General features: G+C 53.7%; 38 protein-coding genes and 1 pseudogene (1 of these 39 cut by a window edge). 19 read left to right on the top strand and 20 right to left on the bottom strand.

What is annotated here, in order from left to right:
- Positions 1-71: 71 nt before the first annotated feature.
- Both J8X26_RS04425 and J8X26_RS04420 read left to right on the top strand, forming a co-directional pair.
- Positions 72-2,270: pseudogene (locus J8X26_RS04425) on the top strand (autotransporter outer membrane beta-barrel domain-containing protein); the annotation flags it as partial.
- 186 nt (positions 2,271-2,456) lie between these two features.
- On the top strand, positions 2,457-2,693 hold the full coding sequence (locus J8X26_RS04420) for a YobH family protein (protein WP_152325640.1): 237 nt from the start codon (positions 2,457-2,459) through the stop codon (positions 2,691-2,693).
- Positions 2,694-2,745: 52 nt separating this feature from the next.
- On the opposite strand, the gene J8X26_RS04415 is transcribed toward J8X26_RS04420, so the two are convergent.
- Entirely contained in the window at positions 2,746-2,991 is a 246-nt protein-coding gene (locus J8X26_RS04415; RefSeq protein WP_104922661.1) for a DUF2766 family protein, read from the bottom strand.
- A gap of 201 nt (positions 2,992-3,192) precedes the next feature.
- On the opposite strand from J8X26_RS04415, the gene J8X26_RS04410 reads away from it, so the two are divergent.
- From J8X26_RS04410 to J8X26_RS04400, 3 genes are all read left to right on the top strand, one after another.
- On the top strand, positions 3,193-3,384 hold the full coding sequence (locus J8X26_RS04410; protein WP_152325639.1) for a YebW family protein: 192 nt from the start codon (positions 3,193-3,195) through the stop codon (positions 3,382-3,384).
- A gap of 127 nt (positions 3,385-3,511) precedes the next feature.
- Positions 3,512-5,152 carry an ABC transporter substrate-binding protein gene (locus J8X26_RS04405; RefSeq protein WP_208950250.1) on the top strand — a complete coding sequence of 547 codons (1,641 nt, stop codon included), beginning with the start codon at positions 3,512-3,514 and terminating at the stop codon, positions 5,150-5,152.
- Positions 5,153-5,289: 137 nt separating this feature from the next.
- Entirely contained in the window at positions 5,290-5,505 is a 216-nt protein-coding gene (locus J8X26_RS04400; protein ID WP_152325637.1) for a hypothetical protein, read from the top strand.
- Between the two features lie 67 nt (positions 5,506-5,572).
- Here J8X26_RS04400 and J8X26_RS04395 read toward each other — a convergent pair whose 3' ends face one another.
- Positions 5,573-5,860, bottom strand: coding sequence for a hypothetical protein (locus J8X26_RS04395; RefSeq protein WP_208950249.1), 288 nt, complete (start codon positions 5,858-5,860; stop codon positions 5,573-5,575).
- A 322-nt stretch (positions 5,861-6,182) separates the two neighbouring features.
- Here J8X26_RS04395 and J8X26_RS04390 point away from each other — a divergent pair, with 322 nt between their 5' ends.
- Entirely contained in the window at positions 6,183-6,395 is a 213-nt protein-coding gene (locus J8X26_RS04390) for a hypothetical protein (protein ID WP_371819734.1), read from the top strand.
- 44 nt (positions 6,396-6,439) lie between these two features.
- On the opposite strand, the gene J8X26_RS04385 is transcribed toward J8X26_RS04390, so the two are convergent.
- Entirely contained in the window at positions 6,440-8,020 is a 1,581-nt protein-coding gene (locus J8X26_RS04385) for a sensor domain-containing diguanylate cyclase (RefSeq protein WP_244370333.1), read from the bottom strand.
- A 300-nt stretch (positions 8,021-8,320) separates the two neighbouring features.
- On the opposite strand from J8X26_RS04385, the gene J8X26_RS04380 reads away from it, so the two are divergent.
- Positions 8,321-8,647 carry a DUF2623 family protein gene (locus tag J8X26_RS04380; protein WP_152325635.1) on the top strand — a complete coding sequence of 109 codons (327 nt, stop codon included), beginning with the start codon at positions 8,321-8,323 and terminating at the stop codon, positions 8,645-8,647.
- 74 nt (positions 8,648-8,721) lie between these two features.
- Here the strand turns inward: J8X26_RS04380 and icd are convergent, their stop codons facing one another.
- Positions 8,722-9,975 (bottom strand): NADP-dependent isocitrate dehydrogenase, encoded by a 1,254-nt coding sequence (icd, locus tag J8X26_RS04375; protein WP_095921371.1) that lies wholly within the window; start codon positions 9,973-9,975, stop codon positions 8,722-8,724.
- A gap of 132 nt (positions 9,976-10,107) precedes the next feature.
- Between icd and rluE the strand changes: the two genes are divergently transcribed.
- From rluE to J8X26_RS04345, 6 genes are all read left to right on the top strand, one after another.
- Positions 10,108-10,734: a 23S rRNA pseudouridine(2457) synthase RluE gene (gene rluE / locus J8X26_RS04370; protein ID WP_152325634.1), complete on the top strand. Its 627-nt coding sequence runs from the start codon at positions 10,108-10,110 to the stop codon at positions 10,732-10,734.
- Complete coding sequence (locus tag J8X26_RS04365) at positions 10,727-11,173, top strand: NUDIX hydrolase (RefSeq protein ID WP_101077163.1); 447 nt, start codon at positions 10,727-10,729, stop codon at positions 11,171-11,173. The genes rluE and J8X26_RS04365 overlap by 8 nt, the downstream gene beginning before the upstream one ends.
- Positions 11,174-11,394: 221 nt before the next feature.
- Positions 11,395-12,504: a tRNA 2-thiouridine(34) synthase MnmA gene (gene mnmA / locus J8X26_RS04360; RefSeq protein ID WP_208950248.1), complete on the top strand. Its 1,110-nt coding sequence runs from the start codon at positions 11,395-11,397 to the stop codon at positions 12,502-12,504.
- A gap of 191 nt (positions 12,505-12,695) precedes the next feature.
- Positions 12,696-13,322 (top strand): high frequency lysogenization protein HflD, encoded by a 627-nt coding sequence (hflD, locus tag J8X26_RS04355; protein WP_165059645.1) that lies wholly within the window; start codon positions 12,696-12,698, stop codon positions 13,320-13,322.
- A 23-nt stretch (positions 13,323-13,345) separates the two neighbouring features.
- On the top strand, positions 13,346-14,716 hold the full coding sequence (gene purB / locus J8X26_RS04350) for an adenylosuccinate lyase (protein WP_208950247.1): 1,371 nt from the start codon (positions 13,346-13,348) through the stop codon (positions 14,714-14,716).
- A gap of 148 nt (positions 14,717-14,864) precedes the next feature.
- Entirely contained in the window at positions 14,865-15,626 is a 762-nt protein-coding gene (locus J8X26_RS04345; RefSeq protein WP_208950246.1) for a GntR family transcriptional regulator, read from the top strand.
- A gap of 7 nt (positions 15,627-15,633) precedes the next feature.
- On the opposite strand, the gene J8X26_RS04340 is transcribed toward J8X26_RS04345, so the two are convergent.
- The 3 genes from J8X26_RS04340 to J8X26_RS04330 all read right to left on the bottom strand — a co-directional run bounded on the left by J8X26_RS04340 (position 15,634) and on the right by J8X26_RS04330 (position 18,940).
- Positions 15,634-16,605, bottom strand: coding sequence for a PfkB family carbohydrate kinase (locus tag J8X26_RS04340; protein WP_152325629.1), 972 nt, complete (start codon positions 16,603-16,605; stop codon positions 15,634-15,636).
- Complete coding sequence (locus J8X26_RS04335) at positions 16,602-17,621, bottom strand: ADP-ribosylglycohydrolase family protein (protein ID WP_152325628.1); 1,020 nt, start codon at positions 17,619-17,621, stop codon at positions 16,602-16,604. Before J8X26_RS04335 ends, J8X26_RS04340 begins: the two co-directional genes overlap by 4 nt.
- A 65-nt stretch (positions 17,622-17,686) precedes the next feature.
- On the bottom strand, positions 17,687-18,940 hold the full coding sequence (locus J8X26_RS04330) for a nucleoside permease (protein ID WP_208950245.1): 1,254 nt from the start codon (positions 18,938-18,940) through the stop codon (positions 17,687-17,689).
- Between the two features lie 296 nt (positions 18,941-19,236).
- Between J8X26_RS04330 and phoP the strand changes: the two genes are divergently transcribed.
- The 3 genes from phoP to J8X26_RS04315 all read left to right on the top strand — a co-directional run bounded on the left by phoP (position 19,237) and on the right by J8X26_RS04315 (position 22,677).
- Complete coding sequence (phoP, locus tag J8X26_RS04325) at positions 19,237-19,911, top strand: two-component system response regulator PhoP (protein WP_095921366.1); 675 nt, start codon at positions 19,237-19,239, stop codon at positions 19,909-19,911.
- Positions 19,912-19,941: 30 nt separating this feature from the next.
- On the top strand, positions 19,942-21,396 hold the full coding sequence (gene phoQ, locus J8X26_RS04320) for a two-component system sensor histidine kinase PhoQ (RefSeq protein ID WP_152325626.1): 1,455 nt from the start codon (positions 19,942-19,944) through the stop codon (positions 21,394-21,396).
- A gap of 159 nt (positions 21,397-21,555) precedes the next feature.
- Positions 21,556-22,677 carry a cupin domain-containing protein gene (locus tag J8X26_RS04315; RefSeq protein ID WP_208950244.1) on the top strand — a complete coding sequence of 374 codons (1,122 nt, stop codon included), beginning with the start codon at positions 21,556-21,558 and terminating at the stop codon, positions 22,675-22,677.
- Positions 22,678-22,771: 94 nt separating this feature from the next.
- Here the strand turns inward: J8X26_RS04315 and pepT are convergent, their stop codons facing one another.
- The 5 genes from pepT to lolC form a co-directional block, all read right to left on the bottom strand.
- A complete protein-coding gene (pepT, locus tag J8X26_RS04310; RefSeq protein ID WP_152325624.1) occupies positions 22,772-24,007 on the bottom strand; it encodes a peptidase T in 1,236 nt (411 codons plus the stop codon).
- Positions 24,008-24,236: 229 nt separating this feature from the next.
- On the bottom strand, positions 24,237-25,067 hold the full coding sequence (cobB, locus tag J8X26_RS04305; protein WP_195814008.1) for a Sir2 family NAD+-dependent deacetylase: 831 nt from the start codon (positions 25,065-25,067) through the stop codon (positions 24,237-24,239).
- Between the two features lie 51 nt (positions 25,068-25,118).
- Positions 25,119-26,369 carry a lipoprotein-releasing ABC transporter permease subunit LolE gene (gene lolE / locus J8X26_RS04300; RefSeq protein ID WP_152325622.1) on the bottom strand — a complete coding sequence of 417 codons (1,251 nt, stop codon included), beginning with the start codon at positions 26,367-26,369 and terminating at the stop codon, positions 25,119-25,121.
- Complete coding sequence (lolD, locus tag J8X26_RS04295) at positions 26,369-27,073, bottom strand: lipoprotein-releasing ABC transporter ATP-binding protein LolD (protein WP_152325621.1); 705 nt, start codon at positions 27,071-27,073, stop codon at positions 26,369-26,371. Before lolD ends, lolE begins: the two co-directional genes overlap by 1 nt.
- Positions 27,066-28,268, bottom strand: coding sequence for a lipoprotein-releasing ABC transporter permease subunit LolC (lolC, locus tag J8X26_RS04290; protein WP_165059640.1), 1,203 nt, complete (start codon positions 28,266-28,268; stop codon positions 27,066-27,068). The genes lolD and lolC overlap by 8 nt, the downstream gene beginning before the upstream one ends.
- A gap of 239 nt (positions 28,269-28,507) precedes the next feature.
- On the opposite strand from lolC, the gene mfd reads away from it, so the two are divergent.
- Positions 28,508-31,948, top strand: a complete 3,441-nt coding sequence (gene mfd / locus J8X26_RS04285; protein ID WP_208950243.1) for a transcription-repair coupling factor — start codon at positions 28,508-28,510, stop codon at positions 31,946-31,948.
- A 72-nt stretch (positions 31,949-32,020) separates the two neighbouring features.
- On the opposite strand, the gene J8X26_RS04280 is transcribed toward mfd, so the two are convergent.
- The 3 genes from J8X26_RS04280 to J8X26_RS04270 are packed head-to-tail and all read right to left on the bottom strand — an operon-like array spanning position 32,021 to position 36,596.
- On the bottom strand, positions 32,021-33,262 hold the full coding sequence (locus J8X26_RS04280; RefSeq protein ID WP_208950242.1) for a cytochrome c: 1,242 nt from the start codon (positions 33,260-33,262) through the stop codon (positions 32,021-32,023).
- Complete coding sequence (locus J8X26_RS04275; RefSeq protein ID WP_208950241.1) at positions 33,262-33,810, bottom strand: (2Fe-2S)-binding protein; 549 nt, start codon at positions 33,808-33,810, stop codon at positions 33,262-33,264. The genes J8X26_RS04280 and J8X26_RS04275 overlap by 1 nt, the downstream gene beginning before the upstream one ends.
- Positions 33,807-36,596, bottom strand: coding sequence for a xanthine dehydrogenase family protein molybdopterin-binding subunit (locus J8X26_RS04270; RefSeq protein WP_208950240.1), 2,790 nt, complete (start codon positions 36,594-36,596; stop codon positions 33,807-33,809). The genes J8X26_RS04275 and J8X26_RS04270 overlap by 4 nt, the downstream gene beginning before the upstream one ends.
- Before the next feature lie 218 nt (positions 36,597-36,814).
- Here J8X26_RS04270 and J8X26_RS04265 point away from each other — a divergent pair, with 218 nt between their 5' ends.
- Positions 36,815-37,423: an NTP transferase domain-containing protein gene (locus J8X26_RS04265; RefSeq protein ID WP_208950239.1), complete on the top strand. Its 609-nt coding sequence runs from the start codon at positions 36,815-36,817 to the stop codon at positions 37,421-37,423.
- A complete protein-coding gene (locus J8X26_RS04260; RefSeq protein ID WP_208950238.1) occupies positions 37,410-38,393 on the top strand; it encodes an XdhC family protein in 984 nt (327 codons plus the stop codon). The genes J8X26_RS04265 and J8X26_RS04260 overlap by 14 nt, the downstream gene beginning before the upstream one ends.
- Before the next feature lie 73 nt (positions 38,394-38,466).
- On the opposite strand, the gene J8X26_RS04255 is transcribed toward J8X26_RS04260, so the two are convergent.
- From J8X26_RS04255 to J8X26_RS04235, 5 genes are all read right to left on the bottom strand, one after another.
- Positions 38,467-39,003: a glycine zipper 2TM domain-containing protein gene (locus tag J8X26_RS04255; protein ID WP_152325613.1), complete on the bottom strand. Its 537-nt coding sequence runs from the start codon at positions 39,001-39,003 to the stop codon at positions 38,467-38,469.
- Between the two features lie 340 nt (positions 39,004-39,343).
- Positions 39,344-40,648, bottom strand: a complete 1,305-nt coding sequence (locus J8X26_RS04250; protein ID WP_152325612.1) for an NAD(P)/FAD-dependent oxidoreductase — start codon at positions 40,646-40,648, stop codon at positions 39,344-39,346.
- 310 nt (positions 40,649-40,958) lie between these two features.
- The gene (ycfP, locus tag J8X26_RS04245; protein WP_152325611.1) at positions 40,959-41,501 is read right to left on the bottom strand and encodes an alpha/beta hydrolase YcfP; all 543 of its coding nucleotides are present in this window, start codon (positions 41,499-41,501) and stop codon (positions 40,959-40,961) included.
- A 51-nt stretch (positions 41,502-41,552) separates the two neighbouring features.
- Positions 41,553-42,581: a beta-N-acetylhexosaminidase gene (nagZ, locus tag J8X26_RS04240; RefSeq protein WP_208950253.1), complete on the bottom strand. Its 1,029-nt coding sequence runs from the start codon at positions 42,579-42,581 to the stop codon at positions 41,553-41,555.
- A 44-nt stretch (positions 42,582-42,625) separates the two neighbouring features.
- On the bottom strand, positions 42,626-43,028 hold the 3' portion of the coding sequence (locus J8X26_RS04235; RefSeq protein ID WP_208950237.1) for a phosphotransferase. The gene runs 431 nt beyond the window's last position; 403 of the gene's 834 nt are visible here — the last part of the coding sequence; its start codon lies beyond the right edge, outside the window; it ends in the stop codon at positions 42,626-42,628.

Here is a 43,028-nt window from a genome sequence, read left to right as displayed (position 1 = left end):
GCTACAGGATCGGGAATGTGGTGATCTGATCCTGATTACGGCCAAAAGTTCGATTTATTCAACAAAGCCCTTTGGGTGTTGCCGTAACACTTGAGCAAGAAAGCAACATCGTTATCCAGAACAATTCCCATGTTGCTGGCATTGCGCTGACGCAAGGTTATGGTTGGGCTGATACCACTGTTAATAATGGTAATACCTACGATACGAATATCACCGTTAATGATTCTGTTCTGACTTCAGGTTCATACAGTGAACTGAATAGTAATAGTTTTTATGGTCAGTCAGATAAACCTAGCGATTACGGTTCAAGAACCGACGGCGCAACAAATCCTGGCGATGATGTTGCGCTATCTGTAGCAGCAACTGCGCAAGATAACTCAATGAAGACTAACGCCGTCTTTAATAATTCCACGATTAAAGGCGATGTGACTTTCACAAGCACATTTGACAATAATTATTATAAGGGTGGCCACGACAGCAATGGCGACGGCAATCTTGATACTAATGGTTGGGATGACACCGACGAACTGAATTTGACCCTGGATAATGGCAGTAAATGGGTTGGTGCAGCGACTTCAAACGTCGACAAAGATTATACTTTGTATGACCGCGCGGCTAACAGCATCTGGCCGGATTCACTTTACAGCAACACAACCAACCTTTTAATCGGCGACAGCGTCTATCAGAGCGGTCTGTTCAATGTTGCTCTGAACAATGGTTCTGAGTGGGATACCACAAAGGTATCCAACATTGACAATCTGACCCTGAATAACCAGTCACAGCTGAATGTTGTTGATTCGACTCTGCTTGCAGACAACATCTCTCTGACAAATCAGTCAAGCCTGAAAATTGCAGCACACGGCGGCGTTGCAACTGACGCACTGATCCTGAACTCAGGCAGTAAAGCCACTCTGGCTGAAGAAACCGCTTCTTTGTACGCGAACACCATTGCCGTAGGTAATGGTTCTCAGCTGAACTTAGGCGCTGGTGAAGTTGATACTCACAATATGGTGCTGACTGATGACGGTACCTTCAACGTTGGCAGCCGTGAATATGTTCTGAACTCCGACATGAACAACGCCCGCGACAAAACTGCTGCGGATTACGTTTACGATCGCGGTACTATCGGTATGAATTCCGATGGCCACCTGGCGGTTAACGGCGTGACTAACGGTAACTATCAGGTTCGTATTGATAACGCAACCGGCGCAGGCCGCGTTGCAGATTATCAAAACAAAGAACTGATCCGAACTTACGGTGGCAACGCATCCTTCACTCACGCAAATACCGCTGATCTGGGTGCTTATAAGTATCAGGCAGAACAAGTTGGCGATACCGTTGTTCTGGCTAAACAAGGCATCACTTCTACCGCTAACGCGGCGCTGAGCCTGCCTTCTTCTAACGCTGCAACCTGGCATATGGAACAGGATACTCTGAGCAACCGTATGGATAGCTCGCGTCACCCCCAGGGTGATGACAAAGGCGGCGTATGGGTTAACTACTTTGGCGGTCAACAAAACGGCGACAATGGCGTTGTTGATTACGATCAGGACGTTAACGGCATCATGGTTGGTTTGGATAAAGTTACTGAAGGGGGTGGCGATCGTCAATTGCTGGTCGGTATGGCGGCGAGCTTCGCGAAATCCAGTCTGTCTATGGATAACGCAGATGTGGATACTGACAGCCAGTCAGCACGCGTTTACTCCAGCCTGGACTTCAAAAACGGCGTATTCTTTGATACCTCTCTGAGCTACAGCCACTTTAGCAACTCCACTGACAGCACCATGAGCGATGGTCAGCAGGTGTCGGGTGATAACTCAACAGATGCATGGGGCTTCGGTCTGAAAGCCGGTTATGACTGGAAATTCGCACCACAAGCTTACCTGACGCCGTATGCAAGCATCACCGGCGTCTTCATTGGCGATGATGACTACAGCATGAGCAACAACATGCGCGTCAGCGATCAGGCTTATGACAGCATGCGTTACGAGCTGGGTACCAACATCGGTTACACCTTCGACCTGGGTGCCGATCAGGCCATCAGCCCTTACGCAACACTGGCATACGTTTATGAAGATGCCAACAATGATGCAGATATCAACGGCGACCGTATCGATAACGGCATCGATGGTTCAGCAGTTCGCGTTGGTTTAGGCGGTCAGTTCGATATGAGCAAAAACTTCACCGTTTACGCGGGTGCTAACTACCTGGGCGGCAGCGATGTTGACCAGCCGTGGGCAGCAAACGTGGGTATGAAATACCGCTGGTAATTTCTGCCTGATCTCTGTCTGACGCAGAGTTAAGTAATCAAATGGCCCCTTTTCAGGGGCCATTTTTTTTGCTTTCAGCCCGAAAGCCGCGATTCAGAATTGGCTGGAATGACATTTACCCGGAAATAACTTCTACTAGACTTATCAATATCCTGAAGCGTCAGGATGAACATGGGGAGTTGTGGGATGAGTGTGATTAAAACGATTATTGTTTTGGCCGTTATTTACGCCGTTTTTCTTTTTTCCGGCTATGGTGTGACCGTCGGCAGCAGTGAAAATGCAGCGGGTCTTGGACTGAAATGCCAGTATCTCACCGCGCGCGGCATTGTCAGCTCGCAGTATATCCATTCCGACAGCGGCGTAATTGGCGTGGCTAACTGCCCGATTTTCAAGCAGGTCGGCGAAGTGGTTGATAATAAGTAGAGAAAAAATGTGGGTTGTTATGCCCGTCCCGGCGGCGGGCATAACAAAAGTATCAACTGTCGTGTCGGGTGAATTTCAGCTCAATGAGTGAAATAGCCTTTTCGATAGCGCGCTTAGTGACCGGATCCGCTCCGGCAGGATGTTTACTGAAATCAATGCTCTTCAGTTGGTGAGACATTTTCTCGCGAACTTCCGCTGGCGCAATAATTTCGATCACATCCAGAATTTGTTTGATAACCAGCTGGCACGCCACCAAATCAGATTCAATTTCCTGTTCTCTGTTTAAAGAATCGGACATCAGATACTCCTCCCACAAAAGCCATTCGTAAAAATTATGGTCGCGAGAATATCACGCACATGGATGAAATTCTCTATCCTCTCCTTTCTTGTATTTCGCCTCGCTATAACTGGACAAAGAATCAGCAAACGAATCCCGTTTTGTGTCGCTACCCGGACATTCCTTCTATGCTTAATCAGGTGACAACAAAGGAGGAGCACGATGTTCGCACTTGTTTTGACCATCTGTTATCTCGGCGGTGGATGCGAAGATTTGGTCGTGGATGCCTTTAATACGAAGGCGCAATGCACTGTCGCCATGCACCAGCAAGGTTTACGCCAGGCCGGCTGTTACCCTATTGAAGATTTTATTGATGGTTACTGGATCCCGGCACATGAGAATGCCGGATATTAGCCCTTGTGCCCGCTTTCACAACGTGGCAATAAAATATTTCATAAAGATTGCTAAAGTGTCAGAAGAACGGTATCAATACCCTGTTACTCATTGATATTTAACCATATTGACAGGGCAGGAAATGGCAATGACGATACGTAAAACTTATGGCTGCTTTCAGAAACTTCCCCTCGCAGTCCTTCTTTCCAGTGCCTTTCTGGCACCGTTTACCAGCTACGCTGCGACCGTTCCCGCAGGAGTTGAGCTGGCAGCAAAACAAGAAATCGTGCGCAATAACGGAAGTGAACCCGCCTCTCTCGATCCGCATAAAGTGGAAAGCGATGTTGAATTCAATATTCTGAGTGATCTGTTTGCGGGCCTGATTACCATTGATAACAAGGGCGATCCACAACCCTCGCTGGCCGCAAGCTGGGAAACGAAAGATCAGAAAACCTGGGTATTCCATTTACGCCCCGGCATTGTCTGGTCTGACGGTTCTCCGATTACCGCACAAGATGTTGTTTTCAGCTGGCGTCGTTTGATCGACACTAAAACCGCTTCACCTTACGAAAGTTATCTGGGCAGCATGCACGTCCTCAATGCCAGTGAAATCATCGCGGGCAAAAAAGCGGCTGACCAGTTAGGGATCAAAGCGCTGGATAAAAATACGCTGGAAGTCACCCTCGACCAGCCGCTTTCTTACTTCCTCGGCATGCTGGCGCACCCTTCACTTTCGCCAATCAGTCAGGAAGATGTCGAAAAATTCGGCGATAAATGGACTCAGCCCGGCAACCTCACCAGCAGCGGTCCTTTTAAACTGGATACCTGGACGGTTAACGAACGTATAACAGCAGTCCGTAATGCAACCTACTGGGATAACGCGCATACCGTCATCAATAAAGTGACCTATCTGCCAATTGCTTCCGGCACGGCGGATGTTAACCGTTACAAAGCCGGTGAAATAGACATTACCAATACCATTCCGGCACCCTTGTTTGCCTCGCTGAAAAAAGAGCTGGGTTCTCAGGTTCATGTCAGCCCGTATCTCGCGGTTTATTACTACGCGATGAACACACAGAAACCGCCATTTAACGATGTCCGCGTGCGTAAGGCGCTGAATCTGGCAATTGATAAATCGATTATTGCCGACAAAGTGCTGGGTCAGGGACAGACGCCAGCCTGGCATCTGACGCCGGATAACACCGGTGGATTTACATTTGCCAAACCGAAAGATGCCAGCCTGACGCAGGACCAGCGTAACGAAGAAGCGAAGAAATTGCTGAAAGAAGCCGGTTTTGGTCCGGATCATCCGCTGAAATTCAATCTTCTGTACAACACGTCAGAAGCCCATCAGCGTATTGCCATCGCGGCGGCGTCTATGTGGAAAAAAAATCTCGGCGTGGATGCCGTTTTGCAGAATCAGGAATGGAAAACCATGCTGGATACCATGCATCAGGGGACCTACGAAGTGGTTCGTTACGCCTGGATTGCGGACTACAACGAGCCGTCCACGTTCCTGAATACGCTGCGTACCGGCAACAGCGAAAATACACCTAAATTCAGCAATGCCACTTACGATCAGGCGCTGAACGATGCATTAAAAGCGACGGATAAAGCGGATGTTGGCAAAGCGTATCAGCAGGCAGAGCAGGTTCTGACGGACCAATCTCCGGTCATCCCGCTGTACCATTATGTAAGCACCCGTCTGGTGAAACCTTACGTCGGCGGCTTCAACGACAGCCTGCTCAATTACGTCTACACCAAAGATTTGTATGTGATTAAGCACTAACGCATTGCGCTCCCCCCCTTCCGGCCCACGTGCCGGAAGGAACTCATTTTCGCCCTGCTACCCGATCTCAGCCCGCGCACTTGCCACACGCCACTCAGATGGTAGATTGTACGTAAATCACACAAACGGGAGCTGTCATGAAATTCTCGCAAAGTGAGATCCAACCGCTTTGGGATGAAGTGGCGCGTATTATCGGTGATGGCGTGATTCAGATGCGTCACAGAGGGGAGCCTCTGAGTGCCGATGCGCTGATTGGTTATCTCGACGAGCAACTGGCCTGCGCCACCGGCGTTCAGCGTCGTATTTTACTTGGCGCGGCCATCAATATGTTAAAAGCCGACCGCCGTTCCTGAACAGGGGATAAACAAAATCCTCGTCGCCTTTTAGGAAACGAGTCACGAATAAATCCTGCAATTGCGTTCACTTAGGCTGCGATGCACGCCCCTGCGCGAATAAGAAAATGCGCTGAGTGATGTCATCCGTGCCGAGAATATTCCCTTTCTGCTCCAGATTTGCTTTGGTATAAGCCACATCGTGAGCCTGGTCTACCATGCTGATCACCCGATCGCGCGTAGGTTTATCCAGAATGCCCAGTAACGTGGTCAAAATTGCCTGATAAGCATTTGAAGCATAAGTCAGTTGTCTTTCACGTTGTTCCAGCGCGTCAATGCGAACCATCAGGGCCTGCAATTGTTCTTGATGCGTCATAGCGGCATCCTTCTTCACGGGTGGAAAATAACCGGATACAGCGAAGAAAGGGATCTTCGCCGGTTACTGATATTAAGTTTAGCAGACTTAAAAAAAGTGAAGACCCCGACCAGCGGGATGCAAAGTAAACCGATGTTCAATGAGCCGTTAACCGCTTCAGCAGTTGTAACCCGTCCTTATCCCAAACTCCCTCACGCCAGCAGGATTTTGCAGCACAAGGCGTAACATCAGCAGCACCTGCTTACAGATAGAAAAATGACAAACCAGCACCTGTTATGACATTTTCTGCCACAGCACTAATTGTTCATTCAGGGGAAATCAGGTGAAAAAAACAATCTTCGGCGCGGTCATGTGCAGCATATTACTGATGAGCTCATTTGCCCATGCAGCAGGTTGCCTTAAGGGCGCAGTCGTGGGAGGCGTTGCAGGGCATTTGAAACACCACGCGGTCATCGGCGCGGTGGCAGGTTGCGCTATCGGGCACCATCTTGCCGCGCAGGAAAAGAAACAGCAGGCCGCCGCTGCTGCGAAATAACCGGTAAAAATCAGGGCAGTTAATGCCCTGATATCACGTAAAAATTACGGCTCAGAGACCACCACGCGGTTACGGCCATCCTGTTTCGCTTTATACAGCGCTTCGTCGGCTCTTTTCAGCGACGTATCAGGATCGCCCTGCAAATAGTGCCAGTGCGCCACGCCCAGCGAAATCGTGATTGGCCGGATACCCGGCAGTTCCAGACTTTCAACATTTTCGCGAAGACGTTCAGCAATCATTTCCGCTTCAGCCAGCGCCGTGCGCGGCAATAGGACAAGAAACTCCTCTCCGCCAACCCTGCATAGAATGTCTGTTTCGCGCGCGTTATGGCGGATCTGCTCCGCCATTGATTTAATCACTTCATCGCCAACATCGTGGCCATAAGAATCGTTGATAGATTTGAAGTGATCGATATCCAGCGCAATGACTGAAAACTGCTGGCGCAGCTGCGCCACGGATTCCAGCGTCATGGCCAGCCCGCGCCGGTTAAACAGGCCGGTCATCGGGTCGGTTTGCGCTTCAAATTTCAGCTTACCGATTTTTTTCTGCAACAGACTGATACCAATCAGCAGCGCACGTTTCAGCTGGTTGGATTCAAAGTACCACGACGGAATTTCGCGGATATTAACCGAAACATCCGGGTTATCCATTTCGTTCGCATTGCGCGCCAGCAGCCACAGCGGACGGGCGATCAGCCGCGAGAACAACCAGACGGCAAGCAGTGTCAGGACGGCCAGCGGTGTCAGATGTTTAAGCACTTTAACCATCAGCCCTTCCAGCGGTTTCAGCGTGGCGTCGGTCGGACGAAGCGTCACAATCTCCCAGCCGGAAGAAGGCACAACCGCGTAACCGGCCAGCATCTGATCCCCGCCGACGCCTTCCACCATCAGGCTGCCGTTGGTCGCCGTTCGGACAATTTCTGTCATCGGATGTGGCTTCATCACCTCGCCGATACGGCTGGCGTCACGGTGATAAAGGATGCGCCGGTCTTCGTCGAGCACCGTGATGTAGGAACCGTCACGATAGAAATGCTCGCCCAGCAGTTCATTCAAAATGCTTTTTTGCTTCAGGTAAATGGTGCCGCCGATATACCCAAGGTACTTTCCGTCGGCGGTAAAAACCGGCGTCGAGATAATGATGACCAGGTTCTGCGCCGCAGAAATATAAGGTTTGCTGATCAGCGGGCGCCGTTCTTTCAGGGCTTCCACCGCGCCTGGCGTCGTCAGCACATGTCCGACAAGCTGTAAGCTGTCCGGCGATGTCGCCAGCACTTTTCCACGGGCATTGGTGATCACCACTGAATTGAAGCTGTCCGTCTGGTATTTGAGGCGAGCGGTTTCGGACTGAAGAATGGCAGGATCGTCAAAGTGGCCTGCCGCAATCACTGCGCTGTAGGCCAGTTGCTTTTGCATGCTTTTGATAAACTGTTCGGTACTGGACGCAAGCTTCGTCGCATAAACGCGATTTTCTTCAAGCGTATTGTCGATCAGCAACTGGCGCTGTACGCGATAGCTGGCATAAAAGCTGTTTGCAAGCGTCACGAAGGCGCTCATTACGGCTAAGATCAGAATCAGACGTCGCAGATCGATGCGGAACAGTGAGCTGGAGAGGAGTGAACGTAACAAAAGGTCCGTCCTGTGGCAAAAAGTCGCTCATATTTAACACCGCTGCCTGCGATGCACAATAAGACCGGTGAAATAAACCCTTACCCTGCTGAATCTCCGGTGAAAAAATTCAAAGCGCCGACAAAACTTAACGCAAATTAATTCTCTCTTTCTCTTCTAACTGAAATTCTTTTTTCTTAAACATGCCCGCTTTGCCCGGGAGCGACCTTTTCACAAACCTCAATTCTCTTGCTGTAAGTCATTGCCTGAATAATCGCTATATGATTTATTATACAGCGCTTGTTCGACGAGGATTTTGAAATGCAAAACCATTTTGGGAAAGGGCTAAAAGCGGGCCTGACCGCCGAAAGCGCGTGGCCTGCTGCGCAAGTATCAGGCTATTGCAAAGAGTATTTACGGGGCTTTGTGCTGGGATTTGCACACACCCGGGCGCAGATCACTGGTGATGATAACAATGCCGCATTCGAGGCGGGCGTTTTGTCGCGTAAATACAGTCTGGATAAAGATCTGGTGGCCGAGTTCTTTTCCGCCAGTGCGAAACATCCGTCCAGGGCATTTTTTCTGGTGGGCTACGAAGGCAAGCTGCAGGACAAGGACGATAATCAGCCGCAAAACCCGCTCAGCTAAACTGCCCCTCATACCCGTCAGCCATAAAAAACGGGAGCACCAGGCTCCCGTTATTCTGTTTCAGCGAACTGAAATTACATATTTGCGATCATGTCGTCGGCAAACTCGCTACATTTGCGCAGCTTAGCGCCTTCCATCAGACGTTCAAAATCGTAAGTCACAGTTTTGTTGGCGATAGCGCCTTCCATGCCTTTGACGATCAGGTCTGCGGCTTCGAACCATTCCATATGACGCAGCATCATTTCTGCGGACAGAATGATTGAGCCCGGGTTCACTTTGTCCTGACCGGCATATTTCGGTGCAGTACCGTGAGTGGCTTCGAACAGTGCGCAATCAGAACCGATGTTTGCGCCCGGTGCGATACCGATGCCGCCAACCTGCGCCGCCAGGGCGTCAGAGATGTAGTCACCGTTAAGGTTCATACACGCGATAACATCGTATTCAGCCGGACGCAGCAGGATTTGTTGCAGGAATGCGTCAGCAATAACGTCTTTAATGATGATGTCTTTGCCGTTGTTCGGGTTCTTAATTTTCACCCAAGGCCCGCCGTCGATCAGCTCACCGCCGAACTCTTCACGCGCCAGCTGGTAGCCCCAATCCTTGAAGGCACCTTCGGTGAACTTCATGATGTTGCCTTTATGAACCAGCGTCAGGGAGTCACGATCATTGGTAATGGTGTATTCAATCGCCGCACGAACCAGACGTTTGGTGCCTTCTTCGGAGCAAGGTTTGATACCGATACCACATTCCTGTGGGAAACGGATTTTCTTCACGCCCATTTCGTCTTGCAGGAATTTGATGACTTTGTCCGCTTCAGCAGAACCGGCTTTCCACTCGATACCTGCGTAGATATCTTCGGAGTTCTCACGGAAGATCACCATGTCGGTATCTTCAGGACGTTTTACCGGGCTTGGTGTGCCGGTGTAATAACGAACCGGACGCAGACAGATGTACAGGTCGAGTTGCTGGCGAAGTGCCACGTTCAGGGAGCGAATGCCGCCGCCAACCGGAGTGGTCAGCGGGCCTTTGATGGCAACACGGTAATCACGGATCAGGTCGAGAGTTTCTTCTGGCAGCCATACGTCCTTGCCGTACAGTTCTACGGATTTCTCGCCGGTGTAGATTTCCATCCAGGAGATTTTACGCTCGCCTTTGTAGGCTTTCTGAACAGCCGCATCAACGACTTTGATCATGGCAGGCGTCACGTCAACACCGATACCATCACCTTCAATGAATGGGATAACAGGATTATTAGGAATGACCAGTTTACCCTGAGCGTCTACTGTAATCTTTTTACCTTCAGCCGGAACAACTACTTTGCTTTCCATTAACCTCTCCTTCGAGCGCATTTTTGTTAAAAATTTGTAAGATGCCGGTCGATATTACTCGAATATTTCTCGCTAGCCAATCCGAAACATTTTTCAAGTATAATGCGCTAATTCTCTCTAACTTCAATGCCTATGAACCCGCTATCTTTTAAAAATCACAACGTTAAACGTTTCAGCAAAAGGCCAGCCAAAGAACAATCTGCCCCAAAAGGGCCGGTAAAGGTGATTCTTTTCAATAAACCGTTTGATGTACTGCCACAATTCACTGATGAGGCGGGTCGGGCCACACTTAAAGATTACATTTCATTAACAGATGTTTATGCCGCCGGGCGCCTCGACCGGGACAGCGAAGGTTTACTGGTGCTGACCAACGATGGCAAACTGCAGGCAGCACTGACACAGCCAGGTAAACGCACCGGCAAGATTTACTACGTGCAGGTCGAGGGAGTGCCGGATACCGCCGCCGTCGAAGCATTGCGCCACGGTATCACGCTGAAAGATGGCCCCACCCTGCCCGCCGGTGCTGAAATTGTCGGTGAGCCGGAATGGCTCTGGCCGCGCAATCCGCCAATTCGCGAACGTAAAGCGATCCCGACGACCTGGCTGAAAATCACTTTGTACGAGGGAAGGAACCGTCAGGTTCGTCGCATGACGGCACATGTCGGGTTCCCGACGTTACGCCTGATCCGCTACAGCATGGGCGAATTTTCCCTCGGCGACTTACAACCCGGTCAATGGAAGGAGATCCCGCATGTTTAAACCGCACGTCACCGTCGCCTGCGTCGTTCAGGCGCAGGGAAAGTTTCTGGTCGTTGAAGAAACCATTCACGGGAAAGTGACCTGGAATCAACCGGCTGGCCATCTCGAAGCTGACGAAACGCTGGTCAGCGCAGCAAAACGCGAGCTGTACGAAGAAACGGGTATTCACGCCGAACCGCAGTCTTTTCTCGGATTGCATCAGTGGCAGGCGCCGGACGGCACGCCGTTTCTGCGCTTCGCGTTTGTGATTGATTTACCGGAAATTCTGGACACCGCGCCACAGGATGACGATATCGATCAGTGCCGCTGGGTCAGTGCCGAAGACATTATCGGGTCGTCTCAGTTACGCTCACCGCTGGTGGCGGAAAGCATCCGCTGTTATCAGAAATCCCCGCGTTACCCTCTGGAAATTCTGCACAATTTTAATCTGCCGGAGTAAGCGCGCAGAAAAAGTCTTTCGCACCGGTTGTTGCCTCCTGTGAATCAGCAATGCAGCAACCGGCCTGACGTGATAAAATTTCGCGCTTCAGTATTTACGTAGTACCTCTCTGTTCGGGTTTCTGTGGTGTTTTTGTTGCGCGCGGCCTTCATCCTCGTGGGACAAGCATCAGAAAAACACCGTCAGTACCGGACAATTAATTCATGTGTTTCGGGACAATTATGTCTGACAACAGCCAGAAAAAAGTGATCGTCGGGATGTCCGGCGGTGTCGATTCCTCAGTCTCTGCGTACCTTCTGCAACAGCAGGGTTACCAGGTTGAGGGCCTCTTCATGAAAAATTGGGAAGAGGATGACGACGAAGAATATTGCACAGCAGCCACCGATCTTGCCGATGCGCAGGCCGTGTGCGACAAGCTGGGTATCGAACTGCACACCGTCAATTTCGCGGCGGAATATTGGGACAACGTGTTCGAATTATTCCTCGAGGAATATAAAGCCGGACGCACGCCAAACCCGGATATCCTGTGCAATAAAGAGATCAAATTCAAAGCCTTCCTGGAATTTGCCGCAGAAGATCTGGGCGCGGATTGCATCGCGACCGGTCACTACGTGCGCCGCCAGGATATCGACGGCATCAGCCACCTGCTGCGCGGCGTCGATGGCAATAAAGATCAAAGCTATTTCCTCTACACGCTGGGTCATGAGCAGGTTGCACAGAGCCTGTTCCCGGTCGGTGAGCTGGAAAAACCGGAAGTGCGCCGCATTGCCGAAGAGCTCGATCTCATCACCGCGAAGAAAAAAGACTCCACCGGCATTTGTTTTATCGGTGAGCGTAAATTCCGCGATTTCCTTGGCCGCTATCTGCCGGCGCAGCCTGGCGTGATTAAAAGCGTTGATGGTCAGGTGATGGGGCAACATCAGGGGCTGATGTACCACACGCTCGGCCAGCGCAAAGGTCTGGGCATCGGCGGCCAGAAAGAAGGTAGCGAAGAGCCGTGGTACACCGTTGAAAAGGATGTGGAAAACAACATTCTGTACGTTGCTCAGGGCCATGAACATCCGCGTCTGATGTCCGTCGGGCTGATTGCGCAACAGCTTCACTGGGTTGATCGCAAACCGCTGACCGCGCCGCTGACGTGCACCGTCAAAACCCGTTACCGTCAGGAAGACATTCCGTGCGTCGTCACGCCGCTGGGCGAAGACCGCATTGAAGTGCGCTTTGACGCGCCGGTTGCTGCCGTCACACCGGGCCAGTCTGCCGTGTTTTACCTTGGCGAAATCTGCCTCGGCGGCGGCGTCATTGAACAGCGCCTGCCGCTTCAGGCCTGATACAGCGCCAACAGGTGTATGAAATCGGGACGCTTTCGGGCGTCCCGCTTTTTTTCTGCCCGCCTGTGACGATCTGCACTGATTCCGAACTGTGTTTAGGGTCAGTTTTATGGCATGATCTGTCGCCATTAGTTTGGGCTATCTTCTTTGTCACTGCGTCTCATCGTTTCAAAACGCTTACAGGAGTAAACGTGGCTAAAAATTATTATGACATTACGCTGGCGTTGGCGGGGATCTGTCAGGCAGCGCGCCTGGTCCAGCAACTTGCCCATGAAGGCAATTGCGCTCAGGAAGAAATGTCAGTGTCACTGCGCAGCCTGCTGGAGATGAATCCGGCATCCACGCTGGCGGTATACGGTAATAATGAAGCTAACTTGAAGATGGGGCTGGAAACGCTGCTGGGCGTGCTGAACGCCAACCGTCAGGGGCCGGGCGCTGAGTTAACGCGTTACGCATTAAGCCTGATGGTGCTTGAGCGTAAGCTCTACGCCAATAAAGCCGCCATGAATCAGCTCGGTGAACGTATCGATCAGCTCGACCGCCAGCTGGCGCATTTCGAGCTCGAATCCGACACGATGATTAGCTCGCTGGCCTCAATTTATGTCGACGTCGTCAGCCCGGCAGGCCCGCGCATTCAGGTCACCGGTTCACCGGCAATTTTGCAAAATCCGCAGGTTCAGGCGAAGGTCCGCGCCATTTTACTGGCTGGCATCCGTTCCGCCGTGCTGTGGCACCAGGTGGGCGGTGGACGCCTGCAACTGATGTTTTCCCGTAATCGCTTGTTTGAACAGGCGAAAAGTATTCTCGCTCATTGTTAATAAGACCCCAGGAGTTGCTACCGATGGAATTATCCTCACTGACCGCCGTTTCCCCCGTTGATGGACGCTACGGTGATAAAGTCAGCGCGCTGCGTACTATTTTCAGCGAATTTGGCCTGCTGAAATTCCGTGTGCAGGTTGAAGTACGTTGGCTGCAAAAACTGGCAGCCTGTGCAGAAATCAAGGAAGTTCCTGCTTTTGATGCCGACGCAAACGCTTTCCTCGACCAGTTAGTGGCCAATTTTGATGTGAATGACGCTCAGCGCATTAAAGACATCGAAAAAACCACCAACCATGACGTCAAAGCGGTCGAGTATTTCCTGAAAGAAAAAGTGGCCGGTATCCCTGCCCTGCACGCGGTGTCCGAGTTCATTCACTTTGCCTGTACGTCTGAAGACATCAACAACCTTTCCCACGCGCTGATGCTGCAAACCGCGCGTCAGGACGTGGTGCTGCCGTACTGGAAACAGATCATTGATGGGATTAAAGATCTGGCGCACAAACACCGTGACATTCCGCTGCTGTCGCGCACCCACGGTCAGCCTGCTACGCCATCTACTATCGGTAAAGAGCTGGCTAACGTCGCCTACCGTATGGATCGCCAGTTCAGACAACTGCAAAACGTCGAAATCCTCGGCAAAATCAACGGTGCCGTTGGCAACTACAATGCCCACATCGTGGCGTACCCGGAAGTGGACTGGCATAAATTCAGCGAAGAGTTCGTGACTTCTCTGGGCATTAACTGGAATCCGTACACCACACAGATCGAGCCGCACGACTACATCGCTGAGCTGTTTGACTGCGTGGCGCGTTTCAACACCATCCTGATCGACTTCGACCGCGACATCTGGGGTTACATCGCCCTGAACCACTTCAAACAGCGCACTATTGCTGGCGAAATCGGTTCTTCTACCATGCCGCACAAAGTGAATCCGATTGACTTCGAAAACTCCGAAGGCAACCTTGGCTTGTCCAACGCGGTGTTGCAGCACCTGGCCAGCAAACTGCCGGTTTCCCGCTGGCAGCGTGACCTGACCGACTCCACCGTGCTGCGTAACCTCGGCGTGGGTCTGGGTTATGCGTTGATTGCGTATCAGGCCACCCTGAAAGGCGTCAGCAAGCTGGAAGTGAACGAAGCAAATCTGGCGAACGAACTGGATCACAACTGGGAAGTGCTGGCGGAACCAATCCAGACCGTGATGCGTCGTTATGGCATCGAAAAGCCATACGAGAAGCTGAAAGAGCTGACCCGTGGTAAACGTGTTGATGCAACAGGTATGCAGGCCTTTATTGATTCTCTGGAATTACCGGAAGAAGAGAAAGTCCGTCTGAAAGCCATGACGCCGGGCAATTACATTGGGCGCGCCACCACCATGGTTGATGAGCTGAAGTAAGTCTTTGCTCAGGCATTACATGTGGCCAATCTCAGGCGACCTCCGGGTCGCCTTTTTTTATGTGACCGCGGCGCGCAAAATGTCACTGCAAAAAATCTCTGTCCTTCTAAAATAGAGCCCATTCCCTACGCATTGGAAGACCGACTTCATGAGCATGGACACCAACCAGCAGGTGCTGGAAAAACTGAAAACCGATCTGGCTCAGGCGGGCACAATGCCCCTGTATTTGTGCTTTAACGAATCGGTGCGTCATGCACTGGAAACCGGAATTTTACAGGACGGCGACTTTCTGCCGAGCGAACGCCAGTTCACTGAAATTCTGGGCATTTCGCGTATCACCGTGCGAAAGGCGCTCGCCAGGCTGGAAGAAGACGGCCATATCGGGCGCTCGCGGGGTTACGGCACCTTTATCAAAAAAGCGACCGATGCCCGTCTGGCTTATTCGCTGGCCGGTGTGAAAGGGTTTTCCCGCGAAGTCATGCTTCAGGGGCGCAAGCCGGATACGCTGTGGATCAGCCGCGATCAGGTGCCCGCTTCGGCGCTGATTGCCAGCAAACTGGCGATCACCGAAAACACGCCGGTCTACATGCTCAAACGCATTCACTACATTGATACGCGCCCGATGTCGGTAGCAGTTTCCTACGTCATCATGGACGCCATCCGCGACGTCGGGGAAATCGACGTTTCGCTCTATGACTATTTCGGTCGCAATAATATTGAGCTCGGCGCGCTGCAAAGCCGCGTCAGTGCGGCGATGAGCGACGCGGAAACCTTGCAGGCATTGCAGCTGAAAGAGGCGATGCCACTGCTTATCATCAAACAAACGCTGTTCGACGGGCAAAACCGCCCGATTGAGTACAGCGAAAGTTTTTGCCGCAGTGACATGTACGAATTCGTCAGCGAAGACTGACTGTTTTCTAACTGACGCTGTCGAGTGAAGAAATCAGCTGCGACAGCGTTGGCGCGCAATCTCCGCCTGGTTTTGAAACCACGTAAGCCGCCACGCAGTTCGCCAGCATCATGCTTTGCCAGTGCGTCAGCCCCAGCGAAAGCCCGGCCAGTAAACCGGCGCAGTGGCTGTCGCCCGCCCCGATGCTGTCGGCCACGGTAATTTTCCGCGCCGCAATCCACCCGCAATCATCCGCTGAACCATAATAATAACTGCCTTGCTCGCCGCAGCGTAAAACCACCAGTTCACGGGTTTTCTCGTGCAACTGACGGCAGAAACTTTCTGCGTCACCAGCAAAACCGAGCATGGCCGCTTCGCGCTGATTCAGCGTCAGGATCACACCGGGGCGGATCAGACGTTCGACGCGCTCTTTGGGCATAACATCCAGACGCGGGCCAAAATCCACCAGCACGCGCACGGCGTCCGGTAAAGTATCGAGCCAGTCCGTCAGCACCGTGCCCTGCTTTGCGCCCAGCTGATAACCGGAAACATACACCAGCCCGTTTTGCGGTGTTGCCTGCGCCAGCCATCCAGGCTGCCACTGATTTTCGATACCGTCGACGGAGATAAACGTGCGCTCGCCGTCGGGTTCCACCAGCGCCAGACACCAGCCGTTGTCCGCCCCTTTCACCTGCAAATCAGACACAATTTCGCGTGCAGCCATCTCCTTCCGCAGACGGTCGCTCCACATCCCTTCGCCGACGGGCAAAAGATTCTGGCTGTGAATCCCCAGCTGTTTCAGCCCCAGCGCGATATTCAGTGCGCAGCCGCCGAGATGAAACCCGGTCACATCGGCGGCAATGTCACCGCCGCGCTCCGGCAACGTATCGGCGCGCGCAACCATATCCATCACGGCCGCACCGATGACGAGAACCGGCGATTGCTGGTGCCAGTCGCCCTGCGTCAGGGTCAGCAAAAGTTCACGGTGCGTCTGGCTCATCCAGCCTCCTGTGCATTGCGGCGAAAACGCTGAAATGCGTCGCTGTAGCGGGTCATGTCCTGCGGATTCACCCGTTTCAGTTCATCCAGCCACTCTTTTTTGAATGCTTCAATGCCGTTTAACGCGCCGCAAATGGCCGTCGCCATCGCACCGATGGTATCGGTGTCGCCGCCAAGATTGGCGCATAAAATAGCGCATTGATTCGGGCAGGTTCCCGCCAGTTCCACCATCGCCAGCGCCGCAGGTACAGACTCAATGGTGCTGACGCCCGCCCCAACCCGCTGATACACCGCTTCCGATGCCTGTTCCGTGCCTTCGGCTTTCGCCACCGTATCAAACGCCAGTTCGATACGCGCCGCCAGCGACGCGCTGAACGTGGTGGATTCCCGTGTCTGTGCGTATTTAGCGATGTCCGGCAGCGCCAGACGGATTTCCGCCCAGCTCGCCCCTTCAATGGCGCGTGACACCGCCCAGGCAATCACCACCGCACCGGCAACGGCAATATCCGATTTGTGCGTCGGGCTGGAGGCCAGCCAGACCTGCTCACAGAAATGTTTTAGCGGAGCCGAAGGCAGCACGCAGCCCAGCGGAGAAATGCGCATCGCCGCGCCATTGGTCACGCCGTTGTTTTCCAGTGCGCCGATCGCCACGCCTTTCTTCTGCTCCGCCAGCGCCAGTCTGGAACTCGGGCCAAGGATGTTTTTATTGAACGCATCGAAACTGTCGACCCAGCGGATAACGTTGCGGGCAATCAGTTCCGGCACCACTTTACCGTCGGCTTCCAGCAAGGCGTCGGCCAGCGCCAGCGCCATCGAGGTGTCGTCGGTAAACTGCGCGGCTTTGAAATAACAGGCCGCATTGTTTTCCGCCGGGCCATCCAGAAAACGGTCGATCCAGCCGAAATGCTTTTTGACGCGCTCACGCGGCCACAGTTCCGACGGCATGCCCAGCGCATCGCCCAGCATTTGTCCGTACAACGCCCCGAGCATGCGGCTCTCAAGTCCTGGTTGTGTCATCGTTAAATCTCCCGATATAAAAATTGCGGCGGGCTGCCTGCCCGCCAGAAATGAAAATGTGTCGTTTAAGAAGAGGCACTCAGGCTGACCGGCGTAATCGTTTTACTGTGTTCACGGAAGAACAGCAGGAACAGCAGCATCACGCCCGCCACCATAATCGCGCCGACACCCCAGACAGCAAACCAGTCGAAGGTCATGCCATTTTTTGGCGCGCTCAGCGCAAAGGTGGTCATCGCCCGGCCACCAAGCCAGTTACCGATAAAGCTGCCCAGTCCCTGACAAATCAGCGTGATCAGCCCCTGTGCAGCGGTTCGCATATGTGCTGGCGCTTTTTTATCCACGTAGATGTAGCCGGTAACGAAATAGAAATCGTAGCTGACGCCATGCAGCAGAATGCCGAGGAATAGCATGCTGTAGGCCCAGACGTCAGCCGTGCCGCCGTAGATGAAGAAGACGTAACGGATGGCGGCGGTGATGAAGCCCAGCATCAGCACTTTTTTGATGCCAAAGCGTTTAAGCAGGAACGGCAGCGCCAGCATTGCAAAGATTTCCGACACCTGCCCGAGCGTCATCCAGCCGGTGGCGTTTGGCAAGCCAACCTGCGTCAGATAGCCGTTGGCAAACTGGTAATAGAACGCCAGCGGCATGCAAAACAGAAATGAACATAAGGCGAAAATGGCGAACGACCGGTCTTTCAGCAAACCCAGCGCATTCAGGCCAAACAGGGCTTTGATGTCCACCGGCCCTTTGCCTTTTGCCGGTGTATCCGGCAGCCAGAAGCTGTAAATCCCCAGTGCAAATGATGCAATCGCCGTGATCCACAGCGGCTGGCTGGTATCAGAAATATTGCCCATGCCAAGCATCGGCGGCAGTACAAAACCAATCACCAGACCGGATGCAATCCACCCCAGCGTGCCGAGCACACGAATACGCGGGAAATCCTTTTCGGTGTCATTTATGTTGGCGAACGCAATGCTGTTGGTCAGTGCGACCGTCGGCATATAAGTAATCGCGTACACCACCAGCAGCGGGAAGAACGTCGAAAATTCGGTTTGCAGCGCGATGAATCCCATCAGCACGCCACCGGCCAGCAACAGCCAGCCGAGCACTTTCTGAGCGGCAAAATAGCGGTCTGCGATCACGCCCACCAGAACCGGAGAAAGGATCGCCGCAATCGCCGTGCTGCTGTAAGACCAGGCAATTTCCGACGGACTAAAACCTAATTTATTGAGGTATTGCCAGAGGGGCACAAACCAGGCGCCCCAGATAAACCACTCAATAAACATCATAACGGACAGCTTCAGATGGGTACGTTTCATTATTATATCCTTGCTGAGTAAGGGATCCGCGCGGTGCCCTGGCACCGGAAGCAACGGATGAAATCAGGCATTCAAGATACCTTTACAATACCTTGATGATACCTTTGATATTAATCAGCGATCTGCCTCACAATTTATGTTTCTCCCGGCTCAGGGCGTTTATAATTCGTTTATGTTTTGTTGAGGTTTCTCTACCCGGCGTTGAGCTAGGGTTGATTAAAATATTTCAGGATCATTTAGACTTAAGCGCATCAAATTAGTCATCATTTTCCGCGTACTGAGAACAAGGAATCACCATGCGAATTTTAGTCATTGAAGATAACGCACTGCTACGCCACCACCTCTCGGTACAACTGCGGGAAATGGGTCATCAGGTTGATGCAGCGGAAGACGCCAAAGAGGCGGATTACTTCCTCCACGAACATGCGCCTGATATCGCGATTGTCGATCTCGGTCTGCCGGGCGAAGACGGCCTGAGCCTGATCCGCCGCTGGCGTAGTCATCAGACCAATCTGCCGATTCTGGTGCTGACCGCCCGTGAAAGCTGGCAGGACAAAGTCGCGGTGCTGGAAGCCGGTGCCGACGATTACGTCACCAAACCTTTCCACCTCGAAGAAGTGCTGGCCCGCATGCAGGCGCTGATGCGCCGTAACAGCGGTCTGGCCTCGCAGGTCATCACTCTTCAGCCGTTCCAGATTGACCTGTCGCGCCGCGAGCTGACCGTCAACGAGCAGCCGATCAAACTGACCGCTTTCGAATACACCATTATTGAAACCCTGATCCGCAACGCCGGTAAAGTCGTCAGCAAAGATTCCCTGATGCTTCAGCTTTACCCGGACGCCGAGCTGCGCGAAAGCCACACCGTCGACGTGCTGATGGGACGCCTGCGTAAAAAGCTGCAAGCCGAACATCCGGTTGATGTTATTACCACCGTGCGCGGCCAGGGTTATCGTTTCGATATCCGCCCATAATTGTCTGTTTTCGCTTCAAAAGGACGCGCCATGAAAGGACGTACCAAGAACCCTTTTTCTCTTCGCGTCCGCTTTATGATGGCGACCGCTGCGGTCGTGCTCGCACTGTCACTGGCTTACGGGCTGGTGGCGGTGGTGGGTTATATGGTGAGTTTCGACAAAACGGCTTACCGCCTCCTGCGCGGTGAAAGTAACTTATTCTTCAGTCTGGCGCAGTGGCGTGACAACAAACTGAGCATTAACGTGCCGCCCGATCTGGATCTTAATTCCCCAACGTTGGTGTTTATTTACGACGGCGAAGGCAATCTGCTGTGGGCAGAACGCCGGATCCCCGAACTCGAAGCGCATATCGATAAAGCCTGGATGAATAAACCGGGCTTTTATGAACTGGATACCGATACGCAAATCAGCAGCGAAGTGCTGGGCAATAACCCGAAAGCGCAGGACAAGCTGAAAAGTTACGACGACACAGACGCCAACGCGATGACCCACTCCATTGCAGTCAACACCTACAACGCCACGTCGCGTTTACCGGCACTCAATATCGTGGTGGTCGATACGATCCCGCAGGAATTACAGCGTTCAGATCTGGTCTGGGAATGGTTCAGCTATGTGCTGCTGGCGAACCTTTTGCTGGTGGTTCCGCTGCTGTGGCTGGCAGCGTACTGGAGCCTGCGGCCAATCAAACAGCTGATTCATCAGGTCGCCGAGCTGGAGACTCATGAGCGTGAATCACTCGATGAAAATCCTCCGCGGGAATTGCGCGGGCTGGTGCGAAACCTCAATATTTTGCTGCACGGCGAGCGCGGACGATATGACCGTTACCGCACCACGCTGGCCGATCTGACACACAGTCTGAAAACGCCGCTGGCGGTGTTGCAGTCCACGCTGCGCGCGCTGCGAAATGGCAAACAGATGACCATCGAAGAAGCCGAGCCGGTCATGCTGGAACAAATCAGCCGCATTTCTCAGCAGATTGGCTATTACCTGCACCGCGCCACGCTGCGTTCGGAACAGAATTTACTGATCCGCGAAGTGCATTCCGTACCCGCAATTCTTGACGGATTATGTTCTGCTCTCAACAAAGTGTATCAGCGCAAAGGCGTGGTGATTACGGTCGATATCTCGCCGGAAATTACCTTTGTCGGCGAGAAAAATGACTTCATGGAAGTCATGGGCAACGTCATCGATAACGCCTGTAAATACTGCCTTGAGTTCGTGGAAATCAGCGCCGTTCATACCGAAAATGAACTGGTGATATTGATTGAAGACGACGGCCCCGGCATTCCGGAAAGCAAGCGTGAAGTCATCTTCCAGCGCGGCCAGCGTGCTGATACCTTACGTCCGGGACAAGGTCTGGGGCTTTCACTGGCCAACGACATTATCGAGCAATACGACGGTAAAATTGTCATCGGCGACAGTCCGCTTGGCGGCGCCAGTATGCGTGTCTGCTTCGGCCTGCAACAAGGCATCGAACTCGAGTAACCTTTACCCGACCATTTTGCCAGCACATTTCGACGCAATCTTAACCATAGTGCGAAATTTGCTGGCAATTGCCCAACTCAGCCGCAACACCTTCCGTTATAATCATTTACAGACCGTCCTCTTCTTTATCCACCCTCCATTTAATGCAAGGGAAATACTATGGATTACCAACTCGACCTCGACTGGAACGATTTCCTTCAGCGTTACTGGCAAAAACGTCCTGTCGTGTTAAAACGCGGCTTTAAAAATTTCGTCGATCCTATCTCGCCTGACGAACTGGCAGGACTGGCGATGGAAAATGAGGTGGACAGCCGTCTGGTGAGTAATCACGACGGTAAATGGAACGTCAGCCACGGGCCATTTGAAAGCTACGATCATCTGGGAGAAAACGGCTGGTCAGTGCTGGTTCAGGCGGTTGATCACTGGCACGAGCCATCTTCCCACCTGATGACACCCTTCCGCCATATTCCTGACTGGCGGATGGATGATCTGATGATTTCCTTCTCTGTTCCCGGCGGCGGCGTTGGCCCGCATCTGGATCAGTACGACGTCTTTATCATTCAGGGTACGGGCCGTCGCCGCTGGCGCGTGGGCGAGAAAGTCGCCATGAAACAGCATTGCCCGCATCCTGATCTTCTTCAGGTTGAGCCGTTTGAAGCTATTATCGATGAAGAACTGGAACCGGGCGATATCGTATATATTCCGCCGGGTTTCCCGCACGACGGCTATTCACTGGAAAATTCCCTCAACTATTCTGTCGGATTCCGCGCGCCAAATGCGCGTGAAATGGTCAGCGGTTTCGCCGACTTCGTGCTTTCCCGTGAACTGGGCAGTCACCGTTACAGCGATCCGGAACTGACTGAACGTGAACATCCGGCGGAAATTCAGCCTGCCGAACTGGATAAACTGCGCGGCATGATGCTGGATCTGATTGGCAACCCGACGCACTTCAACAGCTGGTTTGGTGAGTTTATTTCCCAGTCGCGCCACGAGCTGGATCTGGCCCCGCCGGAACCGCCATATCAGGCCGGTGAAATTTACGAACTGCTCGACTCCGGCGAAACGCTGGAACGTCTGGGCGGGCTGCGCGTATTGCGCGTCGGCGATGTTTGTTATGTCAACGGTGAAGCGATGACTACCGAACATATCGGTGCGGTGGACGCGATTGCCCGTCACAAAACCGTGACCAAAGAAATGCTCGGTGATGCGCTTGAAGATCCTTCATTCCTCGCGCTGCTGTCTGCGCTGGTGAACAGCGGCTACTGGTACTTTAACGACTAACCGTCGCGGCTGATTCAAATACAAAAGGGGCAATGTCATCAGACATCGCCCCTTTTTTGCCGCCAGTTTTACCCGATTTTTGTTTGCGGGATTTTTAGTGTTTCAGCGCTTCTTTCGCCGTTAACTCGGCGATACGCATGATCACGGATACCGCTTTTTCCATGCCTTCCAGCGTCACAAACTCATGTTTACCGTGGAAGTTATAGCCGCCGGTAAAAATGTTCGGGCACGGTAAGCCGCGGAAAGATAACTGCGCGCCGTCGGTTCCGCCGCGGATCGGCTTCATGATCGGTTCAATATCGCAGTCTTTCATCGCCTGCTGCGCCAGCGCAATAATGTGCGGATGCTGGGCCACTTTCTCGCGCATGTTGTAGTAGTGATCATCGAGCGTCACTTCGATATAGCAATCACGATGCAACCCTTTGCCGACCACATGGGCGATATCAATAATTTTTTGCTTACGGGCTTCGAACTGCGTTTTATCGAAATCACGGATGATGTAGTGCATTTCCGCGCGTTCAACGTTGCCCTTGATGGTGGTCAGGTGATAGAAACCTTCGTAACCATCAGTATGTTCAGGTGTTTCTTCCACCGGCAGTTCATTGTGGAAACGCGTCGCCAGTGACAAGGCATTCACCATCACGCCTTTCGCGCTGCCAGGGTGAACGTTGTTGCCGACAATCTTAATGGTCGCCGAGGCGGCATTAAAGTTTTCAAACTCCAGCTCACCCACGCCACCGCCGTCCACGGTATACGCCCATTCCGCGCCAAAGGCCGGAATATCAAAACTCTGCGCGCCCTTGCCGATTTCTTCATCCGGCGTAAAGGCAATACGCACCGGACCGTGCGCGATATTGCTGTTTTTCAGCCGCACCATCGCGGTAATAATTTCGGCAATGCCAGACTTATCGTCAGACCCCAGCAGCGTTTTGCCATCGGTGGTAATGATCGTATGGCCAAGCAACTGGTGCAGAACCGGGAACATCACCGGAGATAAAATTTCATCGCCATTTCCCAGTGCAATATCGCCACCACGGTAATTTTCCACAATCTGCGGATTAACGTGTTTCGCGGTGAAATCGGGGGCGGTATCCAGATGAGAGATGAAGCCAATGACCGGCACTTTCCAGGCCACATTGCCCGGTAACGTCGCCATCACACAGCCTTTATCGCTGAGCGTAACTTGTGAAAATCCCAGTTCAGTCAGTTCATTACGCAGGGCCTGCGCCAGCTTCAGCTGACCGTCGGTGCTCGGCGTATGTTTAACATTGGGCTTAGATTGGGTATCGAAAGAAACATAATTCAGAAAACGATCAAGCAACTTATCCATATAGGTATCCTCTGGCGGCTGGGTTTTATTATGCGCAGCATGAAAACCGTGAATATTGCGTCAGGTCATTTTTCACCAAGTTTAACGGGATAACTCTTCGGGGCGGGCGCAATTTTAGCGATAAAGATGAATAACGCTTAAGTTACCGGCGTTGCAACTGGCGATGAACTCCCGATGATTACGGGAAACAGGCATCGCCAGTCCGGCTGCAACGTCAGGTCTGGCGGGTTTATTGCCAGGCTTCATCTTTTTTGGTCAGGAATTTATGCACAAATTCGGGCACCACTTCACTTGCCAGCCCGTAATGCTTCATGTCGAATTCACTTTCAACCTGGCTCGGTTCCAGATTCAGCTCAACGGCACAGGCACCGCCAATCCGTGCTTCATGTACAAATCCGGCAGCCGGATAAACATGCCCGGACGTACCGATAGCCACAAAGAAATCAGCTTTCGCCAGCGCGTCATAAATCTCGTCCATGCCCAGCGGCATTTCGCCAAACCAGACAATGTGCGGACGCAGCGGCGCAGGAAACTGGCAGCAATGGCACCGGTCATCGACGGTTAAATCGCCCGGCCAGTCCAGAATCTGCCCTGACTGCGTACAGCGCACTTTCAGCAATTCGCCGTGCATGTGGATCACGCGGGAGCTGCCTGCGCGTTCATGCAGGTTGTCGATATTCTGTGTCACCAGCAGGAAGTTATCGCCGAGCGCTTCTTCCAGCGTCGCCAGCGCATAGTGCGCGGCGTTCGGTTTGAGATCTTCCGACTGCAACTGGCGGCGGCGTTCATTATAAAAACGCTGCACCAGTTCCGGATCACGGCGATACCCTTCCGGCGTAGCCACATCTTCCACGCGGTGTTCTTCCCACAAACCATCGGCGGCGCGGAAAGTGCGGATCCCCGATTCAGCGGAAATCCCGGCACCGGTCAGCACCACCACAAACGGCTTTTTCAGTGAAGCTGCCGCCATTGAATCACGGTGGAAAATATTCGACCGGAAACGCTGATGCCGGATACGTTTGTTTTTGCGAAACCGACACAGACGATGACGTGTGCGCATAAAGTGCTCCTTACTCTCTGTGTCTGAAAGATTGTGTTGCGTAAACCATGGTTACTGGCCGCCGCTGAGTACGCGGGCGGGATCAATACGGCTGGCGCGGCGTGCCGGATACCAGCTCGCCAGCAAACTCAGCACCAGCGCGGTTAACAGTACGCCGCCGACGTCCAGCCAGTGAACTTCAGAAGGCAGGAAGTCGATGAAATAAATGTCCCCGGACAGGAATTGATGGCCGGTAAGTTTCTGCAAACCGTTGACGATATTGGTGAGCTGGAACGACGCAATCACACCAATTACCACGCCCGCGACGCTGCCGACCAGTCCCGCCAGTAAACCGTACCAGATGAAGACAGCGCGGATAAGCCCATCTTTCGCGCCCAGTGTGCGCAAAATCGCAATATCGCTGCTTTTATCTTTTACCGCCATCACCAGCGTCGACACGATGTTGAAGCAGGCCACGCCGATCACCAGTACCATCGCCATGTACATAATGGCGCGGACCATCTGGATATCGCGGTACATGTAGCCGTAAGTACCAATCCAGCTACTAATGTAGACGTAAGCGTGGGTGACTTCACCGGCGTCGTGCACCAGTTTTTGTGCGGCAAAGACATCATTCACTTTGATATCAATGCCCGTTACGCTGGTTCCCATATCCTGATATTGCTGCGCATCGGCCAGCGGCACCATGCCGAGACTGTGATCAAGCTGTCCGCTGAGTTGTAAAATCCCGGCGACCTGTAAACGGATGCGTTTTGGCTGCAGCAGTTTCATTTCAGGGTCACTGTTAGGGATCATCACGGTCACCCAGTCACCCTGTTTTACCCCTACCGCATCCGCCACGCCCTTGCCGAGGATCAGCTGTTGCTGCCCGGCTTTAAAGTTTTGCCAGGCGTTATTCTGCACAAATTTCGGCGCGGCGCTGACACGCGGTTCGCTCTGCGGATCCACGCCTTTCAGCTGGATTGCACGCAGTTTGGCACCGTGTTCAATCAGTCCGTTGAACTGAATGTACGGCGCAGCGGCCACAATTCCCGGCACTTTTTCAACACGGTCGAGCACGCCCTGCCAGTCGTTAAACGGCTGATTCACCGGACGGATTTCACCGTGCGGTACGACGGCCAGCACACGCTCTTTCAGCTCGCGCTCAAAGCCGTTCATCGCACTCAGCCCGACGATCAGCACGGCCACGCCCAGCGCGATACCCAACGTTGAAATCACTGAAATCAGTGAAACCATGCCGCTGCGACGACGGCCACGGCTGAACCGCAGGCCAATCAGTAAAGAAAATGGAATGCCTGACATTACTTCGCTCCCAGCAACATCGAATCCTGCTGCAGCTTGCCGTCACGCATTTCCAGCTGACGTGTCAGACGGTTCGCCAGATGCAAATCATGCGTCACTACCAGAAATGCCGTGCCCTGACGCACATTCAGCTCACCCAGCAGTTCAAAAATACTGTCGGCGTTGCGCTGATCCAGGTTACCGGTCGGTTCATCCGCCAGCACCAGAGAAGGATTATTGACCAATGCGCGAGCAATCGCCACACGCTGACGTTCGCCGCCGGAAAGCTCAGAAGGACGGTGATTGCTGCGATGTTGTAAACCCACCGCTTCCAGCATCGCCATCGCGCGTTCCTGCACTTCAGCAGATTTCTTTTTGCCGATCAGCAGCGGCATCGCCACGTTTTCCAGCGCAGTGAAATCCGGCAGCAAATGGTGAAACTGATAAATGAAGCCCAGTTCGCGGTTGCGCAGTTCTGATTTCGCCGAAGAGGACATCGCGTTCAGCGACTTGCCTTTAAAAATTACTTCGCCAGACGTCGGGGAATCCAGGCCACCCAGCAAATGCAGCAACGTACTTTTGCCGGAACCGGACGTCCCGACAATCGCCATCATCTCACCCGGTTGCATCGCGAAACTCACGTCACGCAATACATCGGTGTGCATTTTGCCTTCCTGATAAGTCTTACAGAGGTTGTCACACTGCAATAATAAAGAATTACTCATAACGTAAAGCCTCTGCGGGGTGGGTGGCAGCAGCGCGCCAGGAAGGGTAAAGCGTTGACAATAAAGCGATAGCCATCGCAACAATCGCGATGACCACCACCTGAACCGGTTCAATATCGACCGGCAGCGAACCGCCATCCAGCATCAGACCGAGGGCTGGCATAATCGAGTTGAGCTGCGTGGCGAGCAGCACGCCGAGCAAGGCACCGAGCAGTGCGCCAATCACACCGGCACTCGCGCCCTGCACCATAAACAGCGCCATAATCTGGCGGCGGCTCAGGCCCTGCGTTTGTAAAATCGCCACTTCGGCCTGTTTCTCCATCACCAGCAAACCCAGCGACGTAATAATGTTAAACGCAGCAACGGCAACAATCAGGCTGAGCAGCAGGCCCATCATATTTTTTTCCATGCGCACGGCCTGGAACAGCTCGCCGCGGCGCTCGCGCCAGTCTTTCCAGCTGGCACCGTCCGGCAGTTTTTGCTGGCTCAGGGTATCGACGTCCAGCGGTTTATCGAGGAATAAACGCCAGCCTGTGACGTTACCTTTCGGGTACAACATCAGGCGCGATGCGTCCTGAATATTGACCAGCATCTGGTAACCATCGACTTCGCTGTTGGCGGAAAAAGTTCCGATCACAGTAAACAGACGCTGGCTTGGCACACGCCCGACCGGTGTGAACTGGCTGACGCTGGTCACCATCAGACGCAGCTGATCGCCGCGACGGACTTTAAGCTGTTGTGCCAGCTGGTCACCGAGGATGATGTTGTATTTGCCCGGTTGCAGTTCCTGCTGGGCGACGCCAATCAGGTATTTCGCCAGCGGATCTTTCTGGTCAGGATCGACGCCGAGCATGACGCCCACTGCCACGCTGCCGGGGCTTTGCAGCACCACATCACCGGTGGTCAGCGGCACGGCGCGGTTCACGCTTTTCAGCGCGGAAACCTGATCGTGGGTGATTTTCTGCGGGTCGACTGAACCGTTCGGTGCCGTGATCAGCGCCTGAGGCATCAGACCCAGAATGTTACCTTCCAGATCCTTCTCAAAACCGTTCATCACTGACAAGACGGTTACCAGCGCCATCACCCCGAGAGTGATGCCAATGGTGGATAACCAGGAGACAAACCGCCCAAAGCGGTCCGAAGCACGCCCGCGCATGTAGCGCAGGCCTATAAATAACGCGACAGGTTGATACATGACTTCCGTTTTAAGTGCTTGGCCGCAAATAAGTGCATGGCGCAGACTAAAGTGATCAAGGATAATAAAGGCTAGCACCGCTTTATGGAACCACTAACCCAAAGTAATCGGTTTAAGTTTGTGACGCCGTTGACCATTTTATACAGACAACGGGTTGACCCCGGTTACCCCTGCAAAGCAAGATACGGTCTGCTAATTGGCCTCCGACAGCCGCCAAAAACGAGAACGCAAAACAGCCTATGTCTCAAGATTATCGTTATTCGCTGCCTGAACGCCCGGGCGATACCCGCCAGTTAGGGCAGCTTACCGGCTCCGCCTGCGCGCTTGAATGCGCCCAAATCAGTGAACGCCACACGGGCCCGATCCTGCTGATTGCGCCGGATATGCAAAATGCCCTGCGCCTGCGCGATGAAATTCAACAATTTACCGATCATAAAGTCCTGAGTATTTCGGACTGGGAAACGCTGCCTTACGACAGTTTTTCACCGCATCAGGAAATCATTTCGTCGCGTCTTTCCAGTTTGTATCAGCTTCCAACGATGGAACGCGGCATTATCATTCTGCCGGTGAATACGCTGATGCAGCGCGTCTGCCCGCATGAGTTCCTGCACGGCCATGCGCTGGTGATGAAAAAAGGCCAGCAGCTTTCGCGCGACAAACTGCGCTCACAGCTGGAACAGGCGGGTTACCGCAGCGTCGATCAGGTGATGGAACACGGTGAGTTTGCCACCCGTGGCGCCCTGCTCGACTTATACCCGATGGGCAGCGAAGAGCCGTACCGCATCGATTTCTTCGACGATGAAATCGACAGCCTGCGTATTTTTGACGTGGATACCCAGCGTACGCTGACCGAAGTGGACCACATCAATCTGCTGCCTGCGCACGAATTTCCGACCGATAAAAACGCCATCGAACTGTTCCGCAGCCAGTGGCGCGAGAAATTCGAAGTGCGCCGCGATGCCGAGCACGTTTACCAGCAGGTCAGCAAAGGCACCTTCCCCGCCGGTATCGAATACTGGCAGCCACTGTTTTTCAGCCAGCCGCTGACCACGCTGTTCAGCTATTTGCCGGAAAACACGCTGGTGCTCAATACCGGCGATCTGGAAGCCGCAGCCGAGCGTTTCTGGCAGGATGCCTGTCAGCGTTATGAAAGCCGCCGCGTGGATCCGATGCGTCCGCTGCTCGAACCGGAAAATCTCTGGTTGCGCGTCGACTCGCTGCACGCCGAACTGAAAGCCTGGCCTCGCGTTCAGCTGCGTACAGATTCACTTCCCAAGAAAGCCGCCAACACCAACCTGAGCTACGAAAAACTGCCGGATTTATCCGTTCAGCCGCAAAATAAAGCGCCGATGGATAACCTGCGCCGGTTCAATGAATCTTTCGCGGGCAGCCTGGTGTTCTCGGTGGAAAGTGAAGGCCGCCGCGAAACGCTGCAAGATTTGCTGGCGCGCATTAAACTGATGCCCGCTTTGATTACCCGTATTGAAGAAGCCGAAACGGCCGGTCGCTACATCATGATCGGTGCGTGTGAACGTGGTTTTCTTGATGCGGATAAACAGCTGGCGCTGATTTGTGAAAGTGATTTGCTCGGTGAGCGTGTGGCGCGTCGTCGTCAGGACACCCGCCGCTCGATTAACACCGATACGCTGATCCGCAATCTTGCAGAGCTGCGCCCCGGTCAGCCGGTGGTCCACGTTGAGCACGGCGTAGGCCGTTATCTTGGCCTGACCACGCTGGAAACAGGCGGGATTACCGCTGAATACCTGATACTGACCTACGCCGGTGAAGACAAACTTTACGTGCCGGTGTCATCCCTGCATCTGATCAGCCGTTATGCCGGAGGCGCGGATGAAAGTGCGCCGCTGCATAAACTGGGCGGTGAAGCCTGGTCGAAAGCCCGTCAGAAAGCCGCTGAGAAAGTGCGCGACGTGGCCGCCGAACTGCTGGATATCTACGCCCAGCGCGAAGCGAAAGCCGGTTTTGCCTTTAAGCATGATAAAGAGCAGTACCAGTTGTTCTGCCAGGCATTCCCGTTTGAAACCACGCCGGATCAGGCGCAGGCCATCAACGCCGTTCTTACCGACATGACGCAGCCGCTGGCGATGGATCGTCTGGTGTGCGGCGACGTCGGCTTTGGCAAAACCGAAGTGGCGATGCGCGCGGCGTTTCTCGCAGTCTCCAACAATAAACAGGTCGCGGTTCTTGTACCCACCACGCTGCTGGCGCAACAGCATTTCGATAACTTCCGCGACCGTTTCGCCAGCTGGCCGGTGCGCATTGAAATGATGTCCCGTTTCCGCAGCGCCAAAGAGCAAAACGCGGTGCTGGAAGATGCGGTCGAAGGCAAGGTCGATATCATTATCGGAACGCATAAATTGCTGCAAAGTGATTTGCGCTGGAAAGACCTCGGCCTGCTGATTGTCGATGAAGAACACCGCTTCGGCGTGCGTCATAAAGAACGCATCAAAGCGATGCGTGCGGACGTCGATATTCTCACCCTCACCGCCACGCCAATTCCGCGCACGCTGAATATGGCGATGAGCGGGATGCGCGATTTGTCGATTATTGCCACGCCACCGGCGCGACGTATGGCCGTCAAAACGTTCGTGCGTGAGTACGACAGCCTGGTGGTTCGCGAGGCCATTCTGCGTGAAATCCTGCGCGGCGGGCAGGTTTACTACTTATTCAACGATGTCGAAAATATCGAGAAAGCCACGCAGCGTCTGGCGGAGCTGGTGCCGGAAGCGCGTATTGCCATCGGCCACGGCCAGATGCGCGAACGCGACCTCGAACGCGTGATGAATGATTTCCACCATCAGCGTTTCAACGTGCTGGTGTGTACCACCATCATTGAAACCGGTATCGATATTCCGACGGCGAACACCATTATTATTGAACGCGCGGATCACTTCGGGCTGGCGCAGTTGCATCAGCTGCGTGGCCGCGTCGGGCGTTCGCATCATCAGGCGTATGCTTATCTGCTGACGCCGCCGAAAGCGATGTCAACGGATGCGCACAAACGTCTGGAAGCCATCGCGTCGCTCGAAGACCTGGGTGCCGGTTTTGCGCTGGCAACACACGACCTTGAAATCCGCGGGGCCGGTGAACTGCTCGGCGAAGGCCAGAGCGGCCAGATGACCAGCATCGGTTTCTCGCTGTATATGGAACTTCTGGAAAACGCCGTCGAAGCGCTGAAAGAAGGCCGCGAGCCGTCGCTGGAAGATCTGACCACCAGCCAGACCGAAGTTGAAATGCGCATGCCTGCGCTGTTGCCGGAGGACTTCATTCCTGACGTCAATACGCGTCTGTCACTCTACAAGCGTATCGCCAGTGCTAAAACTGAAGGCGAGCTGGATGAACTGCGCGTCGAGCTGATTGACCGGTTCGGCACGCTGCCGGACGGTGCGCGTAATTTGTTGCAGATTGCCGTGCTGCGCCTGAACGCGAAAACGCTGGGCATCAAGCGTATTGAAGGCAATGAACGTGGCGGATTCATTGAATTTGGCGATAAAAACCGCGTGGATCCGGGCTTCCTGATTGGGCTGCTGCAAAAACAGCCGCAGGTTTACCGCCTTGATGGCCCGACCAAACTGAAGTTTACGCTCGATCTCACCGACCGGCCAAAACGCCTGAAGTTTGTCGGCGACATGCTCGGGGAGTTTGCAGAACATCTTATCTGACGGCTATCGTCATAAAATAAAAAGCCCGGTGAATATCTCATTCACCGGGCTTTTTTATGCTTTATCAGCACGCTACGGTTTACGCAGCGCCTTCACCTGCTCGGGCGTGATATCGCCCGGCAAACCGCCGAATGTCACACGCAGGTAATTCACCATTTCGGCAATCTGCGCGTCGTTCAGGCGCTCCGCAAAGCCCGGCATCGGCTGCATGCTTTCTCCGGCCGGAAAGCCCTGCGCCGGTAAACCATCCAGCACTGAGACAATCAGATTACGGCCATCCGGCTGGCGCAGGGTGGCGTTGTTCTGCATCGCCACCGCAACGTGCGGTTTGCCGGACCCGTCCGCCATATGACATCCGGAACACTGATCCAGATAAGTGATGCGACCGGCATCATTACCGCCCTGCCCGATGCTCACCGGCACGGCCGCAGGCGGTTTGTCGCCCAGCAAATACGTGACGATCGCACGGTGGTCGGCTTCGGTCAGATGACGGGTACTGAGATCAATAACTTTGTGCATTTCATCAAACGCCGATCCCTGCGGTGCAATGCCGGTCGCGAGGAAACGGCTGAGATCTGCCGGGTTCCAGCCGCGCTGCGCCAGCGCCTGCGGCGAAATGTCCGGCGCAGTGATCCGCCCCAGCGTTCCGCCTTTCAGGTTGTTATCGGTATGCATCTGTCCCAGCACGCCGCGTGGTGTATGGCATTCGCCGCAGTGGCCGAGCACATCCGTCAGATATTGCCCGCGCTGCCAGTCAGCAGAATCGCCCTGCGAACTGGCGGGGATCGGATCGGCGGTGCGGAACAACAGGTTCCAGCCAATCATCGCCATACGCTGGTTGAACGGGAACGGCATTTCGTTTTCCGGCACCGGCTGATTCACCGCCGGACGCGTCATCAGAAACGCATACATATCGTTAGAATCTTTGCGGGTCACGCCTTTGTATGACGTGTAAGGCATCGCCGGATACAGATGACGTCCGCCCGGCGCAACGCCCTGGGTCAGCGCCAGATAGAAATCCTCCGACGTCCAGCGGCCAATACCGTCGTCAGCAGACGGCGTCAGATTGCTGCCAAAGATTTTGCCGAACGGCGTTTCCAGCGGATAACCGCCCGCCAGCGGTGCGCCGCCGGATGCGGTATGGCATGCGGCGCAGTCGGAGGCCTGAACCAGATAACGGCCACGTTCGATCTGTGTGGTATCCGCCGTGACCTTTTGCACCGGCGCGTCCGGCGTGCGGTTTTCTCGCCACCAGAGCACCGCCACGACGATGATAATTACCGCCAGCAGCAGGAGAAAAAGACGTTTCTTCATCACGCGTGCTCCCGGATCAGGCCTGGGGTTTTCATCACAACATCACGCACCGCTTCGTAATACCGCACGTACCCGGTACAGCGGCAGATGTGATTTTCCAGCGCCGCTTCAATCGCGCCTTCCAGTTCATTCAGCGCAATTGGATTTTTTTCCAGACGCTCAAGCAGCAGCGTTGCCGCATTCACAAAACCCGGCGTGCAGTAACCGCACTGGAAGCTGTAATGTTCCAGAAACGCCTGCTGAACCGAAGACAGCTGGACTTCGCCTTTGTCATCGGTTTTGGCGTGGCCTTCGACGGTTCGCACTTTTTTGCCGTTAAAGAAATGTGCGCCGGTAATACAGGTGCGCACTTCTTCGCTGGTGCCGCTTTCATGATCGACAATCGCCACACAGGCGTGACAAATCCCCTGCCCGCAGCCAAGGCGGGAACCGGTCAGCGCCACATATTCGTGAAGAAAGTCGATCATCATCAGACCTTCGGGAACGTCCAGCGGGCCGTAATGTTGATTGTTGATGGTCAGCTCTAAAGGCTGCGTTTTGATGCTCATTGTAAAACCTCACGAATATTTTCAGCACGGACGGGCAAATCACGGAAACGGTGGCCGGTGGCATCGGCGATGGCGTTTACCAGCGCGGCGACGACCGGGATCATCACGACTTCGGCCATGCCTTTCGGCGGATCGGTTTCCGACAGCGCAGGCAGAATGTCGCTGGTCTGTTTCCAGACCGCCACATCACTGGCGCGCGGCAAATGGTAGCGGTTGAAATTCCAGGTTCCGTTGCCCGGCCCGTCTTCATACAGTGGCAAATACTCGTGCAATGCGTGGCCGATGCCCATCGCCAGCCCGCCCTGCAACTGGCCGGAAACCAGCTCAGGGACGATAAGATTGCCGCACTCCATAATCGAATGGTGCGTCAGCAACTCAACTTTACCGGTCGCGATTTCCACCGAGATTTCGGCCAGCGTGCCGACTGCGCTGTAATAGGTCACCGACGCGTTATTGCGCTGTGTTGGCGGGTAATACACCGCGTCACGCGCCAGAGTCTGGAATGGATCCGCACCCTGGCGCACAGACATGCCATCCACCGGAATGCGCTGACGCACGTTGTTCAGCGTGAAATCAGCTTCTGCCCACTGCCAGCGGTTGAAGACGTGAACCGCTGCGCCGGTCATGCCTTTCATTTCGTAGACTTTTTTTGCCAGAATTTCGAGGCTGAGAATCTGCATGCCGTTGGCGGTCAGACCGCCTTCCACCCAGCGGGCATCTTCTTTGCGCACAACATAAGGGGCAGCCTGTCCGCCACCGATGCCGGTTTGCCAGATAGCCATCGCCGCCGGCCAGATTCCGTTGTCGAAGATCAGGCGCGCCGCTTCGCGGGTGCTGTGAGAGAAGTAATAAGCCGAGTTACTGGCGCTCGATGGCGAGCAGTAAGAAGGCGACCAGCGCGGATTGGTTTGCAGTTGGTCCTGCTCTTCCTGCGACATAATGTACGGGTCGCCGCTGGTTTCCACCGGCAGCACTGACCAGTCTGTCACTGAGAAATGCGCCTGTTCAGCCGGTTTTCCCAGCCACTCGGCGCACAAAACGGACTGGGACGTGGACATTCCCGTACCCATTTCTGCGCCGCTGTGCCACAGGCTGATTTCGCCTTTTTCACTGAGCTCCACGCGGGCGAAAGAGGTTTCCGCACCGGTGCCGAAGTCTTTCTGCACACACCCAAAACCGACGCCATAGCGTTTGCCCGGATTCTGGCTTTCATATTCAGCTTTGCGCTTCTTACGCTCTGTCCATAACGGGTGAACGGCGGCTTTTTCCAGCACTTCATCCGCACGGATTGCGCCGGCAGGAATGGCACCTTGTGTGTTTTTCATGCCCGATTTCAGGACGTTGCGCATGCGAAACGCAATCGGATCCAGCTTCAGTTCAGCGGCCAGCTCATCCATCATCATTTCGGTAGCAGCCATACTTTGCAGCGTGCCGTAACCGCGTGCGGATCCGGCGTCGAGCGCGCGCGAGGCCAGCCCGACCGCGGATAGATCACTTTTCGGGAAATAGTAAATCGACTGCGCAGCGGTTGCGCCCACCATCACCACCGACGGCGTAAAGTTGCTGCGCCCGCCGCCGTCTGCGGTCATTGCTGCATGGAAAGACTGCAACATCCCGGTTTCGCGGTTCACGGCGATGTCGTAATTCATATCAAACGCATGGCGTTTCAGCGCGGACTGGAACTGTTCGAAGCGGTCATTCGCCAGACGCACCGGCAAACCGTCGCCGTACATCGCCGCGACTGCGCCGTAATACGGGAAGTTGTAGTGATCTTTCGAGCCGTAACCGACGGTATAACACGGATGCAGGATCAGCGTTTTCACCGTGCGGTGACCTTTTGCCATCATGCGCGGCATTTCGTCCGCCACTTCCTGCGGCGACTGCGTTGGCACCACCATATGCAACGTTTGCGTCGCGGCGTCGTACCAGCCGTTGGCGTTATCCGGCTCAAGCGCGGAAGTATCCACGGATTGCGTGGTGAAACGGCGTGACATCACCAGCCAGTCCTGCGGTGGCGATTTCATTTCATCCGCCATTTCGCCCGCATAGAACATGCCCTGCTGATCGAGCTTCCCGCCTTCACGCCCTTCCGGCCAGACTGGCAGGTGTTTGCGCATCCCGACGGGGAAGACTGGCATATCTTTCAGGCTGGAGAACTTATCGTCTTCATAGGCGGTTTCGCCGCCGACGCGAACGAAGCGGAACGTTCCCCACGGATCGCGTTCCAGCGGCCCGGTGGTTTCACCGTAACGCAACACACCGTCTTTAAATTTCAGTGCATTTTTAGCAAAACGGAATTTGGCAAAATCCTGATAGACCAGGATGGCGACCGCTTGTCCAAGATAGGCTGGCGTTTTGCCTGCCGGCAGCAACATGTCTTCGCCATAGAATGCCGGGAAAGCCAGACCGTCGCGCGCCAGCACGTCGGCAGTGACCAGCTGATCCGGCTGTAAATCGTCGCCGAGCAGCGATAAATCCAGCCCGGAATAAACACGGTCAGCCTGCGTTACGCGCAGGATAAAAGCATGGGCCTGTTTTTGCGGCCAGTGCGGCATGTCTTTGGCGCGGATATCGCGGGCAAAGACTTTCTGTCCCATAACCTTCGCTTTGCCATCGATACGGAAACGGACGCGTTTGTTTTGCGCATCCCATTGTGGTGACTGGAGAATTTTCTCTTCAAACAGCGCGGCGTAGGCCTTGCTGTGTAACGGGGCGAGATAAACAGAGACGCCAGCGATCACAGCGCCTTTGACAAAGCGCCGCCTGGACGGGTTGAAATTGCTCATAAATTTCCTTGCTTCTTATTGTCTTTCTTATTTTTCGGCACATTTACAGCTTGCAGTAAATGCTGTAAATACCGCTTATCGCGGGCGATTATAGGTTTTCAGTTTGAATTAAGTAATGATCGAATACACATTTTTAATATTTCGTTCACAAACTTGCGCAAAAAGATGGGATAATTATTTATGTTGCGCAAACAATGTACAAAAGGGATAGACGTAAAATGGCAGGCATTCTTCTTCTCGCAGCGGGTTCTGGAAACCGGTTTATCGCAGCGGGCGGCACGGGCAATAAACTCAATGCGGTAATGGCTAAAACAGCAGAAAACTCTGTCACGGTTTTCGACGCTACGCTGGCGCAGACCATAGCCAGCGGACTGCGGGTTCACGTCGTTACCCGTCCGGATAATGTGCCGGTTCAGGACAGTTGCGCACGCGCCAAGGTGCCGGTGACGCTGGCCGAAACGGGCGGAACCGGTGAATCCATTGCCGCTGGCGTGCGGGATACGCCGGACTGGGACGGATGGTTAATTCATCTTGCGGACATGCCTTTTGTGACACCGGATATTTTTATCGCCGTGGCTGATACCTTGCGCAGCGCTTCGGTTGTTCGCCCTTACTGGCAAAACACACCGGGGCATCCGGTAGGATTTGCCTGCCCGCTCAGGGAAAAGTTGCTGCAATTGCGCGGCGACCAGGGCGCGCGGGAACTGATCTACAGTCATGAAATTCTGCGCGTAGATTTCAATAATCCTGCGGTGATCCGCGATATCGATCTGCCTTCCCAGCTTTCAGCGCGCGTTTCGAACGGAAATATGTATGCAACATCTTGATAATCAGGTCATTGCACAGGCCAGCGACTGGCTGGCGCACCATCCGGTCTGGCTGTGTACCGTACTGACCACTTACGGTTCTTCCCCGCGTGCGCCCGGCGCGTTGATGGTGGCCAATGCCAGCGGTCATTTTTGTGGTTCGCTTTCCGGCGGCTGTGTGGAAGAGGATTTTCTGCAACGCATTGCTGCGGGTGAATATCAGCAGGCCAGTCAGATTGTGCGTTACGGAGAAGGCGGTCTGACGCCGAATATTGCCCTGCCGTGCGGCGGTTCGCTGGATGTGCTGATCGAGTATTTACCGGCGACACAAAACAATATGGATTATCTGCAAAGAATGGGGATGGCGCTGGCCGGGCATTACGCTCTCACCAAGTCACTTACCCTGCCCGCAGCCTGCGACCATCTGGAACTGACAAATTATCATAATGCGACTCAGGTGATGCGTAACGACGATTGCATTACCCTGCATCTGGCCGCCCCGCCGCGTCTGCTGATTGCCGGATTGTCGAGTGTCGCGCTGTATTGCGCTGATTTTGCCTGCGCGCTGGGATTTGAAGTGGTGGTATGTGAATGCCGCGAGGACGTGCTGGAAAACTTTTTGCCGTCGCTTAAAGCGGATATCCGGCTGGAAAAACAGTTTCCTGCAAAATATCTCGAGCAAAAAAGCTGTCATGCGAATACCGCCATTGTCGCGCTGACTCATGACCCGAGAATGGATGATCTGACGCTGATGGAAGCGGTGAATACACCGGCATTTTATATCGGTGCGATGGGTTCGCAACGCAACAGCGCACGCCGCCGTGAGCGTCTGCAAACCATCGCGGATTTTACGACAGACGATTTTTCCCGCCTGCACGCCCCGGTTGGATTACCGATTGGCAGCAAAACGCCGGCAGAAATCGCGCTGGCGGTGATGGCTGACATTGTGAAACACAAGAACGGAATAGCGCAGGAAAACGCCGCAGCCTGAAACCAGGGCTGATTTCAGTGCACAAAAAAGCCTGAGGAAAACCTCAGGCTTTTTTATCCGGCTTACCGGGGAATTACGAACGGGTAAGCTGCAGCTGACCGCTTTTATCCAGCGGAATTTGAGTGCCCGGATCGTGGTCCATACGAACTTTCCCTTGCTGATCGCCTATTTTGTAGGTCACATCATACCCGAGCGTTTTGTCCTCTTTGTCGTACACGGTTTTACAGCGCTGCTGCTGAGTCGTGTACGTATCATTTTCCTGCATGCTGCTCTGCACACGGTTACCGGCGTAACCGCCACCCAGCGCACCGGCTACCGTCGCGACATCACGTCCGCGGCCACCGCCAAACTGGTGTCCCAGTACGCCACCGGCAACGGCACCCAGCACGGAACCGGTGATCTGATGTTCATCCTGTACAGGACGACGATGAGTCACCGTCACGTTGCGGCATTCCTGACGCGGGGTTTTGGTGGTCTCTTTGATCGGCGTCGCGCTGACTACCTGCGCATACTCCGGACCCGATGAAAAAACGTTCATGCTCGCAACGCCAGCAATGCCCAACGCCGCAGCCACACCAATACCGACCCCAGCTAACATTGACTTGTTCACAGGACTTCCTCCGAAAATGTTACCACGCAATTGTCCCGGATTCGGGGACACCTCAGTGGACAGCAACACATCTGAGGAGCGGCGTGCGTGAATCGCCTTCTGTAAACTTATTGTTAAGTCTGCACAAGGAAATGTCAGTGAACAATAAGACGAACTCTGTAAGTGAGAGGAATGACGGGTGTAACGGGGTGTTTCAGAGAATTCTTAGCTGACAAAGTAAAAAAGCAGAATCTTATGCTTTTTGTGTGGAGAATGTGAAAAATGAAAAAAGCCTGTAAGAAACAGGCTTTTAGGTATGAAACGATTCAGCCCGCTCAGAAAAAAAGCCGGCTGTTCAGTATCAGTGCAGTTTCAGGCGCGGGCGGATCACACGGTTGATCCCGCCGACCAGCATCATCAGGCCGGTTTTAATGTAACCGTGCAGCGCAATCTGGTGCATGCGGTACAGGGAAACATAAACCAGACGCGCCATACGCCCTTCAATCATCATGGATCCGCGCATCAGATTCCCCATCAGGCTGCCGACAGTACTGAAGCGTGAAAGGGAAACCAATGAGCCGTGATCTTTATAAACGTAAGGTTTCAGGCTCTGCCCTTTGCGCTGCGCCATGATATTGGCGAAGCAGCGGGACGCCATCTGGTGCGCTGACTGAGCACGCGGTGGCACAAAGCCGCCGGACGGCTGAGGGCAGGATGCACAGTCGCCGATCGCATAAATATTCGGATCACGCGTGGTTTGCAGCGTAGGCTCGACCACTAACTGGTTGATACGGTTAGTTTCCAGGCCTGCGATATCTTTCATGAAATCAGGTGCTTTGATTCCGGCAGCCCAGACCATCAGGTCAGCATCAATGAATTCGCCGGACTTGGTGTTCAGGCCGTTTTTATCGGCGCTGGTCACCATGGTTTGCGTGAGCACACGAACGCCCAGCTTGGTCAGTTCCTGATGCGCAGCCCCGGAAATACGCGGAGGCAACGCAGGCAGAATACGCTCACCCGCTTCCACCAGCGTGACGTTCAGCGCATCGCTGTCCAGCCCTTCAAAACCGTAGCTGTGCAGCTGTTTCACCGCATTATGCAGCTCGGCAGACAGCTCAACGCCGGTCGCACCGCCGCCCACAATCGCGATATTCACTTTTTTCTGCTTGTCATCGCTTGCAGAGAATTTAAGGAACAGGTTCAGCATTTCGTTATGGAAACGGTGCGCCTGATGCGGATTGTCCAGGAAAATGCAGTTGTCTTTCACGCCCGGCGTACCGAAGTCGTTCGACGTACTGCCCAGCGCCATAACCAGTGTGTCGTACGCGATGTCGCGAACGGGCACCAGAACTTCGCCGCTTTCATCACGGATTTCAGCCAGTTTAATGGTCTGATTTTCGCGATCGATATCGGTCAGCGAGCCAATCTGGAAAGTGAAACCGTGGTTGCGGGCATGCGCCAGATAGCTCAGCGCGTCCACGCCGTCATCCAGGCTGCCGGTTGCCACTTCGTGCAACAGCGGTTTCCATAAATGGCTGTGGTTACGATCGACCAGAATGATTTCCGCTTTTTTCTTGCGGCCAAGTTTATGGCCCAGGCTGGTAGCCAGTTCCAGACCGCCGGCGCCACCGCCGATAATCACAATTTTCTTCATTGGTGATGTCAAAATGACCCCCTCAAATGTGAACCAATTGTTATATAAGAGTAAAAATTTTATCCTTATATTACATAGGGTTGCTTAAGTTAAATCGGTGTCTGACACGGAGGATATCATGCGTGGTGATTTGGTCATACCAAAATTGATATAGGTCAATTTAAATTCATTTGATTAATTTGACTTAGTGAAATGGCATGTATTTTGACTTCTTTAAATCAGGGAGTTAGGACACGGCGTGCGGGAAAAAAACGTTTTGACGGGAGATTCAGACATAAAAAACCACCGCACAAGGGCAGTGGTTTTCAGCGGTAAATGTTAATCAAATGATATTTTTAAAGGCTTTGATACGTTGCAGATGGGTCGAGATATCCTTGAATTTATGGGTCTGATGTTCGTCCCATTCAACAGGATAGTAATGATGAAGCTTTTCAGCGGTTTTCTTGCTGTCGAGCACGCCATCTTCGCGCGATAAAATCACCAGACAACGGTCGCGGTTTTTCTCGCGAAAATCACTGATGCATTTCGTGGCGATATCTTCGTACTCTTCGGGACGGTCAATTTTACCGGCCATATTATCCTGGGGCGATAAGTTCGGGTTGAACATCACCTGACGGATGCCGCACAGAAAACCGATGCGTTCAGCCCAGAATCCGCCGAGCCCTACTCCGCAGATCAGCGGCAGTTTGTCGGTGGTTTCATGCAGCACTTTATCGACCTCTTTCAGCAAATGTTGCATGTCATGACGCGGGTGCAGCGTGCTGTAACTGATGAAACGGACGTCGGGATCAATAAACTGCAACTGCAACACTTTCTCGTGGTTACCGGGACTGGTTGAATCGAAGCCATGCAAATAGATAATCATCGTTTACCTCATCCTGAATGTGCGTTGAAACCCTCACGCGGTCTGAAAACGTTACCGGGCAGTTTCTTTATGTTCCTGCCAGCGTGCGTCGAGCGCGGTCAGTTCACGGTTTGCGTCTTTCCAGCGACTGGAATTTTGCAGGTCCTGACGGGCCTGTTTTCCACTGTACAGTCCGCGATGATACAACTGCGCAACACGCTCAGCTTTGACCGGAGACAGGTTATCCAGCACGCTTACCGCGCCCTGACGGTTATTGCAGGCCAGGATCATATCGCAACCGGCATCCAGAGAGGCCTGAGCACGTTCCGGATAGCTGCCCATAATCGCAGCCCCTTCCATCGAAATATCATCGGAGAAAATCACGCCGTTGAAGTTCAGCTCTTTGCGCAGAATGTCCTGAAGCCAGTATGGCGAACCGCTGGCCGGGCGTGGATCTGCCTGGGTGTAAATCACATGCGCCGGCATGACGGCATCGAGCAATTTACGCGCATTCAGCTGGCGGAAAATTGCCATGTCGTGCTCGCGGATAACGTCCAGCGGACGATCGTCTCTCGGAGTTTCTTTGTGGGAATCCGCACTGACCGCGCCGTGTCCCGGAAAATGCTTACCGGTAGTTTTCATCCCTGCTGCATGCATACCGAGAATGAACTGTTCCGCCATCTCCAGCGCTTTCTGCGGTTCGGCGTTAAACGAACGCTCACCAATGGCAGCGCTGATATGCCCGATATCCAGAACCGGCGCAAAGCTGATGTCGATATCCATGGTAATCATTTCTGACGCCATCAACCAGCCGCCCTCCTGTGCCAGGCGCTTCGCTTCATGCGGCGCATTCAGCGCAGCAAAAGACTGCGCGGCTGGCAGACGGGTAAAGCCTTCACGAAAGCGCTGCACGCGTCCGCCTTCCTGATCCACCGCGAGCACCAGCCGGTCGTGAGACGTGGTGCGGATCTGACGGATCAGTTCATGCAGCTGATCAACATCATGATAGTTTCGGGTGAATAAAATCAGTCCGCCCACCAGCGGATGCTGCAAAATTTCACGTTCTTCGGCATCCAGCTCGTAGCCAGCCACATCCAGCATTACAGGTCCCAGCAAAATGGACGCTCCTTTTAAGTTTTCACATGTTAATCATGGACGCGGCCAAACAGCCTGCCCCGCAGCGGCTGCGCCCATTCACTGTATTTCTTATCAGCGGTTTGCGCCCAGCGGACTTCAAACCACAGCAGCATCAGATAATCCACCCAAGGCAGCCAGCGTTTAATCTGCTGGCGGAAAAGCGGGAGATCCTGATAACCGCCCGCCTCAGCATATTCTCGAAGAAACGCGTCCTGCTGAAGCGGATCTAAATCATTGCCGCGAAACAGCGCCGCAAATTCGAGCGCGATATCGCCGTCGGCGGCATATTCCCAGTCAATGATCCGCATACCCTTCTCCGTCTCCAGCAGGTTTCCCGCGTGGATATCCATATGAAGAAGTGCCATTTTCAGTGGCACGGGCAATTTGCGTCGTATCATTTTCTGGTGTAAC

The organism is Rahnella sp. ChDrAdgB13 (assembly GCF_017655185.1).
Taxonomy (GTDB): domain Bacteria; phylum Pseudomonadota; class Gammaproteobacteria; order Enterobacterales; family Enterobacteriaceae; genus Rahnella; species Rahnella contaminans.
The sequence above is the reverse complement of the archived record's forward strand: the minus strand, read 5'-3'. Positions and strand labels throughout refer to the sequence as shown.

What these genes read in the sequence shown, in the direction of transcription:
- J8X26_RS04420 (WP_152325640.1), top strand. Translation starts at nt 2,457, where the DNA reads ATGAGTGTGATTAAAACGATTATTGTTTTGGCCGTTATTTACGCCGTT.
- J8X26_RS04415 (WP_104922661.1), bottom strand. Translation starts at nt 2,991, where the DNA reads ATGTCCGATTCTTTAAACAGAGAACAGGAAATTGAATCTGATTTGGTG.
- J8X26_RS04410 (WP_152325639.1), top strand. Translation starts at nt 3,193, where the DNA reads ATGTTCGCACTTGTTTTGACCATCTGTTATCTCGGCGGTGGATGCGAA.
- J8X26_RS04405 (WP_208950250.1), top strand. Translation starts at nt 3,512, where the DNA reads ATGACGATACGTAAAACTTATGGCTGCTTTCAGAAACTTCCCCTCGCA.
- J8X26_RS04400 (WP_152325637.1), top strand. Translation starts at nt 5,290, where the DNA reads ATGAAATTCTCGCAAAGTGAGATCCAACCGCTTTGGGATGAAGTGGCG.
- J8X26_RS04395 (WP_208950249.1), bottom strand. Translation starts at nt 5,860, where the DNA reads ATGACGCATCAAGAACAATTGCAGGCCCTGATGGTTCGCATTGACGCG.
- J8X26_RS04380 (WP_152325635.1), top strand. Translation starts at nt 8,321, where the DNA reads ATGCAAAACCATTTTGGGAAAGGGCTAAAAGCGGGCCTGACCGCCGAA.
- icd (WP_095921371.1), bottom strand. Translation starts at nt 9,975, where the DNA reads ATGGAAAGCAAAGTAGTTGTTCCGGCTGAAGGTAAAAAGATTACAGTA.
- rluE (WP_152325634.1), top strand. Translation starts at nt 10,108, where the DNA reads ATGAACCCGCTATCTTTTAAAAATCACAACGTTAAACGTTTCAGCAAA.
- J8X26_RS04365 (WP_101077163.1), top strand. Translation starts at nt 10,727, where the DNA reads ATGTTTAAACCGCACGTCACCGTCGCCTGCGTCGTTCAGGCGCAGGGA.
- mnmA (WP_208950248.1), top strand. Translation starts at nt 11,395, where the DNA reads ATGTCTGACAACAGCCAGAAAAAAGTGATCGTCGGGATGTCCGGCGGT.
- purB (WP_208950247.1), top strand. Translation starts at nt 13,346, where the DNA reads ATGGAATTATCCTCACTGACCGCCGTTTCCCCCGTTGATGGACGCTAC.
- J8X26_RS04345 (WP_208950246.1), top strand. Translation starts at nt 14,865, where the DNA reads ATGAGCATGGACACCAACCAGCAGGTGCTGGAAAAACTGAAAACCGAT.
- J8X26_RS04340 (WP_152325629.1), bottom strand. Translation starts at nt 16,605, where the DNA reads ATGAGCCAGACGCACCGTGAACTTTTGCTGACCCTGACGCAGGGCGAC.
- J8X26_RS04335 (WP_152325628.1), bottom strand. Translation starts at nt 17,621, where the DNA reads ATGACACAACCAGGACTTGAGAGCCGCATGCTCGGGGCGTTGTACGGA.
- J8X26_RS04330 (WP_208950245.1), bottom strand. Translation starts at nt 18,940, where the DNA reads ATGAAACGTACCCATCTGAAGCTGTCCGTTATGATGTTTATTGAGTGG.
- phoP (WP_095921366.1), top strand. Translation starts at nt 19,237, where the DNA reads ATGCGAATTTTAGTCATTGAAGATAACGCACTGCTACGCCACCACCTC.
- phoQ (WP_152325626.1), top strand. Translation starts at nt 19,942, where the DNA reads ATGAAAGGACGTACCAAGAACCCTTTTTCTCTTCGCGTCCGCTTTATG.
- J8X26_RS04315 (WP_208950244.1), top strand. Translation starts at nt 21,556, where the DNA reads ATGGATTACCAACTCGACCTCGACTGGAACGATTTCCTTCAGCGTTAC.
- pepT (WP_152325624.1), bottom strand. Translation starts at nt 24,007, where the DNA reads ATGGATAAGTTGCTTGATCGTTTTCTGAATTATGTTTCTTTCGATACC.
- cobB (WP_195814008.1), bottom strand. Translation starts at nt 25,067, where the DNA reads ATGCGCACACGTCATCGTCTGTGTCGGTTTCGCAAAAACAAACGTATC.
- lolE (WP_152325622.1), bottom strand. Translation starts at nt 26,369, where the DNA reads ATGTCAGGCATTCCATTTTCTTTACTGATTGGCCTGCGGTTCAGCCGT.
- lolD (WP_152325621.1), bottom strand. Translation starts at nt 27,073, where the DNA reads ATGAGTAATTCTTTATTATTGCAGTGTGACAACCTCTGTAAGACTTAT.
- lolC (WP_165059640.1), bottom strand. Translation starts at nt 28,268, where the DNA reads ATGTATCAACCTGTCGCGTTATTTATAGGCCTGCGCTACATGCGCGGG.
- mfd (WP_208950243.1), top strand. Translation starts at nt 28,508, where the DNA reads ATGTCTCAAGATTATCGTTATTCGCTGCCTGAACGCCCGGGCGATACC.
- J8X26_RS04280 (WP_208950242.1), bottom strand. Translation starts at nt 33,262, where the DNA reads ATGAAGAAACGTCTTTTTCTCCTGCTGCTGGCGGTAATTATCATCGTC.
- J8X26_RS04275 (WP_208950241.1), bottom strand. Translation starts at nt 33,810, where the DNA reads ATGAGCATCAAAACGCAGCCTTTAGAGCTGACCATCAACAATCAACAT.
- J8X26_RS04270 (WP_208950240.1), bottom strand. Translation starts at nt 36,596, where the DNA reads ATGAGCAATTTCAACCCGTCCAGGCGGCGCTTTGTCAAAGGCGCTGTG.
- J8X26_RS04265 (WP_208950239.1), top strand. Translation starts at nt 36,815, where the DNA reads ATGGCAGGCATTCTTCTTCTCGCAGCGGGTTCTGGAAACCGGTTTATC.
- J8X26_RS04260 (WP_208950238.1), top strand. Translation starts at nt 37,410, where the DNA reads ATGCAACATCTTGATAATCAGGTCATTGCACAGGCCAGCGACTGGCTG.
- ycfP (WP_152325611.1), bottom strand. Translation starts at nt 41,501, where the DNA reads ATGATTATCTATTTGCATGGCTTCGATTCAACCAGTCCCGGTAACCAC.
- nagZ (WP_208950253.1), bottom strand. Translation starts at nt 42,581, where the DNA reads ATGCTGGATGTGGCTGGCTACGAGCTGGATGCCGAAGAACGTGAAATT.